Origin of the sequence: Paenibacillus sp. DMB5, from assembly GCF_001517085.1 — a bacterium.
Taxonomy (GTDB): Bacteria; Bacillota; Bacilli; order Paenibacillales; family Paenibacillaceae; genus Paenibacillus_AQ.
Genome location: NZ_LRAC01000153.1, coordinates 1 through 43,641 on the forward strand (window position 1 = coordinate 1; position 43,641 = coordinate 43,641).

Here is a 43,641-nt window from a genome sequence, read left to right on the forward strand (position 1 = left end):
CGCCAGCGTTCGTCCTGAGCCAGGATCAAACTCTCCAATAAGGTTTTTCCGTGCGATTACTTCACCCGAATCACTCCGAGGAAATAACCATCCGAAAACTATCGAAAAGAGCGATTCGCTCATTTTGAAACATCTGACGAGAATGTTACATTCTCTAATTTGGAATCACCGAAGTGATTTCCGATACTCACTCGTTGTTCAGTTTTCAAAGATCAAGCTCGTTGTTACCGTCGATGTTCTCGTCAGCAGCAACTCTTATACTATATCACATCCGGTCGTTCGTTGCAAGCTCTTTTTTTAATTTCTTTTTTCGAGCTTGCGTCGATGCTTTTCAGCATTTCTTGGCCGGAACAAGAATATACCATACTTTCGAAAGAACATGCAAGCTTTTTTTTCATATTTAATTTAACACCCCATTTCCTTACAATGATCAGCAACTTGATTACAATTATTACGTCCATATATACAGCATCCATTATGCATACCGGAGGAATACATGGCCAAGGAAAGCTTTGATAAGGAAATCCAGTTTCTGCGCATGCTTGTGTTGACCAGCGGGGCTTATAGCCGCCAGCAGTTCGCTGACCGCCTCGGCATTTCAGTCCATACCTTCGATAAAACCGTTAAGAAACTGAAGGAAGTCGTTCAGACCATGCAGGAAGAGCCGCCTGAAGAGCTGGATAAAGATTTCACCAATACCTTCAGGTACAACTATTATGACTCCGCCGAACCGGTGCTGCTGTTTCTGTTCCGTGCCAAATCGCTGAAAGAATCCGAGTCTCTGCGCCTCTCCCGCATTCTTGCCGGGCTGAACGAACGGCCGATGACTCTGAAGGAGCTGCTGGAGCTGTGCTGCAGCGGAGAAGATCCGGAAGGCATTTTTCCTGATGAGAAAACATTGCGCGGAGACCTGAAGTACCTTGAAGAGGTTGGAGTGATTGCAAAGCAGCCCGGGCCGCGTCCATACCGGTACCGTCTGTATGACGACCTTATCCGTCAGCTGTCCGATGATGAACTATGCGAGCTCTTTGATTTCGTTGATGTGATGGCCAATACACAGGTCCCCTCGGTCCAGGGCTACTTACTACGCGATAGCCTCAAAAAGCAGTTGAACCGGCGGAGCCTGATGGAGCCTGCAGCCGATCCTTTTTTATATAAATATCATTATTATTCCAGGATTCTTGATGAAGCCCACCTCTATCCCCTGGTATCGGCTATGCGGGAGCACTGCAAGGTGCAATTCCTCTACTTCTCTCCAAAGGAAGGCAAGAGCTACGCAGCCAAACCGACCAATCCGCTGTTCGGGCGGGAATCGGTCGGCAGTCTTGAGAAGGTGCTGCCGCTCAAAATCATCTATGACCATCAGTACGGCAGGTGGTACCTCTTAGCAAGCGACAACCGCAAAAACATCCGCAAGTACAGGCTGGAGGGCATTACGCAAATTACCGAAGCCGAGTCTGTCGCCGCAGAGCTTTTTCTGGCTGAAAAAAAGCTGCTTGAGGAGCGTCTGGCCTTGAGCTGGATGATAGATACGACGAATCCGGTGACAATCCGCGCCAGGTTTCTTCACCCGCTGCCAGGCACGGGCAACAATTTTGTTAAGGAACGGGTGCTGCTGCAGGGACAATGGGGCGTCATTACCGAGGAGGACGGACATTCTTTTATATATGAGATAACAGTTAACGGGTTCACCGAAATTAAGCCCTGGCTGCGCAGCTTCGGGTCCAGCTGTGAAATCCTTGAGCCCCTGCAGCTGCGTGAGGAAATGATTCAGGAATGGAAGGAGCTGCTCGCCTATTATGAATCCTTTTGAAAAGATTTTTAATTACAGGGTTCTGTCCAGACTGGAGGACTCCGGAGCCTTTCTGTCTACATCCCATGAACGCTCCTGGCTGAAGCTGATGCTGGAGCATCCCTCATCGCCGCGGCCTTCTCCGGCCCTACTCTAGATAAGCTCCGCGATCTGCTGGAGCAGGACGAGAGCATCCTTTTGCACGATCATCTGATTCACAAAGCCTCCAGCAAAGAGCGGCAGGTCTTCCATCCGCTCCTGCGGACGCTCCGCCGCTGCATTCAGCAGAAACAAGGGGTCCGGCTGGACTTCATTCTCAAAGACGGCCTGATCAGCCCCAAGCAGGCAGGCCTCCCTTACCGGCTGGAGTATTCCATGGTCAAACGGGAATGGTATTTGCTGTGGTACACCTGGAAGCGGCGCAACTTCATGAGTGTCCGGCTGTCCAAAATAGCTTCCGTCTCCGCAGTTCCGGTACGTCCGGAATCCTATGCCGCAGCACTGGACGATATCCACAGCCTTCTGGAAAGCCGGAAGCAGCGTGCCGTGATTCAGGTGCAGCCGGAATATAACCGTGAGCTGTCGCGGATCCTGTACGCTTTTTCCTGCTTCGAGAAGGAAGTGCATTATGAGGAGCAGACCGGCACCTACTCCATTATGTTGACCTATCTCGGCAATGAGGGTGAATATGTGTTGTCCAAGCTCCGTTTTCTGGGCAAAAGAGTACGTGTCACCGAAGGAAGTCTGCTCAAGAAACGGATGCGTGACTCAGCTGTCAAAGCACTCACTCAATACGGGGTCTTGGAGCGGCCGGCGGAATAACTTGCGCTTATGCATTAACCCTACCGCGAACGGGCATAGTAAAGGCAGTTCTGACCAGGCTGTGCTCACATTCCATTAGGAGGCCGAGAAGCATGAACACGCATGAATTCGTAGCAAAGTTTCAGGAGAACCAGCGCAAGGCAGAGAAGAACAAGCGCCGGGGCCAGGGCTCCCCGCAGGCAAGACTGGCCAATAAGCAACACAGCACCAATAAGTAACAGCCGGACTGGCTGATTATGGCATGAACCATTCACGCCATTAATTCTCAAAAAAGCAGCAGCTGCTTCTGTGTGTACAGAGCAAACTGCTGCTTTCTCTTTTTAAGCTGACAAGTTTGAAGTTTATTATTTGCTCAATTTCGCTACATTAACAGCTACCTTTTCCAGCTTAGCCTTGCTGAGCGACTGGTCCGGCGAGCTGATCGTTACATAGCGGTCGTCCAGCTTGAAGGTCAGCATCGGGATGTCGGAAGGTGTATACCATTTGGCGCTTGTTCCATTCGAGAGCTTCACAGTAGTTCCATCGTAATCATAGGAGTAATCACGCGGCGAAATGTTGACACGCATATGCTTGAACAGGAAGGATACGCCGTCCTCGCCGCCGCCTACACTGACAAAGCTGTCTCCGCTGATCATCTGGGCCGGAGCGTATGCTGTTTCAAAGCCCTGGTAGTTTGCAAATGCTTTGGTAATCTGCTCCTTCTGCGCCGCGCTGTAATTTACTGCTGCCAGATTGATAGTAGAGCCGCTGTCCGGTGTTCCTGTACCTGATGTCGTTCCAAGCACAACCTGATTAGCGGAGGCATCGAAGGTTACCGGAACCTTGAGTGCATCGGCCAGGGCACGCACCGGCAGGTAAGTCGTATTATTGTAGGTGATTGGGGCAAGCGCCTTGCCGTTACCGTCTACAGGCGTATAAGCCGTTCCGTTAACCTTAAAGCCGATGCTGTGATTCAGATAGGCGCTGATCTTCTGCAGATTTGTTCCGGCATAGACACCTGCTGAGCCTGTTACGGCCATTCCGAACACCATGGTTGCTATGATCATTTTTTTGCTTTTCATTGAATATCGTCTCCTTTGGGGTAAGCTTTGTAGTTTGTGTTGTTCCTTGCTATACATTCATTTAACCAGGAACTTGTTTCGAACTTGTATCCGGATTGTAAAGAAGGATTTCAATGCACCGCTAATCATAATCACTCTGCAAAATAAAGCAGCCCGCGCAATCACAAGGATTACGCGGGCTGCTGTGTGCAAATAATCATTATTCGCTGCCGGAGGCTGCAATTTGGTAGACACCGGTGTAGAGAATGTCCCGGTACCGCCGGAACTCCTCTGCGCTAACAGAATAGGGGTAGGTCATGATACGCAGCGGCAGCTCCTGCTGGCCGGCGCGCAGGGGAGGCTGTGCATAATCGTAAGGATTGAGATGAAAACCAAGCCGTTCATAAAAGCCGATTCTGCGCTGCTCCAGCTCTCCCGACGGCGGCTCCACCTCCAGCAGCACCGGTTTGGCGGAAAACGCAAGATAACGGTTCATCAGCCTGCGGCCGGTTCCGCCGCTGCGGGCATCCGGGCTGACTGCAATATGTTCAACAAAGCGCAGCTCAGGAAACTCCCACGCTGCCAAAAAAGCAATAATCCGGCCGCCTTCATCCTGTTCGGTATAAATCCGGTAATGAGGGTTGTCCAGCAGGGCCTTCTGGCCGCTGTAGGTCCTTATCTCGCTTACAGGAAACGAGGCTTCCATAATGGCAAAAATCGCATCAAACTCTGCAAGCTTCATATGTATTCCTCTCTTTCCGTCAAGGTATTAGGGTAACTACAGATTTGTCAGTTCAGTTGCCGTACGGGCAACATGCTCATAAGCCCGGCTTAATTCCTGCATGGACTGCCCCTGATGCTGGGAAAAGCCTTTAATCTCCTGAATCGAACGGTCCATCTGCAGGATTGCCTGCTTCATCCCGGCCAGCTGGCTCTGGATATTCTGTACCAGCGAATGACTGTCACCGGCCAGCTTGCGGATCTCTGTCGCCACGACGCCAAAGCCTCTTCCCTGCTCCCCCGCCCGTGCCGCCTCAATTGCTGCATTCAGCCCGAGCATATGCGACTGGTCGGCAATTCTTTTGACAGAGGACAGGATCTCAAAGCTGCTCTCAATATCACGCACCATGCCCTGGGAGTGGCTGACCAGCTCATCGATCCGCTGCGACACACCCAGCGCCGAACGGGTCACTTCTTCCGAAGTAGCGGTCATTTCCTGAACCAGGGAAGACAGCTCCTGCGCACCATCCTGAAGAGACGCGGCACGGTGGGTTGAAACCATCGCAGCAATAACGCCGATTACCATTCCGTTTTCGATAATCGGCACCGCCGAAGAAAGATAAGAGACACCGAAAGCTTCCGGCCCCCGCTCCTCACGCTGAACAGCTGCAGTCTCCATGGCTCTGTAAGATACGGTACCTTTGAATTTTTCTATAGGAGCCCCTACCGGAACCTTCAGATCAATCTGCTGACCAGGAAGATACGCCAGCACCTTCTCCGTATCAGCCAGCACAACAGCCGCATCTTCCGGATACGTCTGCTGGATTACACTAAGCATGTCCTGCAATTCTTGTAGTTTATTCATCTGCATGGGTCTCAACCGCCTGTTCCTTGAAATAAGACTCTGCACTGATTATAACATTGCCTACTATGATAAATATTTCAGCTCCCGCTCAAATTCAATACGTTAACAAACAATAGTCACAAAACCTTCTTGAAAGATATTGCCACTGATTAGCATCTGGTACTAAAAGAACATGGTATACTATAATAGCTGCACCATCATGTTTATTTAGGAGAGGTTCATTTGGACAATCAGCGTTTTATTGCACCTGAAATTTATAATCTGACTTCGGAAATGGATCAGCATCCGCCGGATAAGATCGCGCTTAAATGGCTGCATGAGAATGGAAGCTGCGAGCAAATTACCTACGGGGAGCTGATCGGCCAGGCCAACCGGCTGGCCGGCGGACTTGCCGGACTGGGTCTTCATAAAGGCGACCGTGTGCTGGTCATGGTACCGCGCCGCATTATCGCTTATGTTATCTATCTGGCCTGCCTCAAGCTGGGTCTCGCTGTCATTCCTTCCTCCGAAATGCTGCGGGCCAAGGATTTATCCTACCGCCTTCGCCATTCAGAGGCCAGAGCGGTCATCGTCTGGTCAGAGGTAACAGGAGAGGTCAACAAAATCACCGATGATCTGCCGGCTCTAGACTACCGTCTGTCTGTCTCCGGTAATAAAGAGGATCTGGAGGAGGGCTGGAGTGACCTCGAGAGCCTGATGGACGGACAACCGGATATCCTCGAGACACCAGTCACCAGCCGCGACGATATTGCCATTCTGGCCTATACCTCCGGCACTACCGGCAATCCCAAAGCTGTTGTGCATTCCCACGGCTGGGGTTATGCCCACCTGCGGATTACCTCCCCGCAATGGCTGGAAATCCGCGAATCGGACACCGTCTGGGCAACGGCAGCGCCGGGCTGGCAGAAATGGATCTGGAGCCCGTTCCTGACGGTGCTCGGCAATGGGGCTACCGGCTTCGTGTACAACGGTTCCTTCCATCCGGACCGTTATCTGCAGCTGCTGCAGGATGAAGGTATTCAGGTTTTGTGCTGTACCCCTACGGAATACCGCCTTATGGCCAAGACGGAAGGGCTGTCACGGTATGACCTGTCCAAGCTGCGCTGTGCCGTGTCTGCAGGCGAGCCGCTGAATCAAGAGGTCATTAATACGTTCCAGCAGCATTTTGATATTACTATCCGGGACGGCTACGGACAGACGGAAAGCACGCTGATCATCGCAGCCCTGAAGGATGATCCGATCCGGATCGGGTCCATGGGCAAATCCATTGCTCCCGGCATTGCTGAAGTCATTGACGAGGACGGAAATCCGGTTCCTCCGAATGTGGTAGGCGATATTGCTGTGCATCTCAGTATGCCGGCCCTGTTCAAGACCTACTACAAGGACCCTGACCGCAAGACCAATGCCTCGCATGGCGAGTATTTTGTAACCGGCGACCGGGCGCGCAAGGATGAGGACGGTTATTTCTGGTTTGAAGGCCGGGGAGACGACATCATTATCAGCTCAGGCTACACTATTGGCCCGTTTGAAGTGGAAGATGCGCTGATGAAGCATGCGCTGGTTAAGGAATGCGCCGTTGTTGCCAGTCCTGACGAGATCCGCGGTTCTGTCGTCAAAGCCTTCATTGTCCTGAAGGACGGCAATACAGGTTCGCCAGAGCTGGTCAAGGAGCTGCAGAGTCATGTCAAAGAGATGACGGCCCCTTACAAATATCCGCGCAAGATCGAATTCATCGCCGACCTGCCGAAAACGACCTCCGGCAAAATCCGCCGCGTAGAGCTCCGTGAGCATGAAAAACGTGAGGCACAGCAATAATTGCCCACAGGCAGCACAAAGCCCCGTGTTCCGCTTACAGCGGAGCATGGGGCTTTGTTGTTTATTCCGACCAGTACTGCGCTCCGGGATTCAGCTCTGTACCAATCTCGCCTTCTTTTATCAGATCGCAGTCTAAAAAGCCTTCTTCATCCAGAAAATAAGCTTCCTGCTTATAGAATTCACACAAAGTCTCCAGAAACTTCTCCGGGGAGTTGTACATCACAACCAAATCACCAAAGTCGTTCAGCAGGTCACAGATCACTTCCGAGCCGTCTTCCCGCTGCCACAGACAGATAAAATCGCTGCCGTAGTTAGTCAGGACAGGAAAAACTCTGCCGCCGGCGCTGTGTCCCTTCTCTTCCAGAATGCCGGTCAGCACCTGCAGCTCCTGCTTATACTCAGCAATATGAATCAGACGGTAGCCGGGAATAAATTCGATCAGGCTTGGCTCTTCTTCTTCACTGCTTGTCCCGGCAACCTGGCCGTAAATGACCTTCAGCAGCCCGGGGGCATCCGGAGCAATGTCCGTAATCGCCTTGCTTCCTTCCGTGCTGTTCCCCAGACTGGCAATGTAATCAGGCCGTAATCCCCCAGAAAGCTTCAGATACTCCCGGAATTGTGCAGAAAGCGGAGAGTCATGAGAATCGTTATTCATATTGGATATTGTCACCCTTTACTATTTTGCTGAAAGCCACTGCTTCTCCAGCCACTTGTCGAATTCTTCGCCCTTCTCGCCTTCGTATGCATCGTAGATATCGATCCGCATCTTCTGCAGCTTCTCCTTGAAATCTTCGTAGGAGTGCTCCCGCGGAAGACTCTTCTTGATGCGCAGCATGATCTTGCCGATTCCCTTTAATAGCTCAGGCTTATTCTTGGAAGGGGCAGCAACCTCTTCGCCGAATGCAATCAGCTTCCGGTATGCAGCTTCTTGAACGGTATATACAGGATCGCTGGTCATCAGACGATTCAGGATATCAATAACTTGCTTGTGGTTCCAGTTGCCCAGCTCTTCAACAGCCGCAAGACGCGCTCTCCAGTCCGCAGTACGGCCGGCGCCTTTTTCAGCTCCGAATAATTCTCCGGCAGCTCTTGATTCAGTTCTTCATTAGTCAAAAGATACAATCCCCTTCTTGGTTAAATCTGTTGGTAGTGCAATTCTACCGTTTGCGCTGCTTAATTTCAATCTTTGGCACCGAATTACTCCGCATACCAGCGCGGAATCAGTCTGCGGAAATCATCGTAATCCGAGAAAGCCTGCCTGGCGATATCCATCATCCCCTGTACGTCGGCTTCCCCGAACGGAATGGCCCACTTTATTGAAAAAAGCGAGCTGTACGCCACATAGAGCGCCTGTCTCTGCCAGAACACCTCCGGCGGCGGACCTGCGAAATAGCCGTCCAGCTTCCCTTTGGCAAAGGGAATACTCAGCTTCCGGTCAAAAAACTGGACCTTGTAGAACTCCTCGGCGTAGTCGGCAATATCCCAGCGGTTGAAATCAATCACACCAATCCCGCCCTCCGGGGTGTACAGCAGATTGCCGGCATGAAAGTCCCCGTGGTGATATACCTTCTCTACATTATGAATGAGCCCGATGTTCTCCTGAACATAACGGATAGCAACAGCATCATTCTCCAGACGGTAAGGACAATCTTCGTACTCCCTGATCCTTCTCAGAAGTTTGGCCCGCATGGCTGCTTCCCAGCCGGTCAGATCCTGATCCGTGCGGATACTGTGGATCCGGCGGAGAATGGCGCCTGCCTCTATCCCCAGCCTATACTGCTCCTGTACAGGCAAATCAGCCAGGCAATCCTCCAGCGGCATCCCCTCCACCCAGGTCAGCAGCATATAAACCTGCCCGTCGGCACAGGTGCCGAAACGGAGCGCCTGTGACATCGGAAAGTCCAGCGCATTAAACTTCCGGATGATTGCAAACTCTGCTGTTTTCCGTTCCAGGGTATTTGCCGCCGACAGCCGGAGCAACAGCTTCGCTCCATCATTATCTTCTATATAGTACTTCTTGTCGGCTGACCAGCCCTTTAACACCGGCTCGATCCTCTGCCATGTCTCTGCACCGGGAATACCGAGCATGCTGATATCTGTCATTGTCCGATCCTCCGTAAAAACCTGATTAGTATAATTATATCGGAATACCCTGTTACATTCGACCTATAAATGCGTTATAAGAGTTTAAGCCTGCTGTAATCCGGGTAATTCTATTATTTTTATTTTCATACATTAATTACTAATTTCAAATTGACATGGCTCTATCGCCGGTGGTACGCTCTCTGTGCGTTCTTTAAACCGAACAAAAACGGCTCCAAACCTACCTAAAATCCAGTAAGGAGAGTCCCTATGACTGACCGGTATACCCTTGACAAAGGGAGTTTATCTAAGGAAATATGTCTTCTTCTTCACTTGCTCACTACAGATTCACCCGATGAGCTGGCGCAGCAGAATCCCGAAATGTTCACGGAAATCGACTGGAAGCTGTTCATCCGGCTTACGCTGCATCACCGTGTCTTCCCTTTTCTGTATCCCAAGCTCAGCCGGATGCACAATCAGCTTATTCCTGTCCGCGTCAGCGAACGGCTGCAGCAGGAATACCGCAGTAATACTGTACGGATGCTTCAGCTCAGCGGGGAAATGGCCCGGATCGGGGCAGAGCTAAACAAGCTGGGAATCCGCTCGCTTTTCCTCAAGGGGCCTGTGCTGGCCGAGGATTTGTACGGTGATTTCTCGCTGCGCACCTCGCGCGATCTTGATTTCATGGTGCCCATAGACCGGCTGGCAGAGACTGAGAACTTCCTGCTGCAGCAGGGGTATGAGAAGATCGAGGTGTATGAGAGTATTCTCGGGGACTGGAAATGGCGGGAGCATCACTTAACCTTCAATCATCCGCACAGCAAAATAAAGCTCGAGGTCCACTGGCGGTTAGGCCCCGGCCCATCTGCCGAGCCTGATTTCGCGGAGCTGTGGAAGCATGCGCGGACAAGTCGGCTGCTCGGGCCGGATGTGCATTATCTGGGACGCGAGGATTTGTTCCTCTTTCTTGTCTCACATGGTGCCCGTCATGCATGGTCCCGGCTGAGATGGCTGCTCGATATTAAAATGCTGCTGCTGCAGCAGCCGGACAATGAGCGGCTGCTCCAGCTGCTGAAGCAATATAACTGCGAAGCGATTGCCGGCCAGACGCTGGTTCTTGCCGCTGACCTGCTGGGCGCTCCGGTTAATGCCAGACTGTCAGCCCTGACGGAGAAGCCAAAAGCAAAGCGCCTGGCACAGGATGCTATTTTTTATGTGGCACGGATGGTCAATCTGAATGATCCTCCGCTGGAGCCGGAAGTAGAGCTGCATTTCAAAGCCTACAAACCGGCGATTCTGACCACCCGCAACCGGCTGCTGCGTGCAGCAGGCTTCCTGTATCCTTATGCAGCGGATGCCAGAACACTGCCGCTGCCGAAGCCGCTGCATGTACTGTATTTTCCGCTCCGCCCGTTTCTCTGGAGCTGGCGCAAGGTAACTGGCCGGGAGGAAGCGTAGACTGCGGAGATTCTTATAGGCAGCTAAAAATAAACTCAGGAAAGCCCCAGCCTCTACGGTGAGTAGAGACTGGGGCTTTGTTGATAGACATCCTATTAGATCACAATTACATTTCGGCTCATAGCTACATGGCCTCCTGGCTGCTGAGCAGCCGGCTGAACATGCCGCCTGTTTCAGAGGCCAGCCTGCCATAGACGCCCTGCTGGATGACCCGGCCCTGGTCAATGACCAGGATCTGGTCTGCCCCGCGGATGGTGGACAGCCGGTGGGCAATGACAATCAAGGTTACCGAGTGCTTCAGCCGGTCCAGCGCTTCCTGAATCTTCTGCTCGTTCTCGGTATCGAGCGCGCTCGTCGCTTCGTCCAGCACCAGGATGGACGGCTTGCGGATGATAGCCCGGGCCAGCACCAGACGTTGCCGCTCCCCGCCGGATAAGCGGATGCCCCGGTCGCCGATCAGCGTATCCAGACCTTCAGGCAGCCTGCGCACGAACTCGGCTGAGGAGGCGAATTCCAGCGCTTCCCATAGCTCCTCTTCGCTGGCATCCGGCTTAATCATCGTCAGATTATCACGGATTGTAGCGTTGTAGAGGAACGGGTCCTGGGCTACATAGCCGATAGAGCGGCGGTAGGACAGCAGCCGTTCCCCCGTAATCGGCGCACCATCAGCCAGAATTTCCCCTGACTCAGGCTGCATCAGACCCATAAGCAGGTCAACGAGTGTACTTTTACCGGCACCGGAACGTCCGACAATGGCGGTCATGCGGTTAGCCGGGATCTTAACATTCACAGCCTGCATGGAATATTCAGGCTTCTGCGGGTCATAGCGGAAATGGATGTCGCGTGCTTCCAGGCCTTCCTTGAGCACCATCGGTACCGGCGCCTTCCCGCTTCCTGCTGCCGGGCCTTCTTCTGCAGCCTGCAAGCATTCCTCTTCCATTTCCTTAAGCTGCTTAAAGGAGGGCAGAACAGAAGCAAGCTGTTCCATCAAGGATTGCAAGGAGGAGAAGGTCGGCCACAGTCTGGCAAACACCAGAATGACCAGCAGCAGATTCGGACCCTCCACATGAAGGAACCGGAACGAAACGAAGATAAAAAGGGCGATCAGCAGAGTCGAGGACATTTTGTAGAGCAGCTGGGAGTTGGAGCGCAGACGGGTATACTCCAGCTGTTCATGCTTCACCTCTCCGGTAAAGCCATGCAGCCATTCCAGCCGTGACTGCTCCAGATTATTGCTCTTGATGTCCTTGATTCCGTTCAGCTGGTCGGTAATACCGGCAAGGTACGTTTTACCGAGCTGGGTGCTGCGGCTGCCCAGCTTTTTGGCTTTGCGGATGAACCTGCGCGAGAACAAGGACAGCAGGACAGCACAGACAATCACGGCGAGCGTCATCTGCGGTGACAGCCAGAAGGCAAAGGCAATCTGCACCAGCGTGAACAGCAGCGAGGTCAGAAACTGCAGGAAGCAGCTGATGCCTGCAAGCACCCGGGCGATTTCCGTAGTCATGAGGTTAACCAGGTCAGAGGTTCTTTTTTCAGGAAAAAAGACCATTCTGCCCGCAGCAGGGCACTGTATACTTCATATCGCAGCTGCCGGCCGTAGGTCTGCTGAATCTCCACATTGCGGACCGCCACAAAGCGTGCAATCAGATTCTGGCAGAGCACAATGCCGATGTATGAACCCAGTACCAGCAAAAGCGCCGTTGTCTGCGGCAGCTCCGATATGAAGCCGAGCATGGGAAGATTAAAGGCCGCTCCTGTCCCTGCACCGCCAAGCTGCAGTCCCGCCATACCGAGCATCGGTACCAGCAGCAGAATGGCCGAGCTCTCCAGCAGGCCGCTGATGACCATACCCAGCAAATTCAAATACAGCTTGACTCCGGACAGCTGCTGAAGCTGCCGGACATAATAGATAATGGCTTGCATAATCCCACCTCGATTACTCGGCTTGTATCACCTTGGCAAATTTCTCGACCACAACGAATCCCCGCATCGCATCGTCACCGGACACATAATACGGGCCGCTGCGCAGCCAGGCATGGGCAATCATCTGCCCCTGCTTATCTCTGGCAACCCCCATATACAGCGTGCTCTCGATTCCGCGCTTCTCGAGCATGTTCAGGGCGGCAACGGCTCTGACCATGCAGGTGCTTTTCCAGGGGGTGAGCTTGCTCCCGCCCCGGATCGCCCGGGTAATCTGCTGAATGCTCGGCACATCGGCAGCTCTTACTTCCACCGCCGTTTCCTGAGACTTCAGGCCAAGCAGCGGTGCCGTTCTGGCAAAAGGAAACAAGAGGCGGATTCTTGCCAGAAACAGGCGCCAAAGCGCTTCGGGAAGAAGCGCCAGAACAGCCCGGTCCTGGATGATCAGCCGCTGCAGCCTCCGGATGCCCGTCATGATGCAGAATCTATGGCGACCAGATCCTCAGCCAGCAGGTTTTGCACAAATTCAAGTACGTCCCGCTCTGCTGTCTCAGCCGGAACATCGAAGGTCTCCCGGATAACCTCCACGATCCGGCTTACCGGCGCCGGCTGTGCTATCGCCGACCAGATTTCTCCGCCAACCTCGCCCAGATTGTAATACTTACCGTTCTGGATATTGAGCATCACCTTCTCGCCGTCCATGTCGCTGGCAATATTCCCCGGCCGCTGGACAAGCACCGTTTCAAGGGACAACACGTTTGCAGTACTCATTATTAACCCTCCTCTGTCATTGGTTTGATCGTGTCGTAGATCAGCTCACTCTGCTGCGGGGCGCTAAACCCCTGCTGCGGCCGGGTGATCCGGTAGACCGGCAGTCTGTTCATGAAGGAAGCCAGCATGCCGAAATGCCATTCACGGATGCCAGTCCGGTCAATCATCGCCTTCTGATAGGTGTGATTATATAACGTATGGAACCTTTCCATTCCGTTAACCGGCTGAACGGTTACAGGCCCGTTCTCTGCGGATACCGCCAGTTCGAATATTCCGGCCAGCGGCAGCGGCTCCTTCTGAAAACGGTCATGCACCGGAACAGCAAATTTGGTCTCCCGCTCAAACAGCGGGCGGTAGCCGGACGAATTCATTCCCATATAGTCCAAACTCTGCTGCCACAGCTTCTGCTGGGGATAGCCTGGAACTGCAAGCGCTTGCCGTCCTGCACTATAACGGGAATAACGTCGTCACTGAGCATCAGATGGCCCTGCTCCATCAAATATGAGGCAAGTGTCGATTTACCCGCTCCGGATTGTCCGACAAGCGCATAAGCCCGGTTATTAAGGACAAGCGCACTTCCATGCAGCGGCAAAATCTGCTTCTGCATGAGCAGAACCCCCATGCAGCTTCCCAGAATGTACAGCCGGACACTGTCCATATTGGCTCCGGCTACAGGATCAACCGTGATCCGGATTCCATCCTGAACGGAAAAGACCGCCCTGCCCTTTACCTCGAACATAACCTCTCTCCCCAGAACGCCAACACTCGGAGTAATCTTGGGAATGGCTTCCCAGCGCTCTGCAAGCTCTCCCCGGATGACTGCCACACTGCCGTTTAAACCCGGCCCATCTGCGAGTGGAAGCTCCGGTAAAGGAAATTCGCTGAAAATCTGCAGGCCGAAAGCTTGATACGCCAGACCTTGGACTGTACTTGCCATGCCCGTTCCTCCTTTGCCTTTAAAATGATGGAAATAGCCCTTATCCCCCTCCAGCAAGCTCAGGGGGATGAGGGCTCCTCGTACCAAATGCTCTTAGGAGTGATGTACGATCTCATCCGGATCACTTTGGAAGGAGTCGGCGATTGCCAGTCCCGGTCCAGCCATAGTCATCTTAACGTCGAGTACTTCCAAAGCAGGCTTGCTGTATTCCTTTTTCATGTTTGTCACCCCCTTTCAAGCGATTTCCTCACGACAGGCGCTTCAGGAACCTGTAAAAGACAAGTCCGCGTGCCAGCAGCCGAAAATCTGTATTAAAAATCAGATGAGGTTCGGGCTCACTACCCAGCCGGTCCAAGCATCCGGCGAGCCCCGTACTGTTCAGATATACCGCAGCCTGCGGATCACGGGTCATCTCCCTCAGTTCCCCGAGAAAAGCACTCCATTGCGGCAGCATCCGCTGGATGCCGTCTGCTCCCTGCACCCCGCGCCGTTTGCGGTTGAGCCGGACATTGTCGGGCAGGCGCCCGGCCATTGCCCGGCGGATCAGCGAACGGTCCACCCCTTTCTGGACGTACTGCTCCTCGGGAACGGAGAGGCAGAACCGGATCACACGCAGGTCATTCGTCGGGTCACGGTCCCATACGCGGTATTTCAGTGACAGCTTCGTAGCAACCGTACCGTTAACATTCCAGATGTGCGGCTGCTCAAAATGCCTTTTGCGGAAATCATAAATGCTCTGTGCGGAAGGGTCTCCGGCTATGTTCAACCGCTCCAGCCGTTCATACACCTCTGTGCGTTTGGCAAATCCGGGGTCAATCAGCTCAGGAAGCTCATCCTGGCTCTGTCTGCGGGACAGCAGGCCGCGTATTTCAGGAAAGGCCTTCCTGCCTACGATCTTCATCACCAGCTTGCGGTTCGCCTGCATGGACTGGTTATAGCCTTTGTGCTCCCGGTAAAAGGAGAGCAGGCGGAATTCCCGGAGCAGCTTGGCCTGATAGTCCAGAGCCGGGCCCCAGGAGACACTCCAGTTTCCCCTCTGTCCGCTTAGCAGGATACCGATATCCTGCTGCTGGGCCTGCTCGTAGATCCCTTTCAGCCAATAAGAATTCTCGATAAATTTATAGGGCATTTCCATAATGCCCAGCCAGTCATCAATATCGTTATAGGAGTTACGTTCGGGAAAATTAAGCAGAGTCGGCTGAATATTCCCCACATAATCTATCGTTTCCTGAATAAAGGGGCGTTCATCGGCAACCCGGTTGCCGAGCTTGAAGCCGGTAAAGCCGTCTACCGGATAAGAGCTGAAGGTATAGAGTTGCTGGCCGCGGCGGCGCAGCTCCTCCGCTGCAAAGCTGACGACAGATCCGGAATCCAGCCCTCCGCTCAGGTTAGCACCCGCTGCACGGTAAGTGCGGAGCCTATCCTTCACTGCCCGTCCAAACACTTCCCGGAATGCCTCCTCGTACTCCCAGTTGGAGCCAAGCCGCAGCTCCGGGGGAGTCTGGATTGTTAAGTAGCGGGAGAAGACAATATTTCCGCCGGTTATGGAGACGGAGTGAGCGGGAGGAAGCTGTCCGACCGAGTCATATACGGTTAAGAAGCAGTCCGCAGCATCCACTCTGTCCTGTATGGCCAGAAATTCGGCCACCCATTGTTCATTCAGCCCGTGTCCTGCACCCGGCAGCGACAAAAGCGGATGAATGACCGTACAGAAAGCGAAATAGGTTCCGGACTGATGAAAATAAAGGGTTCGGTTGCCGGAGAAATCTCTTGCTCCAAACAGCTTATGCTGCCGCTCATCCCAGATCATGAAGGCAAAATCGCCTACCAGATGCACAGGTGCTGCTTCCCCCCACTTTTCATAGGCAAGCAGGATCAGCAGGCTGTCAGGGATGGCATCCCGGTCTATACCCGGGACATTTAATACATCAAACAGTTCATTTCTATTGTCAATGATCGCATCAGCCGTAATGGCGAGCTTCCGCTCCGGATCATAGTATGGCAGCTGCTCATTTACAGATTGCGGTGTGATCCACTGTGACCGGCATCCGAGAAAGATATCCCGGTTCTGCCAGCCTCTCGCATCGTCAGCCGGGTAACGGTTAAGCTGCTTCATCAGGCTTGTGCCCAGTTCAGGGTCCAGACTATGCTGCTGCAGATGATAGATACCAGCGATCGCACTCATAGGAAAGCCTCCACTTAGCGACTTCTTTGCGGGTTCGTAATAAAGAACATTTCTTATATATAAGATACCGTTCCGGACATGGAATGTGAATTACACAAAGGAGGAAAAATCGTTATCCTTTAGCGTATCATTCTTAGTATACTTAGGTGGTAGATGGATGGGACATTTTTCCTATTAGTACTTTTAGAGGAGGCAGCATAATGGAACATAAAGCGGATGAACCTGTTCTGTTATCCATTCCGGACTGCTTCGAAAGCAGGCGGCTAATCATCCGTTCGGCGTTATGGGGAGACGGGGAAGCTGTGAATGAAGCGGTACGGGAGAGTGCCGGGGAACTAAGGCCTTGGATGCCCTGGGCCAGACTTGTGCCTACCCTTGAACAGTCAGAAGCCAGCATCCGCAGATCCCGGCTGGAGTTCCTTGAGCGCACCGATCTTAGGCTGCTCCTGTTCAATAAAGTCACCGGCGTCCTAATCGGGAGCAGCGGCCTGCACCGGATAGACTGGCAGACCCGGAAATTTGAAATCGGCTACTGGGTACGGACAGCATACGGTAGGCAGGGATATATTACGGAGGCAGTACAGGCGATTACAGACTACGCGGTCCAGGAGCTGCAGGCCAACCGGATTGAGATCCGCTGCGACTCCCGCAATGTACAAAGCGCCCGGGTGGCTGAACGCTGCGGCTTCACGCTCGAAGGTATTCTCCGCAATGACAAATGCGATGTGGACGGCCTGCTGCGGAATACGATGATTTTTTCCAGGGTACGGGGTGTGGAATATTAGGAGGGAAGGGCTATGCACCATTTGCAATTCGTTACAGGTTACAGACAAAATGAACAGCTGCGGACCAGCTTCTTCGCGCTTGCTGCAGACACCTTCGGCTTAGAGCTGAAGAGCTGGTATCAGGAGGGCTTCTGGGACGGGCGATACATCCCTTTTTCCTATGCAGACGGAGATCAGATTGTTGCGAATGTATCGGTAAACCTGCTTGATCTTGTCATCGACGGGAATACGGTACAAGCCATTCAGCTCGGCACTGTGATGACCCATCCCGATTACCGCAGGCAGGGCTTGTCCGCAGCATTGATGGAGAAGGTCTTGGGGAGTACGGCAGCCGCTGTGAGCTGATGTATCTGTTCGCTAATGACAGCGTGCTCGATTTTTATCCGCGCTTTGGCTTCCGGCCAGCCGGGGAGCAGCTTTTCTCCGCCATGTACAAGCCCTCCCTGCCCGCCACAGAGCAGACAGTTATTCGCAAGCTGGATATAAGCTGCCGGGAGGATCTGGCGTTCATCCATTCTTTTGCCGGTCAGCGCCTGCCGGTGTCGCAGCGTTTCGGGACATCGGGCACGCCGGGGCTGCTGATGTTTTATTGTCTAAATGTGTTCGGTGAAGATCTCTACTATTTGGAGGAAGATGAGGTAATCGCAATTTGCCGGCAGGAGGGTCAGGAGCTGCAGCTTTTTGATGTGATCAGCCGCCGGGAGCCTGATATTCACTCCATATTGTCCAAGCTTGCGGATAGCAGCACTACACAAATTGTTTTCCACTATACGCCTGATCACAGCGGCCTAGAAATGAGCAGCACTCCCTATGACAGCGGCTTATTCGTAAAAACAGGCCGCGGGTTTTCTTTTGCCGGAAACATGAAGCATCCTGCTACTTCTATTGCTTAAATTACAGGGTCATAAACCCGCCAAAACAGGCAAGGAATTCTTCCTTAGCCTTATAGTCCGGCATGATGCTGCCAAGCCGCCGCCAGAACGAACGGTCATGGTTCATATGTAGCAGATGGCACAGCTCATGGATGATCACATAATCAATCACCTCGGGCGGGGCCATGGCCAGCCGGTAATTAAAGGTCAGCTTCTTGTCCGAGCTGCAGCTCCCCCATTTGGTGCGGGACTCTACGATCTCGAACGATTTCGGCTTTACCTTCAGCTGGTTCTGGTAATGCGGCATACGCTCGGCGATCACTTTTTTCAGACTGTTAAAATAGAATTTTTTCAGCTCCTGCTTCAGCGTCTCCTCATCCCGCTCACCGGTCTCGATCAGCTTATGCAACGGGTATTCCTTGCCTAAATAGAGGAAGCTTCCCTCCTCCTGATACTCCTTGGGCTGCGGAACCTGCCTGGCTGTTTCCAGGCTGCGCAGCTTCTCTGTAATCCAGGCGCTGTGTCCCTGGACTGCACTTAAGATCACTTCATCAGCCATCCCCTTTGGCGCTTTGACATTGAGCCGGCCGGCCCCGTCTATCTGCAGGGATATTTTCTTCCGTTTGCTGTACTGGATGTTCAGCGTCAGGGTCTGATCTCCGATTTGAATCTGCATGCTTAACCTCTTTTATCGTATAAATCAGCTGCAAGGCTGTCTGGGTTAACTATAGCATGATTTAGGGGAGATGCGCCTGCTGCTGGAGGATGCCGGTTGTACTATACTCCGCAATGTTCAGGGAGACGTTCATTTGAAAGGTAAGCTGAATGGCCGCTGGCCGGAACTCCATGATGTAAGTAACGATATATGGCGTTTCAGGATAAATCAGGGTCAGCACTAAAATGTCCCTGTCCTGCCAGGCTGCTATAGTAATAACCTCCTGCTGATGCAAAGCCAGGTCCTTCCAGAATACCCCCTGGGTGCTGAGTGTTTGGCCAAAGTAGAACGGCAGCACGCCATCCCGTGCATCCCCGTAAACCATTTGAAGCATCAGCTGCTCCTCCCGCATATCCAGTCCGATTGCCTTCAGCCCGTGCGGATTGTCTGCCAGGCGGTACACTGCTGGCTTTAGTCCGGGTCTGCTTTCGGGCGGGAGTGTGGAGGAAGGCAGCATAGCCGGATGAGTCTGGCTGAATATAAATCTGTCATTTGCATTGAGCTCAAGTGAGTTATGCGTCTCCGGCTGATCAAGGCGGTCGAAAAGCTGTTCAAAGATAAGATCAAGCAGCGTCTGCAGCTGCTGCATACCGGGAAAAGCGGCCGTTGCCGCAATTACGATACTCTCCCGCGGGGCCACTAAGAGTAGCTGGCCAAAGGAGCCGTCTCCCCGGAAGCAGCCTCTCCGGCATAAATGAAACTGGTAGCCGTAGCCCTGGGCGGAATCAATCCGTCCTGGCTTGGCAGACGGCCGGTTGTCGCTTTGCTCACTGGCAGCCAGCGCCAGATATCGCTCTGACACGATTCTTTTGCCTGCGTATTCCCCTTTGTTCAGCAGCATCTGACCAAGCTTGGCTATACTCTCGGTAGACAGGCTAAGTCCCATTCCTCCGGCGGTAATGCCGAGCGGGCAAGTCTCCCAGACCGGCCGGGGAATGCCAAGCGGCTCAAACAGCCGCGGCATCAGAAAATCAACCAGCTTCTCTCCGGCAACCTGTTCAATAATGGCCGACAGCATGTACGTACAGTGTGTGCTGTATACATAATGGCTGCCCGGCTCATGCGTGACCTCCTGGGCCAAAAACGCCTGCACCCAATCCTTGTTCTGCGCCACAGCCCCGTATATGTTATCCCCGTGTCCCGCATTCATGGACAATAGGTGATGCACCGTCATACGGGCGAGGTTGGCAGAAATGGTGTCAGGAAGCTTGTGCGGAAAAAAGGAGATGACCGTGTCCGTAAGCTTCAGGAGTCCTTCATCTATGGCGATGCCTGCCGCGATGGAGGTCACACTTTTGCTCAACGAATACAGCAGCTGCGGCTGGCCCACCCGATAGGGCGCCCGTGCAAACTCCGCCGTTACTGCACCGTCCTGCAGCAGCATGAAGGTGTTCACGGCGAGTCCGGATTGCTGGATGCGGGAGAAGAATTCAGTTAATGCGCGGGGGGTCAGGCGGTTGTTACTGCTGGAGCCGGATAGATCCGTTAATCGTTGCAAACCTGATACTCCTCCTCCATGTTGTATTCTGGCACAGCCGGAGCAAAGAGCTTCATACTCCGCATGCTTCACATTGCGAATGTAGCAGATTACTGCTTCGGGACGCAAGCTGATTTCTGACAGGTTATCGATCCTCTGCCGCCAGCCCAGAGAAGCGCTCCGGATCAGGCTTATTAGGGAAAACAGCTGGCTTCAGATTGTAACGGACTCAGGAGCCGTTAAATTTCATTTAATCGGATTTCTCAGACTCTAACGGACTCAGATGACGTTAGTTGTGCGGTTAGGGCTGCTTGGACATAGGATTAGGCCAAATAAGGTTACCTGAGTCGTTAGACAAGTAAATTCCACCCAATCGCCTCATTAACGTCATCTCTGTCCGTTAGCCGGGCAGGCGTGTCTCCTAATCATAACACGCCAAAAAGCCCCCGGCTGATAGACCTGAGCATGCTCAGGCTTACAGCCGGGGGCTTTGGTTGTAGCCAGGTGCTTCACTGCAACGCCTATGACTTAAGGCGTAGGCATACCGCCGTTCGCATTCAGCGTCTCACCGCTGACATAGCTGGATTCCTGGCTGGCCAGGAACACGTACGCCGGTGCCATTTCCGCAGGTTGTCCCGGACGGGCAAGCGGTGTCTTGGCGCCGAAGTCCTTCAGCGCTTCTACCGGCTGGCCGCCGCTGATCTGGAGCGGAGTCCAGACGGGTCCAGGTGCGACAACGTTAACGCGGATCCCTTTTTCAGCAACCTGCTGGGCAAGTGATTTACTGAAGGTATTAATCGCAGACTTCGTAGTCGCATAATCCAGCAGAATCGGCGCAGGCGTATAAGCCTGGATCGAAGAGGTATTGATGATCGTGCTGCCCGGCTTCATATGCTTGATGGCCGCTTTACAGAGCCAGAACAGCGAGTATACATTTGTCTTAAAGGTTGCATCAAATTGTTCCGTCGTCAGATCGGCGATGTCGGTCACGTACTGCTGCATGCCGGCGATATTCGCCAGAATATCAATACCGCCAAGCTCTTTTACCGCAGTATCAATAAGCTGCTCGCAGTACTGCTCGTCCTTGAGATCACCCGGCATGGCTACCGCCTTGCGTCCGGCTTCCTCAACGAGCTTAACAACCTCCCGCGCATCGGCCTCCTCTTCCGGCATATAGGCAAGGACAACGTCAGCCCCTTCACGGGCAAAGGCAATCGCTGTCGCACGGCCGATCCCGCTGTCCGCTCCGGTAACCACCGCCTTGCGTCCGGTCAGCCGTCCGCTGCCTTTATAAGTCTGCGCACCGTCATCCGGCTTCGGGTACATCTCCGTTTCCAGTCCCGGGGCAGGCTGCTGCTGCTCGAATTCCTTAGTGGCCTTCTGATATTGTGTAGTAGGGTCTTGAACCGTAAATTGATCGCTCATCGTACATTCCTCCTCTGTGAATTTCCACTCGTTGGTGACTAGGGCTATACAATTACTAAATCCTTCGACTCTTTCTATGTAACCGCGATGGTTCTAATTTAAACTAAAGTTAGGCAATTGCGGAGCAGCCTGCTTAATATGTCAAAGTACCTATTTCAATAAATTTTATTAAAAGGAGCCCCCACATGATCCAATCCCTATCCATCCCGTCCCGAAGCGAATCCTTACTCCAGACCCTGCTCAACATCTGGGAAGAGTCCGTACGCTCTACACATCTTTTTCTCTCCGAAAAAGACATTGCCGCGCTGCGTCCCCTTGTCCTGCAAGGACTCGGGGGAATTGACCAGCTGCTGATCTATTCTATCGACGACGGTAATGCGCCCCTCGGCTTCATGGGCATACAAGATCATAAAATCGAAATGCTGTTCGTCAGCCCCGGGGCCATGGGACAGGGGATCGGCAAAAAGCTCGTTACCCATGTCATTGATCACCTGAACGTACAAAGCGTGGATGTAAACGAACAGAATCCCCAGGCACTTGGCTTTTATGAGCATATGGGTTTCTGTGTGGTTGAACGGTCTCCACTTGATGAGCAAGGCAACCCGTTTCCGATCCTGCATATGAAACTACGGTAGCCCTACCTCAGTAAATTCCGCACCGCACGCCGGGAGGCGCACGTATAAAGACCCTCCCGGCTTCCCGGAAGGGTCTTCGTACAGCAACTCTATTCTACCGACTTCAGCGCCTCGATCATATGAATCCGTTTGAGCTTGATGTGCATGAAGGCCATGACGATGCCCGAGAACAGCATGGTCAATACCGCCGCATAGATGTAGCTTGGCCACTCGATGACCGGGGCGAACATCGTCGCATCCAGCTCGGCCGTCTGCAGGACGAAGCTGTGCAGCACGATGCCGAGGCCTGAACCGGCGGCAATGCCGAGCAGGGTCAGAATAATATTTTCCCGGTAAATGTACATCGTTACTTCATTATCGTAGAAGCCCAGCACCTTAATCGTCGACAGCTCGCGGATCCGCTCGGACACATTGATGTTGGTCAGATTATACAGTACAACGAAGGCCAGCGCCGCTGCGGACACAATCAGCACCAGGGTGACAACGTCCATGCTTTTCATCGTATCATCAAAAGCAGTACCGACGCTGCTGGAGAAGCTGACTGCGGCTACGCGTGCACTTGCGGTCAGCTTTTCGCCGAACTGGTCCTCCCAGTTACTGTCCGGTGCATCATAATTCAGTAAAGAGGTATTGAATACCGGCTCTTTCCCGAATACGGAAGCATAATACGCAGGGGTCATATAGGCATAGTGAAGGACATAATTTTCGGTGATTCCCATGACCAGAAGCTCGAACGGCTCATTTTTGCTGTCCGCCAGGGTCAGGGTATCTCCAGCTTCAAGCCCGTACAGCTTGGCCAGCTTCTCCGAGATGATCACTCCTTCATCCGTAAGCTCCAGGGCTTCGCCGCTGCTGCGATCCTGCAGCGACACATAGTCGGACAGGGAACCCACGGTTTCCGGCACAAACAGATTCACATCCTGGTCATTAACACCGCTGGCCCGTGCGGTCATCGTCTCCTGTGCAACATCCAGTGTATCGGTAATAGCTGTTTCGCCGCTGATCAGCTGCTCATAGGACTGCTGCTCTTCTGCCGGGGCATCGGTATGCAGCGCTACCAGCGCATCGTATTTCATAATGACGCCGAACTGCTTCGGCGCGATGCTGCCGATCGAATCCTTGAGACCGAAGCCGGTCAGGATCAGCGCTGTACAGCCAGCTACCCCGAATACGGTCATAAACATGCGCTGCTTGTAGCGGAACAGATTGCGGGCCGTAACCTTCTGGACAAAGCTCAGCCGTCTCCAGATAAAGGTTAACCGCTCCAGAAAAATCCGCTGTCCGCTCTTGGGCGCCTTGGGCCGCATCAGCACGGCAGCATTGCCGCGCAGCTCCACCCGGGCAGCGAACCAGGCTGTAAGCGTGGTGCAGACCAGGGCCACAATAATAGAAATAATTGAATATGACGGATAGAAGCTCTTGATCAGATCCGGCAGATTATAAAGTGAGCTGTAGGCATCGAAAATAATGACTGGCAGCAGCGTGAACCCTACAGCCAGGCCAACTGCCGATCCCGCCAGACTGGCAAGCGTGCCGTAGACCATGAACTTGGCCATAATGTCACGGTTGCCGTAGCCGAGCGCCTTCAGCGTCCCGATCTGCAGGCGGTGCTCCTCGACCATCCGCGTCATGGTTGTCAGGCTGACCAGCGCCGCAATCAGGAAAAAGAACACCGGAAACACGCTGGCAATCGCCGACAGCCGGTCGGCATTGTCTTTGTACTCGGCATATCCCGGATTGGCATTCCGGTCAGTGACATAAATCTTCGGCAGCGTCAGCGCCGCCAGCTGCTGCTCGCCTTCGGCAGCTTCGCTCTGGCTGCGGCGAGCTGCTCAGCCGCCTCACTGCCGGCTCCCGCCTGGGCCTGCTGCTGCTCTTCCGTCAGCTGACCGGCTGCCTGGGCGAGCTGCTGCTCGGCGGCTTCCAGCTCCGCGCGGCCCTTGGCGAGCTCCGCTTCCCCTTCAGCGCGCAGCTCCGAGAGCCGCGCTTCCGGCACGCCCGCCATCGCCTGCTCCACTGCTTCTGTGTGCTGCTCCAGCAGCGTCTCATACTCCGCACTGTAAGCCTCGATGTCGGCAGTATCCTTAAATGACAGGTACGCTTCGGTATAGACCGGCAGCTTGAAATCTGCCTCGGCAATGACGGCGAATGCATCTGTCGTGCCTTTGCCGATCGTGCTGGTGCCGCGGTTGTTTTTCTCAATGAACTGCGGACTGCGTGCAAAGCCTACCACCGTATACTCCAGTGTCACAAAGCTTTCTGACAGATCTGTTTCCGTACCGTTCCCGCTGAACACGATCTTGTCGCCAAGGACATACTCCCCGGCCAGCAGGTCATCCAGTACGATCTCCCCGGATTGCTCCGGCAGACGCCCGTCCATCAGGCGGTACTGGTTAAGCGCCTGCTCCGGTTTATAGGAAAAGACCTTCAGAATTACGCCGTTCTCTCCCGCGAAGACATCCGCGCTGTAGCCCGGCTGCAGCTCATCGACCTCCGGCACATCCTTCAGCAGGGCAACATCCTCTTCTGTGAGACCAAGCGTGCTCTGCACCTTCAGATCCATCAGCCGCTTTTCCTTGAAAAAGGTGCCTGCAGTATCCAGCATATCCGGTCCGGCCGCCTTAATCCCGGAGAAGAAGCAGACGCCCAGCATAATAATTGCAAAAATCGAAATAAAGCGGGCCTTGGTATGCCCGATCTCCCGGAAGATATCCTTCCATAACGCCTGTTTCTTCATCGCTGCCCGCTCCTTACCATTCGATATCGTCAACGGATACCGGGGAAGGATTAACAACCATTTTCCGCACCTTGGCGTTATTGATCTCAATCACCCGGTCCGCCATCGGCGCAATCGCCAGATTATGCGTAATGACGATGACGGTTGTTCCGGTATTCCGGCAGGTATCCTGCAAAAGCTTCAGCACCTGCTTGCCGGTGTTATAATCCAGCGCTCCTGTCGGCTCATCGCAGAGCAGCAGCTTCGGCTGCTTGGCCAGCGCCCGGGCAATCGCGACGCGCTGCTGCTCCCCGCCGGACAGCTGGGCCGGGAAATTGTTCAGCCGCTCCCCGAGTCCTACATCCTCCAGCACCTTGCGCGCATCCAGCGCACGCGGGGAAATCTGCGAGGCCAGCTCGACATTTTCCAGTGTGGTCAGGTTAGGCACCAGATTGTAGAACTGGAACACAAAGCCCACATCATTGCGCCGGTAGCCGGTCAGCTCCTTACTGTTAAATTTGGCGATGTCCGTACCATCCACAATGACCTGGCCTTCGTCGGCCGAATCCATACCGCCCAGAATATTAAGCACCGTCGATTTGCCTGCTCCGCTGGGACCGACAATGACCGCAAATTCACCTTTATTAATCTCAAAATCGATTCCGTCGTTAGCGACAATCGTCGTCTCACCCATTTTGTAGCGCTTGTATTCATTCTTCACCGCAACAAAGCTCATTCCTCATCCTCCTGTTTCTGTCTATGCGGGGCATATACATTCCAGTTTATCACAAATACAAGGCTGAGGCCTGCGGGCCTGTGCGGACGGCAAAAACCCACGGGAGAATTAATCCCATGGGTCCTTTGTTGTCATTACAAGATTATTTTTTCGTAAAAGTCATCTTGTCCAGATTGCCCACATACAACAGGCTGGAAGTGGTCGAACCCTTAAACGAAACGTACAGGCTCTGCTTGCCGGTCAGCTTTTGACTCAGGGCTGCCCCTGCTGTTTTGTAGCTGCCCCAGGCGCCGCCTGTGTTGGGGAGATTTACTGTAGCAATGACAGTACCGTCTTTGCCGCCGAGACGGATTTCAGCCGTGATGTCTGCCGGTGTACGGTTGGTGGGCGCATCGTACAGGAATGACACGTAATTTTTGCCCTGAGTGCCGAAATCGATATCATCAAAAGTCAGCCAGGCACCGGTAAACGTATTGCCGACGGTCTTCCCGCCGTTGTTGTTCTCTGTTTTGAGCGGATTATTATTGAAGGCATTCTTCGCATCCGACCAGGCGGTGCGGTTCTCGAATTCTACAAGGACATCCGGCTCAGCTGCAACCAGTGAAAATGAAGCATTATCAAAGTTGCCGATGTACTTAAAGGTTGAATCGGTTGAGCCTTTGAACACCAGATAAAGATCCTGCATCCCGGTCAGGGTCTTGCTCAATTCCCCTGACACCGTCTTATACGTTCCCCACGAGCCTGCGGTCGGCGGAGCTGCCAGTGTGCCCACAAGCTCACCGTTAACTCCGCCCAGCCGGAGCTCAACAGAAGAGTCTGCAGCGGTATTCGTCGAATTGCCTGCATATTCCACTGACCACTGGTTGACGCCTGCGCTGCCGAAGTTTATTGACTTATAAGCCAGCCAGGCGCCGCTGAATGTATTTGCAACCTGCTTGCCGCTTTTACCGGCCTCGGTCTTCAGCGGCCCGCCGTTGGCCGGATTGTTGTCCGTGGACCAGGCATCATAATTCTCCAGCTCCAGCTTGGCATAATCGGTCCGGATTGTTTGATAGCTCCAGATGAACCGGTCCAGATTCGCCACATACGGACGCGCACTGTCTGTCGTTCCTTTCAGCACGGCGAACAGGGTTTGTTTACCGGTCAGCGTCGGCTCAGCATACCTTCCGCTGTGGCATACTGCGCCCAGCCTGCTCCCGTATTCTTCAGGGCGACCGTACCAAGAAGCTCGCCGTCTGCTGCCCCAAGCCGCAGCTCCAGCTGTGAATCCGCCGGAGTCCGGTCAGAGTTGGCATTGTATTCAACCGTTATCTTGTTGGCACCTTCGATTCCGAAGTCAATGTCCGCAAACGACAGCCAGGCACCGGTAAAGGTGTTGCCTACCACCGTTCCGTTATTGCCGGCTTCCGTCTTCAGCTTGCCGTTGTTAAAGGTGTTCACAGCATCGGACCAGGAAGAGCGGCTCTCAAACTCAACGATGCGGTTATCTACTACAGGAGGTTCCGGCTCTTCCGCCGGGTCAGGTACAACCGGGTTCTTGACCGGTACCGGAAGCGGCTCAGGAAGCGGATCTTCGCCGCCCGGCTGTTCACCGCCAGGTCCGCCCGGATTGCCCGGCTGTCCCGGATTCTGCGGTGCAGGCTCCGGCCGGGACTCGACCGGTTCAGCCAGCCACAGGGAATCGTAGATGTTGCCGTTGTAACTGTCGACCAGGTAGACGTTGACCTGATAATTGCCGGCATTGACACCGAAGCTCTGTGCCAGGTCAAAGCCGCCGGACTGCACAGGCATTGCGCTTGAGAGCAGCGCCTGCTGTTCCCCGTCCATCAGCTGGATTACAGCAACTGCAGGACCTGTATATCCCCCCTTCAGGGTACCTGATACCTCTACAGTCATGTTGTCTGTACGCTTCACGTCCGCCTTCAGATCATATACATCCCACAGAATATCAGAGGTATACGGGGCATCCGATAGCAGTGCTTCGCCTGCTGTAACATTCCGTGCTTCACTTGCCTTGATGCGCACCTGTACCGCACCTGCAGCGAAGGCCTGCGGTCCCACAACCTGCGGATTAGTATCAGCTGTCTTCCAGGTTGCGCCGTTGTCAGTGCTGATTTCGTAATCAGACGGGCTCTCAAAGCCCGGTACCGGAGTCCAGCCAAAAGTATTAGCCTTATCATCAACCGCCGGAGCCGTTGGTGCTTCCGGCCTCACCATCTCGCGAATCGTCTCCAGGCTGAAGTCAAAGGCAATATCCGAACTGCTGAAGTTCACCTGATGCACCTCTGCAGCAAGTACATTGACCCCTTCCTTCAGATAAGCCGGATCAATCTCGTACCGGTTCCAGTCCCGCTCATCACCTACTGTGGCGTTGGCATTGGTCTCATAGGCCACAGCTCCATCCGGCATATTCGTCCGGATAATCTCATGACCGTTCAGATAGACTACAGCGCCGTCGTCACGGATCAGCCCGGCATCCAGCTCCAGAATATCCTTAAGATCCGCTGCTTCGAACGTTGTGCGGAAATAAGTTGTCGTATATTTCTTGCTTGCATCAGGACCGTAACCCGTTACCGTCTTGGCATAGCCCTTGTTATCATAACCAAGCGGTGCCTGTCCGGAGGACCAGCCGCTGTCATTAAAGCCAGCTCCTGTCCAGCCGTTGCCGGGTGCTTTGCCTTTGTCGTAATATTTCCATTCCGAGCCTTCACTGATCAATGCAGTACGCGAGAGTGTATTCTCGATGTCTGCATCGTAATCTGCTGTATGCGGGGCCGCTTTGGCTGAAGCCCCCCAGGCGTAGTTCGGCCCGCTGCCCATTTCGAATTCCAGCGTACCGCCGTTCATCACATCGGCATAGCTGATCCAGGCCTGGTCGAACGATTGGCCGTTCAGCTCTGCCGACTGGATGAAGCGGTTCTCCGAAGAGACATTGTCAGCCTTAATGGTGAACGTCTTGCCGCCATCCAGATGCAGCGTCAGCTCCGAGAAAATCGGCGAGCCGATCACGAAATTGGCATCGCCCGGGTTGCCCGGGAACAGTCCCATCGCGCTATAAACAAACCATGAGGACATCCCGCCGGCATCGTCATCCATGGAAGGCAGATAGCCCTCAGGATCAGCGCGGTAGACACGCGACTGAATCGGATAAGCATACAAACCGTGGTTGTGATACTTCTGGGTAACAACCTCAGTTGTATATTCTCTTGCATAATATTGGGTCAGATACGGATAACCCAGATAGTTGAACAGATAAGGAACGTCGATATCCGGCTCATTAATCGCCATGTACTCATTTCTGGCAAAGAAGTCCTGCAGCTGCTTGGCCATTTCTGTTTTGCCGCCCATCAGCTTAGCCAGACCATTCATGTCCTGTGTTGCGGACCAGCGGTATGTCCAGAGATTACCCTGATAAGCGTACTTGTCTACTGCGGTAACGTCATTTTTGGCTACCGTAGTGCCATTCGGGGTGAAGAAGCCGGTTTTTACGCCATTTTCATCAACCTGGTTGGCATTCCACAGCTTCTGGTAAGACAGTGCGAGCTTCTTATATTTATCATAAGTGCTCTTGTCCCCAAGCAGCTCTGCCAGCTTCATCGGGAAGTAGGCGCTCTTCGCCTTCTCCAGCTTGCCGGAGATTTCGCCCTCAGAGATCGAGAAGTTATCAGCATCCACAGCCATTCCCTTAAGTGCCGTATACGCATCATAGTCAGTGAAGCCCTTGGCATAAGCGTCAAGAATAACTGCACCGTTGAACTCGTTACGGACCGTCGGGCTTGGCCAGTAGCCATCTCCCCACTGGGTATAGATTCCTCTTGTTTTGTACAGATCAACCAGGGACTTCACCATGTTGTTGTACTTTTGCGGCTCCAGTACGGAGAACAGGGCATATTTGCGGAAATCATCCCAGGTCGCCCAGCCGTTATAGTATTCAAAATCATCCCCGAGCTCAGATGCCTGGCGCACCGTTCCCTCAGCTCTGCCGGCTTTGAACGTACCGGCTGAGCTGGTCACGTTCTTAGGCTGCAGATACGTATGGTACATCTGAGTATAAAAAACCTTTTTATTCTCTTCATCTGCATCTTTAATCTCCACTTTGCCCAAAACATCGCTCCAGGCAGCACGGATCTTGGCATGCTGGGCATCAAAATCCCAGCTGGCGATATCCTGCTTCGCTTCAGCTCTCGCCTGCTCCACACTTACCGCCGACAGGCCGACCTTGGCCTGAATCACTTTATCAGAAGCTGTATTGAAGTTGACCCACACACCGCTGTTTGCTCCGCTGCGGACAGCAGCTGTTCCGGTGGTGTTTCCCTCCCAGGAGGTATAGGTGTTAAAATCGTGGTCAAACTGGATGGAATAATAAAGCTTATAATTGCCGTTTCCGCATACATTTTTGGACTGGATCATGCCTGTAATCTCATTATTGCTCTCAACCTTAAGATTCGCATCCAGCATGCCTGCATAGGAATTGGAGAGATCAACCAGCACAGAGCCCGTATTGGCGGAAGCCGGGAAGGTATAGCGGTGGAAGCCGACATTATCGGAAGCTGTCAGCTCCACTCCGATTCCCGAGGCCAGCGTGACTCCGTAATAGCCTGCGGAAGCCTGCTCGCTGCTCTTGTCATACTTCTGCTTATATTCATTTACGTTCTTGGTAAAAGAGCCCGTTCCGGGCATCATCAGAATGTTACCGCCCGCACCGCTGCAGCCTGCACCGCTGAAGCGCACATGCGAGAAGCCCTTGAGGTTCTTATCCTGATAATAATAGCCGCTGAATGCCCCGCCGTCGCCGTCCGGTCCCAGAGAGACAAGCCCGAACGGCATCGAGGGCCCCGGATTCGTCTGGCCGTTATCACCCAATGTGTTAATGAAGGGATCGACATAATCAACCGGGTCCAGATTTACTGCCGGATATGCAGGATATTTGCCGGTATCCACTCCGTATACCTCCAGCTCATACAGACGGACTGTATTGTCCCCGGCTGCGCCTTTACTGACGTAGAAACGGAGATATTGTGCCGTTACCGGCTCTGGCAGATAACGGTCGACAACCGTCTGCACATTGCCCTGCACGACATCGACATCAGTCCACGTCACCCCGTCATCGCTCTTCTGCAGCCGGAAATTCTGCGTGTTCCAGAACGGGCTGTTTGAACCTTCATTAATGGCTGCGTTATAAACCTTCCATTCATTAATCGAATACATCTTGCCGAGATCAAGCGTCATCCACTTGATCTTGGCTGTTGTATTGTCGCACCACTTCGTATCCAATTTGCCGTCTACCGCAAAATCCGCACGTTCATTGTTATTGCATTGTCCTGAGGCGGTAACCTTCGCGCCCAGTGCCACATTCCTGGTCGGGTATACCTCCAGCCCGGCGTCGGCGGCGGACACCGTGACTGTAAAAGCAGTCACGGAATCCAGCAGCCCGAGCAGCATCAGGAGCGACATCAGAATGGCGAACAGTTGTTTACGCATGAGCTTCATTTCCCTCGCTTTCATCTTATAAAGAAGAGCCGGATTGAATCAGACGGCTGACCATTGCAGCCACTTCGGCACGGGTAACCTGCTTCTTCGGCTGGAACTTCGTACCGTCTCCCTGCATCAGCCCGTTTACGCCCGCCTCGGCCACACTGGCTGCAGCCCAGGAAGAAATCTGCTGTGCGTCAGCATAAGCCGGGCTGGACTGGCTGCCTGCCGGCAGGCTGAAATGCTTGGCCGCATGAACCAGCGCTACTGCCGCTTCTTCACGGGTAATGCGGTCGTCCGGACGGAATGCCCCGTCATAGCCATTCATAATACCCAGTGCTGCCGCTTCAGCCGCCTGCTGAGCATAGTAGCTGCTTGACGGCACATCGCTGAACGGCGCCGGTGCAATCGTGGAAGGCACACTGCCCGTACGTTCTACGGCACGCATCAGCAAGGCAACGAATTCCGCGCGGGTAATACCGCGTCCCGGCTCGTAATGCTGCGCATCCACACCGTTCACCAGATGCTTGGCGGCAAGCAGTTTCACCGCCGGTTCAGCCCAGTGTCCGGACAAATCTGTAAAGCTCTTATCATAGACCAGCAGTGCATACGTAGAGAAATGTCCGGTCTTAAAGGTGACCGTTCCGCCTGTAATGGTTCCCGGCATATATTCCGCAATACTGCCGTCCAGATAATAGATGCCGGCAAGTTCTGTATTGATGGCTGCCTGCTGCGCAGGCGTCAGCTTCAGGCTAACCTGGGCCTGCTGCCCCAGCTGATGAATGCCTGCAGTATTACTGCCGTTAACGGATTGGATATTAAGCGAGATCAGCACGCCGGTAGGAGCATATGCAGCATCGCCGCCCGCAGCGCGGGTAACCAGTACTCCCGCTTCGTCATTCCATACTGCATTAAAGGTAATCCGCAGCCGGGTCTGATCATCTCCTGACAGCTTAATCGCACCTGCCGGGAAAGATATGGTTCTTACCCCGTCTGTCAGCACAAGAGCGGTGTTGCCTGTGTTCATCAGCTCCAATGATTTCGCCGGAAGCTCAAGCATCACGTCCGTCTCGCCTGCTGTTGCCGGAAGCTCAACGGTAATGCTGCCCGCAGCCTGCTGCATGGCTTGCGTCAATATATCTGCACCTACCAGATAACGCCCGCCTTCAGCCGCCTCCGGTTTCACGGTGGCACCGCTGGCTTCGCCGGCACCGGCAGGAATAACGGCTGCGGCCGGTAAGGCAGGTACGCCGCCTGTTCCGCCAGGCAAGGAAGAATTCGGTGTGGATGTCGGTACCGGGGTTGATGACGGCATAGGCGTTGGTGTCGGGGTCGGCGTTCCCGTACCCGGTTCTCCGCCTCCCGGCTCCTCCCCGCCCGGAATGGTAAAGGTTTGCGTAAGCGTCGTTCCGCCGCTGCCGGCAATTACGGTATAGCTGCCGGAAGGAGCCAGCACCTGACTCTCCGGAATCGCCAGCCGCTTCGTATAAGCTCCTCCATCCGCTGTCAGAACATCAATATAGAATACGGTCTGAGCCGGGCTGACCACTTTGACAACAACCTGGTCTGCTTGACCCAGGGTTGTGCCTGACAGCGTAACGCTGCCGCCCCGTAAGACTTCCTTCATACTGAGCTGCAGCGTGAAGGATGAGGCTGCAAAGACTGCAGCAGGGATACACAGGAGCATAAAGGCCATTACAGCCGCTACAACTTTTTTCACCTTCGGATTCCTCTCTTTCCTGGTCACTGAAGCTCAGCCGGCTTGGCAAGCTGCTCAGGCACTTCAAGATCGCTGTTAAATTGATCAAATACGAATACCTTGACCCGGTAATTTGTACCTTTTACGTTGTAATACTGGGACATGGTGAGGGTGTCACTCTTCAGCGGAACAGCGCTGATCAGCAGCGGAGTATCGCCGTCCAGGAGCTCGAACACCACATAGGCGCTGCCGGTGTATTCTGCCAGCTTCTCCACTGAAACCTCAACCTTGAGCTGATTATCCCGTTTGAGTGTTCCCTGGAGCGAGTACGTATCGCTATGATCATTAAAGGTAAATGGTTTATCCGCGAGCAACGCCGAGCCTGCCGGTGTCCCGGCTGACTCATCGCCCTTGATGCGGACCTGAACCTTACCTGCGGCGTATTCACCGTCTGGAAGCGGCTGCGGGTTCGCTGTGGCTGGCTGCCACTTTTCGCCTCCGTCAAAGCTGAATTCATAATCAGCAGCGCGGGTATATCCCGGTACCGGAGTCCAGCCGAAAGTGTTACGGGCATCATCAACAACCGGAGCGGTAGGTGCTGCCGGGCGTTCACCGCCGGTGAAGACAGCAGCTTCTGCGGAATTGTCTCGCTTATTTACAGCCTTAACAATGAATTCGTAATCTACAGCCGGATTCGTACCTGCTACTTTAAATTCGTACTCATTTTGTCCCTCAACTGCCGGAACATAGACGTTCCAGTTCATACCCAGCTTCCCGTTTTTCTCATAGATACGGAAGCCTCTCACAGCATCATCCGCACTCTCGTCCTGAGGTTTTTCCCAGGTAAGCAGTGTAGCCTTCTCCTCTGCCCGTGCAGCCGAAAGTTTTTCAACCGGTTTCGGTTTACTGTCTTTCCGTACAATCGTGTACGTATCGAACGGGGCAGTATCACCGGATTTATACGAATTGATCGTAAAGCTGTCTTCCGTCATCAAAATTCCGGAGTAAATCGGCATCTTCGGCTGTTCGTAAACGGCTGCAAAATAAGGATCTACATTCTTATTAACATCGTAAAATTTCGTGCCGGAGGAGTTGTTGATCATGTATAACGTTCCGTCCGGATTAAGCGGATTTCCATGTTCGTCCTTGACGACATTCTCTACGACCTTGTTCCCGTACATTTGATTAGAGCGTACATAGACATGGTCATGTCCCTGCAAGACTACGTCGATTCCAAGCTCATCAAAGACGGGATACAGCGTTTCCCGCAACTCTTTGATTTCGGTTTCGGCCGCATGTCCCCCCAGCGAATAGATCGCCTTATGGAACGCAACAACCTTCCACTTCTTGTCCGTCTCGGCGACTTCCCGCTTCAGCCATTCAATCTGCTGGTTGAAGGAATTCCGCTGACGCTCGTCCCAGCCCATATCCATCGTATTCATAACCATGATGTGGGCTTCGCCGTAGTCGAAGGAGTATACACTGCCCGGAGGAAGCGGATCATCAATTGAATCGTTCGGATAGTTGAAATGATAATAATAGTTGTCGTTATACGGACCTTCGTGATTTCCGACAGCTGCCATAAGCGGAAGCTTCATCAGCATATTCTGCGGTTTGCCAAAATAATCAAGCCATTGGGATTCTAGTGATCCGGCATCAACCTGATCGCCCGTCATCACCAGAAACTTAGCGTCCGGATAATCATCCAGCCCGTTCTTCAGCGTATCGGCCCAGACCTCATAGTCATGGGTATTGGCGCCTTGGGAGTCGGTCATATACAGGAAGCTGTAGGTGTCTTCCTTCTCGCCCTCGGTCGTGAAGCTGCCCTCGGCACTCCAGTTGCCGTCGCTGCCGACACGGTACTTATAGGCGGTTCCGGGAGCAAGCCCGCTGGCGACAGCTTTATGGCTGATAAAAGCTCCTGTTGTCGAACCGGTAATTTTCAGGTTAAGCGCCTTGGTATCAGCCGGATCACCTGCAAAACGCAGCTTCGCCGGGGAATCAAAGCCCTGGTCTGCAGGAACAACCTCGACGATGCTGTCCATGATTCCGGACGGTGCGCTGTCCGGTCTTTCATAACTTGTGTACCAGGCGAAGGATCGGTTCGTTTTCGCCTCGTTCAGGAAGGACATCGCAATGGCAATCGGTGAATAATCAACCGCTTCCGAATGATTCTCCGGGCTGAAAATAAAGCTGCCTGCAGCCGTATCCCCGTCAAGCTTCAGTCCAGCCTGTCCGTCATATTCAACGTTTACAATCTGTCCCGGCATAATGATGGTTCCCAGCGTCAGCATCAGCTGGTCAGCGCTGCTTCCTTGAACCGCCTGCAGGACCGGAATTACCTTTTCGCCCGCTTTAACGGTCAGATGTTTAGCCAGCTCTGCAGGAACAGTCTGCAGATTACCCGTGAGCTGCAGCGCTATGCTCAGGCCTCCGGAATCGACGGTCCCAAACACGGGGCCATTGTAACCGGCCGGAAGATAGAAGGCTGCCGCAGGGACAATCTGCTTCTCGATTCCTGGGCCGGACCAGCGCAGGTACAGATTGGAGCCGCCATAGTCCTCAAAGTACTCTACCTTGAAGCTGTGCATCTCCCCGGCCTGCAGGGTTACAGGACTGCTGGTCTGCTCAACATCCCAGTCATTCTTCCAGTGATCGACAACCAGCTTATCGTCAATCCACATCCGGAAGCCGTTATCTCCAATCATGTAGAAGGTATACTCACCGGATGCCGGCACTGCCAGCCGGCCTGTCCAGCGGATATTGGCATCATCTGCCCGTCCGGCCCAGGTCTGGAGAACCGGATCCAGATTACTGAAGTTAATCTGTGAATCAATTCGCGTGGATTTATAACCAGCGAACTCAAAATTGTCGTTATTGGTGTAATATTGGCCCAGTATTCCATGTTCTTTGGAGGCTGCTGCCCCTGCTGAGGCATTCAGCTCTAGAGAGAAGTAAGTATCGGAGCTTGCACCGCGGTCCTGATGTACCTCGGCTGCAATTACGTTAGTGCCTTGCAGCAGCAGAGCAGGATCGATAGTGAAGTTGTTATCCAGCCGTTCGTCCCCGACGGCTGAAGAGGCATAAGTATTGTAGAGGATTGTGCCCTGCGGCATGTTGGTCCGGTAGACTTCCTGCCCGTTCAGGTATACAACAGCTCCGTCATCACGTACAAGTGTAGCAGCGAGGCGTGTGACTGCTGCAGGATCTTCGACCTGGAACTCTTTACGGTAATACGTTGTGGCATATTTCTGGCTGGCATCCGGACCATAGCTGATCCGGGTCTTCAGATCCAGTCCCTTACCGCTGCTTGCATAACCGAGCGGCGCTTGTCCCTGCTTCCACAAGCTGTCATCATACACATTGCGCCAGACCGTAATCTGATCTGATCCGTTATCAAGATAGGACCAGGTGCTGTCCTTTGCGATTAATGTACCTCCGGCTGCTGCTGCGGAAAGCAATCCGGCATCTCCCAATACCCGGGTTGCTGCTCCATCTCCGGTGCCTCCGGATGTACCGGCATTGCCTGCTGCATCGGTACTAATTGCTTCTTCAGCTGCAGTATTGCCTGTGTCTGCAGGCTCTGCACTGGCCGGAAGCAGCGGCACATAACCGGCCGTGAGCAATGAAGCTGTGAGCATAGCTGCTGTAAGCGCACGGCTTCCCAGCATAAACCTCTTCTTCACTTCTTTTCCCCCCATATGAAAGTTGTAATCAATGGGAAATGATACGTTTAGTCCGGCAACTGTGCAATCCATGCATGGTAAAGGGCGGGTTAAGTTTTCGTAAAACCCGGTGGCAGCTTATAAACAGCTCTCCGGTAATAAAAACTCTTCATAACCATAACTTCCTTTTACTTCCTTATTCCAGCGGGCTTTCACAGCCTCATATCCGCGGCCCGATGCGCTATACAGCGATTGAGCAGCCTTTTAGGGAAATGTAATCTGAAGGTTAAACCAATGCTGAATTTCCCTAAATTTGTATACAAGATTTTCCGTATTTTTATTTGACATTATGTATTTTTAAATCATCTGTCCCCAGACCTGCTTCAAGAAATAAATAAAAGCTGCAGTTTAACCTGCAGCTTTATCTTCTATCCGGGACTATTATGCCTTCCGCACAAACTCCGATTTCAGCTTCATCGCGCCGAAACCGTCGATTTTGCAGTCGATGTCATGATCGCCTTCCACCAGCCGGATGTTCTTTACTTTAGTGCCGATCTTCAGTACGGAGGAGCTCCCTTTGACCTTCAGATCCTTAATGACCGTTACGGAGTCTCCGTCACTCAGCACATTCCCGTTGGCATCCTTAACCACCTTAACATCCTCACTGCTCCCGCTCTCTGCTCCGGCAGTCCACTCATGCCCGCATTCCGGGCACACAAGCTGCGTCCCGTCCTCATAGGTGTACACTGAGCTGCACTGCGGACAAATCGGCAATTCATTCATTATTCCATGTCTCCATTTCCATTGGGTTCCATTGCTGTGCTTAACAGCAGCTCTCTTATTCTAGCATACCGTAACAAAAAGAACTTCCATAATCATGGGTAAGGGGTTTCAAAAAATATCTAAATCATCGCAGTCCGCACGTCCAATATAGTAAAATATTTCATGTGAGATTATATCTGTGTTAGATGAGGGGAGCCGCATATGAAGGAGCCATTTGTAAACACATTAGATTTATTCGTCAGTAATACACAGCTTATCAAAAAGGCTTTTGCCTGGAAAAGCGGACAGATCAACCGTCTGGCTGCACTGCTGTATACGGCAGATAATAAAACCATAGACACCGAGGCTATCCGTGACAGCAATGAGCTGATTAAAAGCTCAACCGGCCTGTTCTCTACTTTTAGAGGGAACCTGTCCGTTTGCATTGCAGCGCTGTTGTCGCTATCGGGAGACCAAAAGACGCTGTTATCCGACACTCTCGCCGTCTATGACCTGCTTAAAGAACGAAAGCTGCGGGCCTCGGATTTTCTCGTTGTCGCCGCATACCAGATTGCCGCTAACTCGGCGGCCGATCAGCATCAGCGTATCGCTGAGCGAACCCGGCTTTTCTATGACAGTATGAAAGAGTACCACCGTTTTCTGACCGGACAGGATGATTATATCTTTGCCGCCATGCTGGCGCTGTCTGATCTTGAGCCGGAACGCGGGGCTGCCCGGATGGAACAGCTTTACGCCGAGCTGAAGCCGGAATTCCTGTCCGGCAACAGCGTGCAGGCGCTGACACAGGTCCTGGCCCTGGGCGGGGATACACCGGAGGCTGCAGCCCGGGTGCTTGCCCTGCGCGATGCCTTCCGCCACAGAGGCATCCGGATGGATAAGGAGTATACCCTCTCCTCACTCGGGGTTCTGTCTCTGCTTCCGGCAGACGATGAGTCGCTTGTACAGGATATCTCAGATACCCATGACTATCTAAGGACCCAGAAAGGCTTCGGCAGCTGGTCCATTACCAAGCAGGAGCTGCTGCTGCTAAGTGCAGCCCTGGTATCCTACAAATCTATTGAGGATGTGAAAAGCGGTATTCTGACCTCAGCGCTCTCCACCAGCCTGACCAATATCGTCATCGCCCAGCAGACTGCCATCGCTGTAGCCGCCGCCTCTTCTGCCGCTGCTACTTCTTCATCTTCGAACTGATCTTATTCGATCGGCGCATAAAAAGGGACTGTGCCCCCGCTTAGGAAGGACGCAGTCCCTTTAGTGCTGTTCTAGTTTGGCCGAATGTTAATCAATCTCGTAACCCAGCGTCAGCCGGAATCCGTCCAGCTCGTAGCCGAGCCGGGTGTAGAGCCGGATGGCTTTTTTATTGGTGCCGTAGGTGCCCAGGGTGGCGATGGACTTGCCCTGCTCCTTCAGGTACGAGAGTGCTGCGCAAAGCAGGTTCCGGGCAATACCCCGGCTACGCCACTCCGGAATGACAAAAACATTCTCTGTTGCGCTGTGACCATCGCCAATTCTCCATGTGGAGGTGTTGCCCAGAAACTGATCTCCGCTGAATGCACAGAAGTTCACCATTTCTGGAGTGCCCTGCATCCAGGCCAGATGGTTAAGGCTCCAGGCTACTCCGTCAAAGGAGGCCTGCTCAGCCAGATGGTATTTCTCCCGGGCCTCATCATTATTTAAAAGAAATGGGCGGATTTGCACATCCTCCGGCAGAGGATATACGGGTACCGGGCGGGTAAGATCATATTTTAAAATAACGATCGTTTCGTAAACGGTAAAACCGCGTTTCAGGTAATAGCCCTGCTCCCCGAGATTATCAGTATCAATATATTGATTAAGCACAATCCGCTTCTCCGGATACTGCGCTTTAATCTCCCTTGAACGGGCAATCAGCGTATCTAGCAGAGCATCCTTAACCGCTTCATCTTCTTCCCCGCCGCCAAAGCTGATCTCACCGGTAAGATAGCGTATAAATCCCGGGTCATCGTCATGTCCGGCAGCGTGGAACGTATCGTGGTACGTCAAATGGGCGAGTGCGAGCGCTTCGTTATCTTTTACAGCCAAAAACATGTTCTTCTGCTCAAAATCACCATGATACAGATAATGCATATGCAGTGCAAAGCCAAATGCCGCAACTGTCCCCTCGTCCCCGTTATCCACATTCCGGATTATCCAATCTCCCAACAAACATCGCCCCCATTTGGAATTTATACCCTTTTAATAGTGGATAGGCTTATTGAAATATGCAAGGTAAAAGTTGAATATAAATATTCTGCACATGGAGTTCAGGCGGGAATTCTGCGATGATGATTATGCTTTTTAACCCGTTCAATTGATTGTAACAACAAATTTTCCCGATAACGGGCACTGGCCATTTATTGTGTTATAATCACTCTGATTTATTCGTTTTCAGCATGGTAACGTACAACAGAACAAACAGAAACAGGTGATGAAATGTTTGAGCTTAAGTGGCTGTGGCAGAACCTGCAGGGTAACCGGACCCGGTACATTCTGGCACTGTGCCTCTCGGTGGTAGGCTCCGCGCTTACCATTGTCAACCCGTACATCAGTCAGCGCATCGTCGACACGTTCATTGCCGGTGATCAGGCCGTCCAGAATCTGACGGATAAGCGCGGGCTGCTGATTGCCCTATGTCTGGGCATGATCGGATTTTCCCTGCTGCGTACCGGTCTTGCTTATCTGACAACAATGCAGTATGAGCGTTCCTCGCAGAACATGATGTACAACATCCGTATTTATCTGTACAACAAAATCCAGGGGCAGGACCGGGAGTATTACGACCGTAACCGTACCGGTGACCTTATGACCAAAATGACCGGTGACCTGGACATGGTGCGGCACTCGATGGCGTGGATTTTCAAGACGATTATTGAGTCCGTGACGATTTTTGCAGCCGCTGTCATTTACTTCTTCACAATCGATGCGGAGCTGACGTTATGGATGCTGATTCTGGCACCGCCGATTTTTATTGTGGCCTACATATTTGCTAAGCGCGTACGCCCGATGTATATCGACCTGCGCGAACGGCTGTCGCAGCTGAACACGACCACACAAGAGAATATCTCCGGGAACCGTGTTGTTAAAGCATTTGCCCGCGAAGCGTTTGAGATTGAGAAATTTACAGACAAGAACATTAATTATTCTACGGCCAATAAAAAGGCTGCGCTCGTCTGGCTTGATTATTTTCCTTATCTGGAGAGCTTTGCCCAGGCCTTTAACGTCATCCTGATGATCGCAGGCGGGCTGTTCCTCATTGACGGAAGAATTACCTTCGGCGAATTTGCCGCCTTCTCTTCCCTGATCTGGGCGATATCGAACCCGATGCGCAATATCGGTATTATTATTAATGATATTCAGCGTTTTTTTGCCAGCTTATCCAAAATCGTCGACATCTACTATGCCAAACCTTCGATCGCCAATGAGCATAATCCTGTGCAGAAGCGCCGGTACGAAGGACGCATTGAATTCCAGAACGTCCGTTTCAAATATGACAGCGCTCTCGTCCTTGATGATGTCAGCTTCACTGTAGAGCCTGGTGAAACCGTCGCCATTATGGGCTCGACCGGTGCGGGCAAGACAACCATCATCAATCTGATCCCCCGGTTCTATGACGTAACCTCAGGCAGGGTGCTGGTGGACGGCGTAGATGTGCGCGATCTGGAGCTCGATGAGCTGCGTGGCAATATCGGAATGGCTACCCAGGATGTACTGCTGTTCTCTGACACCATTGACGGCAACATTGCTTACGGCGACCCTGATCTGCCCGAAGAGGATGCAATGGAATATGCACGGCTGGCTGCAGCCCACGACTTTATTACCAAAATGCCGGAAGGCTACGATACGGTAGTCGGTGAGCGCGGCGTCGGTCTATCCGGCGGACAGAAGCAGCGTATTGCGCTGGCTCGGGCACTTGCGGTGCACCGTCCGATTCTGATTCTTGATGATACGACCTCTGCGGTCGATCTGGAGACAGAGGAGCATATCCAGCGCAGTCTGCGTGAACTGGAGTATCCTTGCACGAAGATCATCATCGCCCAGCGGGTATCTACCACCTGCGAAGCGGACCGTATTCTGATTATTGACCGCGGCCGCCTGATTGAAGAAGGTACCCATGCCCAGCTGCTGGCGAAGCGGGGCTACTATTACGATGTGTTTATGCTGCAAAACGAAGGTATTGGAAGGCAGGTGAGCCAGATTGGCAAGGAATAAATTTGACGTCGATGAGAATCTGGAATCGCCATTTAATATTAAGCATTTCCGGCGTGCCATGATCTATATCCGGCGGAAAAAGAAACCGATGATTATTGCATTCCTCCTGAGTGCCCTGTCGGCAGCCATCTCGCTGTCGGCACCGCTGATCATGCAGCATGTCGTTGACGTGACCATACCGGCCAAAGCCAAGGGTGCGCTGGTCGGCTGGTCGGCACTAATGCTCCTGACGATTGTGGTCAGTGTTGTGCTGGCAACAATCCGTTCGCGGATTATGACGAAGGTCGGGCAGGATATTATTTTTGACATCCGGACGGATCTGTTCAAGCATCTGCAGGAGCTGCCGTTCAAGTATTATGACGACCGTCCGCAGGGTAAAATCCTGATCCGGGTAGTCAACTACGTCAACGCCGTTTCTGATGTGCTCTCCAACGGGATTATCAACTTTATTCTGGAGATTGTGAACCTGATATTTATCGCCGCCTTCATGTTCGCGGTCGATGTCCGGCTCTCGTTCGTGACACTGGCCGGACTGCCTGTATTCCTGGGCATCATGCTGCTGATCAAAAACAAGCAGCGCCGCGCCTGGCAGGCTGTCTCCAATAAGAGCTCCAATTTGAACGCCTATCTGCAAGAGAGCATCAGCGGAATCGGCGTCACGCAGATGTTCTCGCGTGAGCAGCGCAATGAAGGCATCTTCACCAGACTCGCCGGCAATTTCCGGACCGAATGGATGAAGGCCTTGCGTTATAACTCGCTGATCCCGTTCACCGTCGATAATCTGGCTACGACAGTTATGACGCTGATTTATCTGGTCGGCCTGCTGACGCTTAGCCCGCAGGATGTCACCTTCGGGGTCATTCTCGCGATGAGCAGCTACGCGGCCCGCTTCTGGCAGCCGATTCTTAACCTATCGAACTTGTACAACAGCTTCATCAACGCCGTCGCTTATCTGGAACGTATCTTCGAAACGCTGGATGAGCCGGTCACGGTCAGCGACGTTCCGGGAGCAAAAGCACTGCCGCCGGTACGCGGGCAAGTGACCTTCGATGATGTGACCTTTGCCTATGATCCGGGCCTGAACATTCTGGAGAACATCTCCTTTGACGTCAAGGCCGGCGAAAGCGTGGCCCTGGTCGGCCGACCGGTGCCGGTAAAACCACCGTCGTCAATCTGATCTCCCGGTTCTACAACCTCACCGGCGGCCGGATTCTGATCGACGGCGAGGACATTGCCGGGGTGACTATGAAGTCCCTCCGCAGCCAGATGGGGATCATGCTGCAGGACAGCTTTATTTTCTCGGGAACGATCCTGGACAATATCCGCTACGGCAAGCTCGATGCCACCGAGGAGGAAGTCATTGCTGCAGCCAAAACCGTCTGCGCCGATGAATTCATCCGCGAGTTCGAGCAGGGTTACATGACCGAGGTTAATGAGCGCGGCTCCAAGCTCTCGCAGGGACAGCGGCAGCTCATCTCGTTCGCCAGAACACTGCTGGCCGACCCGCGCATTCTCATCCTGGATGAGGCGACCTCCTCGATCGACGCCAAAACCGAGCGCCTGCTCCAAAAGGGCTTGAACGAGCTGCTTAAAGGCCGCACCTCGTTCATCATCGCGCACCGCCTGTCGACCGTGAAGAACTGCGACCGCATTATGTACGTGGCTAACAAAGGCATAGCCGAAAGCGGCTCGCACGAGGAGCTGCTCGCACGCAAGGGCCTTTACCACCGGCTCTACACGGCGCAGAAGATGGAAGCCTAGAGTTTACTTTGTAGGCAGTGGAGCGGATACCCCTTATGTGGGGTATCCGCTTTTTGCATCTGCTGGGAGGGATGCTGATGGGACCGGTACGGACTTAGCCGGTTTTGTGGCACGCTTGAGCTTACTTAAAGGGAAATATCCCTTTATTTCGCATACTTGTGCCATCTAGCCGCACAAAGGCATTTTTGCCTCTCATTTCGCACATTCAGCCACCTGCGGGAAATAAAACAAAGGCATTTTTGCCTCTCATTTCGCTCATTTAG

33 protein-coding genes and 4 pseudogenes are annotated in these 43,641 nt (G+C 53.2%); 13 read left to right on the forward strand and 24 right to left on the reverse strand.

Annotated elements, in window-relative coordinates:
* The first annotated feature begins 496 nt into the window (after positions 1-496).
* The 4 genes from AWJ19_RS27455 (at position 497) to AWJ19_RS34350 (ending at position 2,832) form a co-directional block, all read left to right on the forward strand.
* Entirely contained in the window at positions 497-1,813 is a 1,317-nt protein-coding gene (locus AWJ19_RS27455) for a WYL domain-containing protein (RefSeq protein ID WP_068728387.1), read from the forward strand.
* Positions 1,800-1,949, forward strand: a complete 150-nt coding sequence (locus tag AWJ19_RS37775) for a hypothetical protein (protein ID WP_347231171.1) — start codon at positions 1,800-1,802, stop codon at positions 1,947-1,949. Before AWJ19_RS27455 ends, AWJ19_RS37775 begins: the two co-directional genes overlap by 14 nt.
* Before the next feature lie 41 nt (positions 1,950-1,990).
* Positions 1,991-2,614 (forward strand): WYL domain-containing protein, encoded by a 624-nt coding sequence (locus AWJ19_RS27460; RefSeq protein ID WP_347231172.1) that lies wholly within the window; start codon positions 1,991-1,993, stop codon positions 2,612-2,614.
* A 92-nt stretch (positions 2,615-2,706) separates the two neighbouring features.
* On the forward strand, positions 2,707-2,832 hold the full coding sequence (locus AWJ19_RS34350; protein WP_082708158.1) for a DUF4023 family protein: 126 nt from the start codon (positions 2,707-2,709) through the stop codon (positions 2,830-2,832).
* Between the two features lie 126 nt (positions 2,833-2,958).
* On the opposite strand, the gene AWJ19_RS27465 is transcribed toward AWJ19_RS34350, so the two are convergent.
* The 3 genes from AWJ19_RS27465 to AWJ19_RS37435 form a co-directional block, all read right to left on the reverse strand.
* Positions 2,959-3,675, reverse strand: a complete 717-nt coding sequence (locus tag AWJ19_RS27465; RefSeq protein ID WP_068728388.1) for a stalk domain-containing protein — start codon at positions 3,673-3,675, stop codon at positions 2,959-2,961.
* A 199-nt stretch (positions 3,676-3,874) separates the two neighbouring features.
* Positions 3,875-4,396 (reverse strand): GNAT family N-acetyltransferase, encoded by a 522-nt coding sequence (locus tag AWJ19_RS27470; protein WP_068728389.1) that lies wholly within the window; start codon positions 4,394-4,396, stop codon positions 3,875-3,877.
* A 36-nt stretch (positions 4,397-4,432) separates the two neighbouring features.
* A complete protein-coding gene (locus AWJ19_RS37435; protein ID WP_068728410.1) occupies positions 4,433-5,239 on the reverse strand; it encodes a methyl-accepting chemotaxis protein in 807 nt (268 codons plus the stop codon).
* Between the two features lie 273 nt (positions 5,240-5,512).
* On the opposite strand from AWJ19_RS37435, the gene AWJ19_RS27480 reads away from it, so the two are divergent.
* Positions 5,513-7,054 (forward strand): AMP-binding protein, encoded by a 1,542-nt coding sequence (locus tag AWJ19_RS27480; protein WP_068728411.1) that lies wholly within the window; start codon positions 5,513-5,515, stop codon positions 7,052-7,054.
* 61 nt (positions 7,055-7,115) lie between these two features.
* Here the strand turns inward: AWJ19_RS27480 and AWJ19_RS27485 are convergent, their stop codons facing one another.
* The 3 genes and pseudogenes from AWJ19_RS27485 to AWJ19_RS27495 form a co-directional block, all read right to left on the reverse strand.
* A complete protein-coding gene (locus AWJ19_RS27485) occupies positions 7,116-7,709 on the reverse strand; it encodes a hypothetical protein (RefSeq protein ID WP_068728390.1) in 594 nt (197 codons plus the stop codon).
* A 21-nt stretch (positions 7,710-7,730) separates the two neighbouring features.
* Positions 7,731-8,167 (reverse strand): annotated as a pseudogene (locus AWJ19_RS27490) (HEAT repeat domain-containing protein).
* A gap of 84 nt (positions 8,168-8,251) precedes the next feature.
* Positions 8,252-9,157 (reverse strand): phosphotransferase, encoded by a 906-nt coding sequence (locus AWJ19_RS27495; protein ID WP_068728391.1) that lies wholly within the window; start codon positions 9,155-9,157, stop codon positions 8,252-8,254.
* Positions 9,158-9,406: 249 nt separating this feature from the next.
* On the opposite strand from AWJ19_RS27495, the gene AWJ19_RS27500 reads away from it, so the two are divergent.
* Complete coding sequence (locus AWJ19_RS27500; protein ID WP_068728392.1) at positions 9,407-10,594, forward strand: nucleotidyltransferase family protein; 1,188 nt, start codon at positions 9,407-9,409, stop codon at positions 10,592-10,594.
* A gap of 124 nt (positions 10,595-10,718) precedes the next feature.
* Here the strand turns inward: AWJ19_RS27500 and AWJ19_RS27505 are convergent.
* From AWJ19_RS27505 to AWJ19_RS27525, 7 genes and pseudogenes are all read right to left on the reverse strand, one after another.
* Positions 10,719-12,520, reverse strand: a pseudogene (locus AWJ19_RS27505) (ABC transporter ATP-binding protein).
* 13 nt (positions 12,521-12,533) lie between these two features.
* Positions 12,534-12,992, reverse strand: a complete 459-nt coding sequence (locus AWJ19_RS27510) for a lasso peptide biosynthesis B2 protein (RefSeq protein WP_068728393.1) — start codon at positions 12,990-12,992, stop codon at positions 12,534-12,536.
* Positions 12,989-13,288, reverse strand: a complete 300-nt coding sequence (locus AWJ19_RS27515; RefSeq protein ID WP_082708160.1) for a lasso peptide biosynthesis PqqD family chaperone — start codon at positions 13,286-13,288, stop codon at positions 12,989-12,991. Before AWJ19_RS27515 ends, AWJ19_RS27510 begins: the two co-directional genes overlap by 4 nt.
* A 2-nt stretch (positions 13,289-13,290) precedes the next feature.
* Positions 13,291-13,665 (reverse strand): hypothetical protein, encoded by a 375-nt coding sequence (locus AWJ19_RS34355; RefSeq protein ID WP_082708161.1) that lies wholly within the window; start codon positions 13,663-13,665, stop codon positions 13,291-13,293.
* Positions 13,656-14,225, reverse strand: a complete 570-nt coding sequence (locus AWJ19_RS34360) for a hypothetical protein (RefSeq protein ID WP_128083715.1) — start codon at positions 14,223-14,225, stop codon at positions 13,656-13,658. Before AWJ19_RS34360 ends, AWJ19_RS34355 begins: the two co-directional genes overlap by 10 nt.
* Before the next feature lie 93 nt (positions 14,226-14,318).
* Positions 14,319-14,444 (reverse strand): paeninodin family lasso peptide, encoded by a 126-nt coding sequence (locus AWJ19_RS34950; RefSeq protein WP_039869839.1) that lies wholly within the window; start codon positions 14,442-14,444, stop codon positions 14,319-14,321.
* Between the two features lie 28 nt (positions 14,445-14,472).
* Complete coding sequence (locus AWJ19_RS27525; protein WP_068728395.1) at positions 14,473-16,410, reverse strand: asparagine synthase-related protein; 1,938 nt, start codon at positions 16,408-16,410, stop codon at positions 14,473-14,475.
* Positions 16,411-16,610: 200 nt separating this feature from the next.
* Between AWJ19_RS27525 and AWJ19_RS27530 the strand changes: the two genes are divergently transcribed.
* The 3 genes from AWJ19_RS27530 to AWJ19_RS36965 are packed head-to-tail and all read left to right on the forward strand — an operon-like array spanning position 16,611 to position 18,088.
* Positions 16,611-17,195, forward strand: coding sequence for a GNAT family N-acetyltransferase (locus tag AWJ19_RS27530; RefSeq protein WP_068728396.1), 585 nt, complete (start codon positions 16,611-16,613; stop codon positions 17,193-17,195).
* Positions 17,196-17,207: 12 nt separating this feature from the next.
* Positions 17,208-17,540 (forward strand): GNAT family N-acetyltransferase, encoded by a 333-nt coding sequence (locus AWJ19_RS36960; protein ID WP_241781913.1) that lies wholly within the window; start codon positions 17,208-17,210, stop codon positions 17,538-17,540.
* Positions 17,540-18,088, forward strand: coding sequence for a hypothetical protein (locus AWJ19_RS36965; RefSeq protein ID WP_241781914.1), 549 nt, complete (start codon positions 17,540-17,542; stop codon positions 18,086-18,088). Before AWJ19_RS36960 ends, AWJ19_RS36965 begins: the two co-directional genes overlap by 1 nt.
* 1 nt (position 18,089) lies before the next feature.
* Here the strand turns inward: AWJ19_RS36965 and AWJ19_RS27540 are convergent, their stop codons facing one another.
* From AWJ19_RS27540 to AWJ19_RS27550, 3 genes are all read right to left on the reverse strand, one after another.
* Positions 18,090-18,743, reverse strand: a complete 654-nt coding sequence (locus AWJ19_RS27540; RefSeq protein WP_068728397.1) for a SprT family zinc-dependent metalloprotease — start codon at positions 18,741-18,743, stop codon at positions 18,090-18,092.
* Between the two features lie 61 nt (positions 18,744-18,804).
* Positions 18,805-20,280 (reverse strand): serine hydrolase, encoded by a 1,476-nt coding sequence (locus AWJ19_RS27545; RefSeq protein WP_068728398.1) that lies wholly within the window; start codon positions 20,278-20,280, stop codon positions 18,805-18,807.
* Positions 20,281-20,787: 507 nt separating this feature from the next.
* Positions 20,788-21,684, reverse strand: coding sequence for an SDR family oxidoreductase (locus AWJ19_RS27550; protein WP_068728399.1), 897 nt, complete (start codon positions 21,682-21,684; stop codon positions 20,788-20,790).
* A 185-nt stretch (positions 21,685-21,869) separates the two neighbouring features.
* Between AWJ19_RS27550 and AWJ19_RS27555 the strand changes: the two genes are divergently transcribed.
* Positions 21,870-22,319, forward strand: a complete 450-nt coding sequence (locus AWJ19_RS27555) for a GNAT family N-acetyltransferase (protein ID WP_068728400.1) — start codon at positions 21,870-21,872, stop codon at positions 22,317-22,319.
* Positions 22,320-22,408: 89 nt separating this feature from the next.
* Here AWJ19_RS27555 and AWJ19_RS27560 read toward each other — a convergent pair.
* The 7 genes and pseudogenes from AWJ19_RS27560 to AWJ19_RS27590 form a co-directional block, all read right to left on the reverse strand.
* Positions 22,409-25,056: pseudogene (locus AWJ19_RS27560) on the reverse strand (ABC transporter permease).
* A 13-nt stretch (positions 25,057-25,069) separates the two neighbouring features.
* The gene (locus tag AWJ19_RS27565; protein WP_068728401.1) at positions 25,070-25,771 is read right to left on the reverse strand and encodes an ABC transporter ATP-binding protein; all 702 of its coding nucleotides are present in this window, start codon (positions 25,769-25,771) and stop codon (positions 25,070-25,072) included.
* A gap of 142 nt (positions 25,772-25,913) precedes the next feature.
* The gene (locus tag AWJ19_RS36970; RefSeq protein ID WP_068728402.1) at positions 25,914-26,891 is read right to left on the reverse strand and encodes a carbohydrate-binding protein; all 978 of its coding nucleotides are present in this window, start codon (positions 26,889-26,891) and stop codon (positions 25,914-25,916) included.
* Positions 26,892-26,914: 23 nt separating this feature from the next.
* Positions 26,915-31,252 (reverse strand): glycoside hydrolase domain-containing protein, encoded by a 4,338-nt coding sequence (locus tag AWJ19_RS27575; protein WP_241781915.1) that lies wholly within the window; start codon positions 31,250-31,252, stop codon positions 26,915-26,917.
* Between the two features lie 25 nt (positions 31,253-31,277).
* On the reverse strand, positions 31,278-32,963 hold the full coding sequence (locus tag AWJ19_RS27580) for an S-layer homology domain-containing protein (protein WP_068728404.1): 1,686 nt from the start codon (positions 32,961-32,963) through the stop codon (positions 31,278-31,280).
* 23 nt (positions 32,964-32,986) lie between these two features.
* On the reverse strand, positions 32,987-36,628 hold the full coding sequence (locus tag AWJ19_RS27585; RefSeq protein WP_068728405.1) for a PA14 domain-containing protein: 3,642 nt from the start codon (positions 36,626-36,628) through the stop codon (positions 32,987-32,989).
* Between the two features lie 420 nt (positions 36,629-37,048).
* On the reverse strand, positions 37,049-37,390 hold the full coding sequence (locus AWJ19_RS27590) for a zinc ribbon domain-containing protein YjdM (protein ID WP_068728406.1): 342 nt from the start codon (positions 37,388-37,390) through the stop codon (positions 37,049-37,051).
* A gap of 201 nt (positions 37,391-37,591) precedes the next feature.
* On the opposite strand from AWJ19_RS27590, the gene AWJ19_RS27595 reads away from it, so the two are divergent.
* Entirely contained in the window at positions 37,592-38,581 is a 990-nt protein-coding gene (locus AWJ19_RS27595) for a DUF4003 family protein (RefSeq protein ID WP_068728407.1), read from the forward strand.
* Between the two features lie 87 nt (positions 38,582-38,668).
* On the opposite strand, the gene AWJ19_RS27600 is transcribed toward AWJ19_RS27595, so the two are convergent.
* Positions 38,669-39,571, reverse strand: a complete 903-nt coding sequence (locus AWJ19_RS27600; RefSeq protein WP_068728408.1) for a GNAT family N-acetyltransferase — start codon at positions 39,569-39,571, stop codon at positions 38,669-38,671.
* A gap of 270 nt (positions 39,572-39,841) precedes the next feature.
* Between AWJ19_RS27600 and AWJ19_RS27605 the strand changes: the two genes are divergently transcribed.
* On the forward strand, positions 39,842-41,617 hold the full coding sequence (locus AWJ19_RS27605; RefSeq protein WP_068728409.1) for an ABC transporter ATP-binding protein: 1,776 nt from the start codon (positions 39,842-39,844) through the stop codon (positions 41,615-41,617).
* Positions 41,604-43,378, forward strand: a pseudogene (locus AWJ19_RS27610) (ABC transporter ATP-binding protein). The gene AWJ19_RS27605 and the pseudogene AWJ19_RS27610 overlap by 14 nt, the downstream one beginning before the upstream one ends.
* The last annotated feature ends 263 nt before the right edge of the window (positions 43,379-43,641 follow it).

Excerpts from the sequence above, each read along its gene's own strand:
- AWJ19_RS27575 (WP_241781915.1), bottom strand. The coding sequence starts at position 31,252 with ATGCGTAAACAACTGTTCGCCATTCTGATGTCGCTCCTGATGCTGCTC.
- AWJ19_RS27455 (WP_068728387.1), top strand. The coding sequence starts at position 497 with ATGGCCAAGGAAAGCTTTGATAAGGAAATCCAGTTTCTGCGCATGCTT.
- AWJ19_RS27530 (WP_068728396.1), top strand. The coding sequence starts at position 16,611 with ATGGAACATAAAGCGGATGAACCTGTTCTGTTATCCATTCCGGACTGC.
- AWJ19_RS34950 (WP_039869839.1), bottom strand. The coding sequence starts at position 14,444 with ATGAAAAAGGAATACAGCAAGCCTGCTTTGGAAGTACTCGACGTTAAG.
- AWJ19_RS27595 (WP_068728407.1), top strand. The coding sequence starts at position 37,592 with ATGAAGGAGCCATTTGTAAACACATTAGATTTATTCGTCAGTAATACA.
- AWJ19_RS34350 (WP_082708158.1), top strand. The coding sequence starts at position 2,707 with ATGAACACGCATGAATTCGTAGCAAAGTTTCAGGAGAACCAGCGCAAG.
- AWJ19_RS27605 (WP_068728409.1), top strand. The coding sequence starts at position 39,842 with ATGTTTGAGCTTAAGTGGCTGTGGCAGAACCTGCAGGGTAACCGGACC.
- AWJ19_RS36965 (WP_241781914.1), top strand. The coding sequence starts at position 17,540 with ATGTATCTGTTCGCTAATGACAGCGTGCTCGATTTTTATCCGCGCTTT.
- AWJ19_RS27565 (WP_068728401.1), bottom strand. The coding sequence starts at position 25,771 with ATGAGCTTTGTTGCGGTGAAGAATGAATACAAGCGCTACAAAATGGGT.
- AWJ19_RS27550 (WP_068728399.1), bottom strand. The coding sequence starts at position 21,684 with ATGAGCGATCAATTTACGGTTCAAGACCCTACTACACAATATCAGAAG.
- AWJ19_RS27500 (WP_068728392.1), top strand. The coding sequence starts at position 9,407 with ATGACTGACCGGTATACCCTTGACAAAGGGAGTTTATCTAAGGAAATA.
- AWJ19_RS27540 (WP_068728397.1), bottom strand. The coding sequence starts at position 18,743 with ATGCAGATTCAAATCGGAGATCAGACCCTGACGCTGAACATCCAGTAC.
- AWJ19_RS27485 (WP_068728390.1), bottom strand. The coding sequence starts at position 7,709 with ATGAATAACGATTCTCATGACTCTCCGCTTTCTGCACAATTCCGGGAG.
- AWJ19_RS27470 (WP_068728389.1), bottom strand. The coding sequence starts at position 4,396 with ATGAAGCTTGCAGAGTTTGATGCGATTTTTGCCATTATGGAAGCCTCG.
- AWJ19_RS36960 (WP_241781913.1), top strand. The coding sequence starts at position 17,208 with ATGCACCATTTGCAATTCGTTACAGGTTACAGACAAAATGAACAGCTG.
- AWJ19_RS27510 (WP_068728393.1), bottom strand. The coding sequence starts at position 12,992 with ATGACGGGCATCCGGAGGCTGCAGCGGCTGATCATCCAGGACCGGGCT.
- AWJ19_RS27555 (WP_068728400.1), top strand. The coding sequence starts at position 21,870 with ATGATCCAATCCCTATCCATCCCGTCCCGAAGCGAATCCTTACTCCAG.
- AWJ19_RS27515 (WP_082708160.1), bottom strand. The coding sequence starts at position 13,288 with ATGAGTACTGCAAACGTGTTGTCCCTTGAAACGGTGCTTGTCCAGCGG.
- AWJ19_RS37435 (WP_068728410.1), bottom strand. The coding sequence starts at position 5,239 with ATGAATAAACTACAAGAATTGCAGGACATGCTTAGTGTAATCCAGCAG.
- AWJ19_RS27480 (WP_068728411.1), top strand. The coding sequence starts at position 5,513 with ATGGATCAGCATCCGCCGGATAAGATCGCGCTTAAATGGCTGCATGAG.
- AWJ19_RS34360 (WP_128083715.1), bottom strand. The coding sequence starts at position 14,225 with ATGGCAAGTACAGTCCAAGGTCTGGCGTATCAAGCTTTCGGCCTGCAG.
- AWJ19_RS27495 (WP_068728391.1), bottom strand. The coding sequence starts at position 9,157 with ATGACAGATATCAGCATGCTCGGTATTCCCGGTGCAGAGACATGGCAG.
- AWJ19_RS27590 (WP_068728406.1), bottom strand. The coding sequence starts at position 37,390 with ATGAATGAATTGCCGATTTGTCCGCAGTGCAGCTCAGTGTACACCTAT.
- AWJ19_RS27465 (WP_068728388.1), bottom strand. The coding sequence starts at position 3,675 with ATGAAAAGCAAAAAAATGATCATAGCAACCATGGTGTTCGGAATGGCC.
- AWJ19_RS37775 (WP_347231171.1), top strand. The coding sequence starts at position 1,800 with ATGAATCCTTTTGAAAAGATTTTTAATTACAGGGTTCTGTCCAGACTG.
- AWJ19_RS27525 (WP_068728395.1), bottom strand. The coding sequence starts at position 16,410 with ATGAGTGCGATCGCTGGTATCTATCATCTGCAGCAGCATAGTCTGGAC.
- AWJ19_RS34355 (WP_082708161.1), bottom strand. The coding sequence starts at position 13,665 with ATGGGAATGAATTCGTCCGGCTACCGCCCGCTGTTTGAGCGGGAGACC.